At 52.5% G+C, this 57,671-nt stretch carries 42 protein-coding genes (2 of these 42 cut by a window edge); 21 read left to right on the top strand and 21 right to left on the bottom strand.

The features are described 5' to 3' along the window. Positions 1-371, bottom strand: the 5' portion of a protein-coding gene (locus SNR34_RS05700; protein ID WP_486181394.1) for a serine/threonine protein kinase. It extends 313 nt beyond the left edge of the window; only the first 371 of its 684 coding nucleotides appear in the window; the start codon lies at positions 369-371; its stop codon lies off the left edge, out of view. Between the two features lie 345 nt (positions 372-716). On the opposite strand from SNR34_RS05700, the gene SNR34_RS05705 reads away from it, so the two are divergent. Further along, entirely contained in the window at positions 717-1,634 is a 918-nt protein-coding gene (locus tag SNR34_RS05705; RefSeq protein ID WP_343261552.1) for a PD-(D/E)XK nuclease family protein, read from the top strand. A 139-nt stretch (positions 1,635-1,773) separates the two neighbouring features. Here SNR34_RS05705 and ald read toward each other — a convergent pair whose 3' ends face one another. Together ald and SNR34_RS05715 are read right to left on the bottom strand one after the other, a co-directional pair. Continuing rightward, positions 1,774-2,907, bottom strand: coding sequence for an alanine dehydrogenase (ald, locus tag SNR34_RS05710; protein WP_343261553.1), 1,134 nt, complete (start codon positions 2,905-2,907; stop codon positions 1,774-1,776). Between the two features lie 534 nt (positions 2,908-3,441). Then, positions 3,442-3,726 carry a hypothetical protein gene (locus SNR34_RS05715; RefSeq protein ID WP_343261554.1) on the bottom strand — a complete coding sequence of 95 codons (285 nt, stop codon included), beginning with the start codon at positions 3,724-3,726 and terminating at the stop codon, positions 3,442-3,444. 368 nt (positions 3,727-4,094) lie between these two features. Between SNR34_RS05715 and SNR34_RS05720 the strand changes: the two genes are divergently transcribed. Continuing rightward, positions 4,095-6,164 carry an nSTAND1 domain-containing NTPase gene (locus SNR34_RS05720; RefSeq protein WP_486181395.1) on the top strand — a complete coding sequence of 690 codons (2,070 nt, stop codon included), beginning with the start codon at positions 4,095-4,097 and terminating at the stop codon, positions 6,162-6,164. Positions 6,165-6,185: 21 nt separating this feature from the next. Here the strand turns inward: SNR34_RS05720 and SNR34_RS05725 are convergent, their stop codons facing one another. Continuing rightward, positions 6,186-7,880 carry a sigma-54 interaction domain-containing protein gene (locus SNR34_RS05725; protein ID WP_486182408.1) on the bottom strand — a complete coding sequence of 565 codons (1,695 nt, stop codon included), beginning with the start codon at positions 7,878-7,880 and terminating at the stop codon, positions 6,186-6,188. 405 nt (positions 7,881-8,285) lie between these two features. Continuing rightward, entirely contained in the window at positions 8,286-9,209 is a 924-nt protein-coding gene (locus SNR34_RS05730; RefSeq protein WP_236420138.1) for a proline dehydrogenase family protein, read from the bottom strand. Between the two features lie 250 nt (positions 9,210-9,459). Here SNR34_RS05730 and pruA point away from each other — a divergent pair, with 250 nt between their 5' ends. Together pruA and rpoN are read left to right on the top strand one after the other, a co-directional pair. After that, positions 9,460-11,007: an L-glutamate gamma-semialdehyde dehydrogenase gene (gene pruA / locus SNR34_RS05735; protein WP_236420137.1), complete on the top strand. Its 1,548-nt coding sequence runs from the start codon at positions 9,460-9,462 to the stop codon at positions 11,005-11,007. Positions 11,008-11,345: 338 nt separating this feature from the next. After that, on the top strand, positions 11,346-12,647 hold the full coding sequence (gene rpoN, locus SNR34_RS05740; protein WP_486181396.1) for an RNA polymerase factor sigma-54: 1,302 nt from the start codon (positions 11,346-11,348) through the stop codon (positions 12,645-12,647). Between the two features lie 115 nt (positions 12,648-12,762). On the opposite strand, the gene SNR34_RS05745 is transcribed toward rpoN, so the two are convergent. Further along, entirely contained in the window at positions 12,763-14,178 is a 1,416-nt protein-coding gene (locus tag SNR34_RS05745; RefSeq protein ID WP_236420135.1) for an aspartate ammonia-lyase, read from the bottom strand. Between the two features lie 330 nt (positions 14,179-14,508). Here SNR34_RS05745 and SNR34_RS05750 point away from each other — a divergent pair, with 330 nt between their 5' ends. Both SNR34_RS05750 and SNR34_RS05755 read left to right on the top strand, forming a co-directional pair. Continuing rightward, positions 14,509-15,786, top strand: coding sequence for a methyl-accepting chemotaxis protein (locus SNR34_RS05750; RefSeq protein ID WP_339276465.1), 1,278 nt, complete (start codon positions 14,509-14,511; stop codon positions 15,784-15,786). Positions 15,787-16,025: 239 nt separating this feature from the next. Beyond that, positions 16,026-16,880, top strand: coding sequence for a hypothetical protein (locus tag SNR34_RS05755; protein WP_236420133.1), 855 nt, complete (start codon positions 16,026-16,028; stop codon positions 16,878-16,880). Between the two features lie 195 nt (positions 16,881-17,075). Here SNR34_RS05755 and SNR34_RS05760 read toward each other — a convergent pair whose 3' ends face one another. Further along, positions 17,076-18,050 carry a ring-cleaving dioxygenase gene (locus SNR34_RS05760; RefSeq protein WP_339276467.1) on the bottom strand — a complete coding sequence of 325 codons (975 nt, stop codon included), beginning with the start codon at positions 18,048-18,050 and terminating at the stop codon, positions 17,076-17,078. Between the two features lie 312 nt (positions 18,051-18,362). On the opposite strand from SNR34_RS05760, the gene SNR34_RS05765 reads away from it, so the two are divergent. After that, on the top strand, positions 18,363-19,148 hold the full coding sequence (locus SNR34_RS05765) for a YwaF family protein (protein WP_486181397.1): 786 nt from the start codon (positions 18,363-18,365) through the stop codon (positions 19,146-19,148). Between the two features lie 111 nt (positions 19,149-19,259). On the opposite strand, the gene SNR34_RS05770 is transcribed toward SNR34_RS05765, so the two are convergent. The 3 genes from SNR34_RS05770 to SNR34_RS05780 all read right to left on the bottom strand — a co-directional run bounded on the left by SNR34_RS05770 (position 19,260) and on the right by SNR34_RS05780 (position 21,681). Beyond that, the gene (locus SNR34_RS05770) at positions 19,260-20,051 is read right to left on the bottom strand and encodes an SDR family oxidoreductase (protein ID WP_486181398.1); all 792 of its coding nucleotides are present in this window, start codon (positions 20,049-20,051) and stop codon (positions 19,260-19,262) included. 200 nt (positions 20,052-20,251) lie between these two features. Further along, positions 20,252-20,509, bottom strand: coding sequence for a YqkE family protein (locus SNR34_RS05775; RefSeq protein ID WP_486181399.1), 258 nt, complete (start codon positions 20,507-20,509; stop codon positions 20,252-20,254). A gap of 521 nt (positions 20,510-21,030) precedes the next feature. Then, positions 21,031-21,681, bottom strand: a complete 651-nt coding sequence (locus tag SNR34_RS05780) for a peptidylprolyl isomerase (RefSeq protein WP_343261560.1) — start codon at positions 21,679-21,681, stop codon at positions 21,031-21,033. Between the two features lie 257 nt (positions 21,682-21,938). Between SNR34_RS05780 and SNR34_RS05785 the strand changes: the two genes are divergently transcribed. Next, positions 21,939-23,162, top strand: coding sequence for an MFS transporter (locus tag SNR34_RS05785; protein WP_236420127.1), 1,224 nt, complete (start codon positions 21,939-21,941; stop codon positions 23,160-23,162). 125 nt (positions 23,163-23,287) lie between these two features. Here SNR34_RS05785 and SNR34_RS05790 read toward each other — a convergent pair whose 3' ends face one another. After that, positions 23,288-23,647, bottom strand: coding sequence for a hypothetical protein (locus tag SNR34_RS05790; RefSeq protein WP_236420126.1), 360 nt, complete (start codon positions 23,645-23,647; stop codon positions 23,288-23,290). Positions 23,648-23,877: 230 nt separating this feature from the next. Here SNR34_RS05790 and SNR34_RS05795 point away from each other — a divergent pair, with 230 nt between their 5' ends. Both SNR34_RS05795 and SNR34_RS05800 read left to right on the top strand, forming a co-directional pair. Beyond that, the gene (locus tag SNR34_RS05795; RefSeq protein WP_486181400.1) at positions 23,878-24,159 is read left to right on the top strand and encodes a hypothetical protein; all 282 of its coding nucleotides are present in this window, start codon (positions 23,878-23,880) and stop codon (positions 24,157-24,159) included. Between the two features lie 159 nt (positions 24,160-24,318). After that, positions 24,319-26,220, top strand: a complete 1,902-nt coding sequence (locus SNR34_RS05800; protein ID WP_343261561.1) for an ATP-binding protein — start codon at positions 24,319-24,321, stop codon at positions 26,218-26,220. A 63-nt stretch (positions 26,221-26,283) separates the two neighbouring features. Here SNR34_RS05800 and SNR34_RS05805 read toward each other — a convergent pair whose 3' ends face one another. Together SNR34_RS05805 and SNR34_RS05810 are read right to left on the bottom strand one after the other, a co-directional pair. Then, positions 26,284-26,535 (bottom strand): NHLP leader peptide family RiPP precursor, encoded by a 252-nt coding sequence (locus SNR34_RS05805; RefSeq protein WP_486181401.1) that lies wholly within the window; start codon positions 26,533-26,535, stop codon positions 26,284-26,286. Positions 26,536-26,561: 26 nt separating this feature from the next. After that, positions 26,562-27,512: a hypothetical protein gene (locus SNR34_RS05810; protein WP_486181402.1), complete on the bottom strand. Its 951-nt coding sequence runs from the start codon at positions 27,510-27,512 to the stop codon at positions 26,562-26,564. A gap of 292 nt (positions 27,513-27,804) precedes the next feature. Here SNR34_RS05810 and SNR34_RS05815 point away from each other — a divergent pair, with 292 nt between their 5' ends. Continuing rightward, positions 27,805-28,536, top strand: a complete 732-nt coding sequence (locus SNR34_RS05815) for a hypothetical protein (RefSeq protein ID WP_486181403.1) — start codon at positions 27,805-27,807, stop codon at positions 28,534-28,536. Positions 28,537-28,640: 104 nt separating this feature from the next. On the opposite strand, the gene SNR34_RS05820 is transcribed toward SNR34_RS05815, so the two are convergent. Beyond that, on the bottom strand, positions 28,641-29,879 hold the full coding sequence (locus tag SNR34_RS05820) for an acyltransferase (RefSeq protein ID WP_486181404.1): 1,239 nt from the start codon (positions 29,877-29,879) through the stop codon (positions 28,641-28,643). Between the two features lie 120 nt (positions 29,880-29,999). After that, positions 30,000-31,019, bottom strand: a complete 1,020-nt coding sequence (locus SNR34_RS05825; RefSeq protein WP_486181405.1) for an LCP family protein — start codon at positions 31,017-31,019, stop codon at positions 30,000-30,002. A 184-nt stretch (positions 31,020-31,203) separates the two neighbouring features. Between SNR34_RS05825 and SNR34_RS05830 the strand changes: the two genes are divergently transcribed. From SNR34_RS05830 to SNR34_RS05850, 5 genes are all read left to right on the top strand, one after another. Continuing rightward, positions 31,204-31,764 (top strand): undecaprenyl-diphosphatase, encoded by a 561-nt coding sequence (locus SNR34_RS05830; protein ID WP_486181406.1) that lies wholly within the window; start codon positions 31,204-31,206, stop codon positions 31,762-31,764. A gap of 385 nt (positions 31,765-32,149) precedes the next feature. Further along, a complete protein-coding gene (locus tag SNR34_RS05835; protein WP_486181407.1) occupies positions 32,150-33,886 on the top strand; it encodes a methyl-accepting chemotaxis protein in 1,737 nt (578 codons plus the stop codon). Between the two features lie 318 nt (positions 33,887-34,204). Further along, positions 34,205-37,126: a glycoside hydrolase family 9 protein gene (locus SNR34_RS05840; protein ID WP_486182409.1), complete on the top strand. Its 2,922-nt coding sequence runs from the start codon at positions 34,205-34,207 to the stop codon at positions 37,124-37,126. A 75-nt stretch (positions 37,127-37,201) separates the two neighbouring features. Next, entirely contained in the window at positions 37,202-40,471 is a 3,270-nt protein-coding gene (locus tag SNR34_RS05845; RefSeq protein ID WP_486181408.1) for a glycoside hydrolase family 48 protein, read from the top strand. 646 nt (positions 40,472-41,117) lie between these two features. Then, positions 41,118-41,921: a C40 family peptidase gene (locus SNR34_RS05850; protein WP_236415373.1), complete on the top strand. Its 804-nt coding sequence runs from the start codon at positions 41,118-41,120 to the stop codon at positions 41,919-41,921. 152 nt (positions 41,922-42,073) lie between these two features. On the opposite strand, the gene SNR34_RS05855 is transcribed toward SNR34_RS05850, so the two are convergent. Beyond that, complete coding sequence (locus tag SNR34_RS05855) at positions 42,074-42,979, bottom strand: ArsR/SmtB family transcription factor (protein ID WP_438286862.1); 906 nt, start codon at positions 42,977-42,979, stop codon at positions 42,074-42,076. 178 nt (positions 42,980-43,157) lie between these two features. Here SNR34_RS05855 and arfA point away from each other — a divergent pair, with 178 nt between their 5' ends. Further along, entirely contained in the window at positions 43,158-44,666 is a 1,509-nt protein-coding gene (gene arfA, locus SNR34_RS05860; protein WP_290371442.1) for an arabinosylfuranosidase ArfA, read from the top strand. A gap of 211 nt (positions 44,667-44,877) precedes the next feature. On the opposite strand, the gene SNR34_RS05865 is transcribed toward arfA, so the two are convergent. Both SNR34_RS05865 and SNR34_RS05870 read right to left on the bottom strand, forming a co-directional pair. Further along, on the bottom strand, positions 44,878-46,623 hold the full coding sequence (locus SNR34_RS05865) for an ABC transporter ATP-binding protein (protein ID WP_486182410.1): 1,746 nt from the start codon (positions 46,621-46,623) through the stop codon (positions 44,878-44,880). A gap of 103 nt (positions 46,624-46,726) precedes the next feature. Then, the gene (locus SNR34_RS05870; RefSeq protein ID WP_486181409.1) at positions 46,727-48,478 is read right to left on the bottom strand and encodes an ABC transporter ATP-binding protein; all 1,752 of its coding nucleotides are present in this window, start codon (positions 48,476-48,478) and stop codon (positions 46,727-46,729) included. 422 nt (positions 48,479-48,900) lie between these two features. Between SNR34_RS05870 and SNR34_RS05875 the strand changes: the two genes are divergently transcribed. Further along, positions 48,901-49,821, top strand: coding sequence for an S-layer homology domain-containing protein (locus SNR34_RS05875; RefSeq protein ID WP_486181410.1), 921 nt, complete (start codon positions 48,901-48,903; stop codon positions 49,819-49,821). 107 nt (positions 49,822-49,928) lie between these two features. Here SNR34_RS05875 and SNR34_RS05880 read toward each other — a convergent pair whose 3' ends face one another. Together SNR34_RS05880 and SNR34_RS05885 are read right to left on the bottom strand one after the other, a co-directional pair. Continuing rightward, a complete protein-coding gene (locus tag SNR34_RS05880) occupies positions 49,929-51,452 on the bottom strand; it encodes a glycoside hydrolase family 43 protein (RefSeq protein WP_486181411.1) in 1,524 nt (507 codons plus the stop codon). A 12-nt stretch (positions 51,453-51,464) separates the two neighbouring features. Continuing rightward, positions 51,465-53,153, bottom strand: a complete 1,689-nt coding sequence (locus tag SNR34_RS05885; protein ID WP_486181412.1) for an ABC transporter substrate-binding protein — start codon at positions 53,151-53,153, stop codon at positions 51,465-51,467. 278 nt (positions 53,154-53,431) lie between these two features. Here SNR34_RS05885 and SNR34_RS05890 point away from each other — a divergent pair, with 278 nt between their 5' ends. Beyond that, a complete protein-coding gene (locus SNR34_RS05890) occupies positions 53,432-54,295 on the top strand; it encodes a helix-turn-helix domain-containing protein (protein ID WP_236415367.1) in 864 nt (287 codons plus the stop codon). Between the two features lie 193 nt (positions 54,296-54,488). After that, positions 54,489-55,337: an EcsC family protein gene (locus SNR34_RS05895; RefSeq protein ID WP_236415365.1), complete on the top strand. Its 849-nt coding sequence runs from the start codon at positions 54,489-54,491 to the stop codon at positions 55,335-55,337. 253 nt (positions 55,338-55,590) lie between these two features. Here the strand turns inward: SNR34_RS05895 and SNR34_RS05900 are convergent, their stop codons facing one another. After that, positions 55,591-56,856 (bottom strand): MFS transporter, encoded by a 1,266-nt coding sequence (locus SNR34_RS05900; protein ID WP_445259779.1) that lies wholly within the window; start codon positions 56,854-56,856, stop codon positions 55,591-55,593. A 430-nt stretch (positions 56,857-57,286) separates the two neighbouring features. On the opposite strand from SNR34_RS05900, the gene SNR34_RS05905 reads away from it, so the two are divergent. After that, positions 57,287-57,671 carry the 5' end (the start) of an acid phosphatase gene (locus tag SNR34_RS05905; protein WP_486181413.1) on the top strand. Its footprint extends 1,394 nt past the window's final position, so the window shows 385 of its 1,779 coding nt (coding positions 1-385); it begins with the start codon at positions 57,287-57,289; its stop codon lies off the right edge, out of view.

The raw sequence follows: 57,671 nt of genomic DNA on the forward strand, positions 1-57,671 counted from the left end.
ACGTCGAGCATGACCTGCTCGGGTACAGGGATGCCTTGCTCCAGGCACTCCAGCAGCGTTGGTCCGGCTTCATGGCTGATTACGATCATGTTGGGGCCGCTGCCGTAATAGATAGGAAAATAGGGCAGGCCGCGAAGCCGCTCATAGACTTTTTTTTCATGATCGAGCTTGTCCAGAGCATGATCCGAGTACACTTTGAAGGCGTATTGCGGCAACCCGTCATAGGCAAATACGGCTGCATCCGTGCCTGTGCCGATGCAACGGACGCCTTGGGCGCGCCCGATAATGTCGACGAGTTCGTTCCGGTCGCTTCCGATGACCCGGATCTGCTGCAACGCTTTTTCTGCCTGGAACCAATCGGGTTGATTCATGGGTGGTGCCTCCTTTGGGATATTGCCTGCAATCTATCTCATGCGGTTCACTGCGCAATTTCAGTGGTGATGAACGTATATTAACGATACGAATGAAATCCGAAACGGTTCCGATTCGAACCGGGGACGCTTTAGACGATGACCAGCTAGCTTGCGGCGTTTTTGCCTGGTCCCTTATACTTGGTGCAGCAGCAGTTTTACATAAACTGCAATTCAAATCACACTTCAGAGATTGGTTCTGCCTCTCCGTTAACGTGTGAATGTTTTTTTGACGTTTATAGATGTTGTCCCGATCCATAAGCATCGAATGCACAAAAGTATAATCGCAGAAAGGTAGAATAAATCATGGCACAATATCCGCAGTGGTCTTATTCGCAGTCGCGGGCCAATATGTTCGATGAGTGCCTGCGCAAATATTATTATCATTATTATGGTGCCCACAATGGCTGGAAGACCGATCAAGCCGATGATATGACGGTCCGCCTTTATCGTTTGAAACAGCTCAGCAATCTGTATCTCGTCTTTGGTGACCTGGTGCACCGGATGTGCGAATCGGCCGTGCGCAGCAGGGATGAAGGACGAGAAAGGCCGCGCGTGCCTTTTCTGGAACAGACGATGCGCAAGCTGCTGAATGAGGCGTACGTACAGTCGTTGGACGCGGAGCAGTGGAGGCAGGATCCCAAAAACCGGGTTATGCTGTCCGAAATGTACTACGGGGACGACACGCTGCAGGAGCGGATCGGAACGATCAAAGACCGCATTACCGCCTGTGTGAACAGTCTGTACGATACGTTGACCTGGGAAGACCTGGCGCGCGCAAGCACGCAAATTCTGGAGATCGAGAAATGGGATACGATGATGCTGCACGATACGCGGGTGTACGTCAAGATGGACTTGTTATATCGGAGAGGCAACGGCAACATCGTGATCGTGGATTGGAAAACGGGCAAGGAAGAAGATTTCTCGGACCAGCTCCTGCTGTATGCCGCATATGTAAGAGAGCACTATCGGGTGCCGCTGGAGCAGATCGAGCTGCGGGTGGAGTATCTGCTGAACGGAACGCACAAGCAATATGCAGCTACGCAAGAGGATTTGGCGAGGGCGGAGGAAAAAGTCGGACGGTATATCGAGGAGATGAAGTCCTGCGTGGCGGACGAGTATTACAACAGACCCAAAGACATTTCGTTCTTCACCCCGATGCCTTCGCGCCGGGCTTGCCGGGATTGCAATTTCCGCGAGGTATGCAGCGAACGCGTGATGTGAATTCAAACGGCCATTCCACATACCATGATGCATGCGAAAGAAACCGAAGCGCCAGCCCGGACCACCCACGGTCCGGACTGGCGCTTCATGCGTTCCACAGCCGGCAGCGAACTGCCATGTGGAACGGCAAGCGGCAAGATTACTGGACGTCGGCGCCGTCTTGCAGCGCCTGTCCGGGCGGTACATAGGCGTGCCCGAGATCGCGGGCAACCGCCTCGTACGTGATATGTCCATTCAGCGCGTTCACCGCGCTGCGAATGGACGAACTGCCGCGAATCGCGGCGGCTGCACCCTGGTTTGCCAGCTGCAGCGCATAGGGCATGGTGGCGTTGGTCAGCGCCACCGTGGAAGTACGCGGAACGGCGCCAGGCATGTTCGCCACCGCGTAATGCACGACGCCATGTTTCACATAGGTCGGATGGTCGTGGGTGGTGATGTGGTCGATCGTCTCGACGATCCCGCCCTGATCAATCGCCACGTCCACGATCACCGAACCGGGTGCCATGGCGGTGACCATCTGCTCGGTGACCAGCTTGGGCGCTTTGGCACCCGGAATCAGCACCGCGCAGATGAGCAGGTCGGCTCCGGCCACGGCGGCCGCAATGTTGGACGGACTGGATACCAGCGTCTGAATCTGGTTGCCAAAAATATCGTCCAGCTGGCGCAGCCGATTCAGATTCAGATCGAGGATGGCGACGTCCGCTCCCAGCCCGATGGCGATTTTGGCCGCATTGGTGCCCACCGTGCCTCCGCCGATGATCGTAACCTTGCCGCGGCTCACGCCGGGCACGCCGGAGAGCAAAATGCCTTTGCCGCCTTTGGGCTTCTCCAGCAGTTGGGCACCGATCTGGGCTGCCATTCGCCCGGCGACCTCGCTCATCGGCGTGAGCAGCGGGAGCGATCCGTTGACTTCAAGCGTCTCGTAGGCCAAGGCCGTCACTCGGCTCTGCACCAGCGCAGCGGCCAGTTCGGGCTCTGCAGCCAAGTGCAGGTAGGTGAAGAGAATCAGTCCGGGACGGAAGTATTCGTACTCGCTGGCCAGCGGCTCCTTCACCTTAAGAATCATGTCGGCTTCCGCCCATACCGTCTTGGCCTGTGCCGTCACGACCGCGCCTGCGGCCTGATACTCGCCGTCGGTAAAGCCGCTGCCGAGTCCCGCACCTTGTTCAATGACCACCTGATGGCCGGCCCGGACGAAATCAGCGGCCCCGGCAGGGGTAATGGCAACGCGGTTTTCATTGTTTTTGATTTCTTTGGGAATTCCGATTCTCATAGCCATGCACCTCGTCCATGATAAGGTTGTTCGCTTACACGTTTAAGTGTATGAATAGAATGGCCGTTTGTCACCTTGCTTTATGTCTAATGTTTAGCAGGCAGGATTCAACATTTGCCGAAAACATCGTTGAGGATACTTGTCCTCAGTGAATAAATGTGAAAAAATGACATTACAGAGGTAATTGCCATGGAACGATGATCGAAAGGCCTGATCCGCATCGAAGACATTCTTTTGCACGTAGATACTCTTTTTTGGCAAAAAAATGAAACATCATGTGTTCAAAAACCGTATGGGTCTATATAATAATCGCTATGAGTTGAACCAATGCTTTTTTCCCGGGCACAACGCGTACAATCGGGCGGAGAAGCCGAAACAGAATCGATGTAAACCTGGATGGAAGGTTGCGAATGGAGGCTGCATGCATTCCTTTGACATGGGATGGAGAGGATGGATCGGTCCAACATGTTTGCCTTTCAAACCGTCTGTTAGGTGAAGGCACATGCATGGACCGTACGGAAATCGCGTAATGGTTTAATAATTTCTGCTGACTCGGCGAATCTGGTCAAAATCCGGTTTCGGTATGGCGGAGCGGAATTGCGGACGGCGGCCCCGGAATAGTTTCGGCTGATTTGCGAAAGGGGCCAGCGTTAACGAATCGGGGGCAACCAAACGGTATGGGGCAGCTTCGCGCTCGGCAGGGACGGGGTGTTTCATTGATTCGGATGCTGCGGTATGTTGGCGAAGCCATTCATGAAGGGAATCACTGCTGATTCCGAGTTGTCCGCTCAGATTACAGATGTCGAGTTGTTTTCTCACATAAATCCGCCTTTCTGGAATATCGGGCTAATGGGCTTGAAAGGAAGCGTGATCATATGGCTGCGGCTCAATAGTTTCAACTCCGTGCAGCATGCAGCGACGAATGAGGGAGTTGGTCTCGACTGGTACAGACACGAACTTCGGCTATAAGCGTTCGGTCTCCCGGAACCTTCGATCGGCGTTTATTTACATGAAAGAACGGAAACGGCTGGTGAAAAAGCGCTTTCCCGTTGATGTCTGATGTTATTTTCTATAAATTGGCTTTTATCGAAATTTTATCATTTGCAGTGTCGTTGTGCGTCTCAATATAGTCTCAATTTTAGATGAAATGATTGTAAAAGTATCAGGACTCAGTACGGAGGCTACGGATGGAAAACAGTAACGAGAGACGGTTTGACAGCCACTTTGATCATGACAAACGTTTTGTTGGACGAGCGAAGGAATTGAAGTTGTTGAATCGCTGGTTTGGCGATCCGGGAGCACCCCTTACCATTTTTTCGGTGACGGGTATGGGGGGGATCGGGAAATCCTCGCTGCTGTCGGAAATGCTGGAGATATCCCGTGACCGGGGAGCAACGGCCATCTGGATGGACGGCAGGTCCTGCGGTCCGACGCCTTCGATCTTTTTGGAATACCTCTCTTCAACGATCGGACTGGAGATGATGGGGAGCGAAAGCGAGTTCGGTCCGCTGCATGTTCTGACTCAAGCCTCGGCTCGGAATAGGCTGGTGATTGCCGTGGACAATTATGAAGAGCTGGCTTTGCTGGAGCATTGGTTCATGGAAGTGTTTGTCTCCAAGCTGCCGACCAGCGGCGTGTTGATCGTGCTCGCTTCGCGCCCAGAGCCTGTGCTGACATGGAAATCGCACCCCCGCTTGCAGCAGCTTTTTGTGCGGATGCCCTTGCAGCATTTTACGGATGAGGAAATTACGGCATATATTGCAGGGGCCGGATTGCCGAACCGAAGCGTTGAAGGCAAGATAGCGCGCATGACGGACGGCCATCCGCTGGGGCTTGCCTTGGCGGTTGAGGCAGCGGACCAAAGCCGGGATGTGCCGTTATCCGAGTGGACGGAAATGTCGCACGCGATCAGCGCCAGGCTGCTGCTGGAGCTGACGTCGCCGCGGCTGCACCCGATGATCGAGGTGCTGACGCTTCTGGAAACCGCAAATCAGGAAGTGTTGTCCGCCGTGCTGCAATCCGAGGTGACTACCGAGGAATATCACGCCCTGCGGCGCATGTCTTTTATTCGTTCCGGCCCGAACGGTTTGGCTTTGCATGACATGGCAAGAATTCATCTGCTTCGGGACTTCAGGCAGCGTGAACCCCGGCGCCTGCAGCAGATGCGTGTACGGATCGCCAATCTGTTAAGGCCGCTGCATGAAAAGGCGAGATCGCATGATCAGCGGCAAATCGCAAGAAAGATGCTGCTGTTATGCCAGGAATCGATGCTGCAGCATCGCCAATACGCAGACGTGTCGGCGGATGCCTTGTTTACGCCGATGGAAGTGATGCGGACCGAGGATTTGCCTGCGCTTCAACGTTTGATGCAGCATTGGACCGAGTATAGCGTGGAGCCTTGGCAGGCGCCTCCTTACGGACCGTTTTTGGACGAGTTGGCCGAACGTTATCCGGAAGGAATTGTGCTCATGCGAGACAGGTCGGGTGACCCGATCTCCATGTTTATTACCGTGCTTGTGCATCGGGAGAGCAGCAAGCTGCTGATGAAATATTTTCCTGCCGAGATGCAGGAGTGCTTCACCCCCGAAGAGCTGGATTGCGACCCGGACCAGACGGATACGCATTATGCCGTTATGGTCACGGCAAAAAACGATGTAAGGGGATACACGCGGGAAGAACTCGTCGGATATATGTGCCTGGACCGGCTGTCCCTGCTTGGCGATGGGACCAGGGTTATGCTGGTGGCGACCAATCCGTATCTTAAACTGTTTTTGCAGAGCATCGGCTTTCAAATGAGAAAAACCCGAAGCCGCGTTTGTGATTTGTATGACCAGCCTGCGGATGTCATGTACCTGGATTTTCGCAATGGCCGATTCGGAGATTGGGTGATGTCACTGCTGAATCCGGAAACGGAGAACGGGAAGTTTCATCAGGACGCTGCGGGCGAGAAACGACAGGCCTGGTCCGAGGCGGATATGCGTAAAATGTTGTCCAACTTGCATTCCCCGGCAGATTTGCAGGAATATGCTGCGCAAATGAAAGACATGAAGGATGGCGTGCAGCTGCAATTGCATATTCTGGACATGCTGGAGGGACGAAAGCCGGGGATTAGCGCTCAGGACCAACGGTTGCTGCATGCCCACTATTGGACGTATGCCGGCAATCCGACTGCCGCGGCTGAGGCTTGCTCCATGAGCAGGGCCACCTTTTATCGCCACTTGCGCAATGCGTTGATCCGATTGGCGCGAATGATATAGAAGACAATCTGAAGAGGCCGGTCACAGACCGAGCCTCTTCATGCGGTTATAGAGCGTTGCCCTGGAAATGCCGAGCCGCTTCGCCAGCATACGTTTGTTGCCTCCAACCGTTTCCAGGCATTGGAGCAGAAGATCCGATTCGTATGCATCCATCTGCTTTTTATAAGCCAGGGGGGAGACTTCGAAGAGCAGACCTTCGTTTCCGGCTTGGTTTGTATCGGGCACGTCCCCGGCCCCGGCCGAGTGGAGAGAGGACCGTGCTGGCATGGATCGAAGCGGCATGCTCCCTTCCGTTGTGGATGGTTTCGGATCCATGGAAGCGGTGAGGGATTCCGGCAAATATTCAGGCCTGACCTCCCCGTCCGTCGTCAGGATGGCAATGCGTTCGATCACGTTTCGGAGTTCCCTGACGTTTCCGGGCCAGTCATAGCTGAAGAGCATCTTGAACACTTCCGAAGGGAGCGATTCGATATGGCGGTTGTATAGCAGGGAAAACTCTTGAAGGAATGTCCGCGTCAATTCGTATATGTCTTCCTTGCGCATGCGCAGCGGAGGGATGACGAGATTGATGACATTCAGACGATAGTAGAGATCTTCCCGAAACTGGTTGTTCGCAATCATGCCTAACAGGTTTTGATTGGTAGCGGCGATAATCCGGCAATTGGCCTGCTTCATGCGCGTTCCGCCAACGGGAAAGTAACTTTTCTCTTGCAGCACGCGCAGCAGCTTTACCTGAAGCTCCAAGGGCATTTCGCCGATTTCGTCCAAAAAGAGCGTGCCTCCGTCGGCAAGTTCAATTTTCCCCTTTTTACCTTTGGGGTCAGCACCGGAAAATGCCCCTTTCTCGTATCCAAACAACTCGCTCTCAAATAAGGAAGCGGGTATGGCACCGCAGTTAATGGCAATAAAAGGTGCAGTCTGCGGTTCGCGCAGGTCATGAATGGCTTTGGCGAACAACTCCTTGCCTGTTCCGCTCTCTCCGAGAATAAGCACGGTAGCCGAGGTTGTACTGATTTTGCGAATCGTTTCCAGACACTGCTTCAGTCCCGGACTGCTGCCCTTGATTCCCGCAAACGGATCGGAATCGGGGCGCAGACGGGCGACCGTCTTCTCCAAATGCCGGACTTTGGATGACATATGTAACAATTCCTGGTGCAGGCGAATTTCGGTGGTGATGTCTACTTCGGCCGCAACCGCGCCCACGATGCATCCATCGAGCACCACTGGACACGCGTTGATGAGGGCAAACAGATCGGGCCGGGGCTGATGCTGTTTGCGGTAGACCGTTTCGCCGGTATACAACGTTTTGAGCGATTGAAGCCGCTCAGGCGGGAAGAAGTCTGCAGCCGGCTGCCCGACGATGTCTTCTTTGCGGATGGAAAAAACGTGCTCGGCACCGGACGTCCAATAGGCCACCTTCGCTTCTTCATCGATCAGGGTCAGCGCTGAACCTGCGGTTTCCAACGTGGTTTCCAAATAAGCCTCCAGGAGGCGATGAGCCTGCAGCATGTGCTGCAAAACATCCGCTGCGGCAATATATCCCTGCGGCGGGCCTTCGTCTTGAATCAACAAGTAAGGACTCTCATTGAAACAGGCAATAACCTCGGCCCAATTTGCAGAAGAAGGGATTGCAGGCAGGGGAAGGGAAGGATCCCGATCCCACTTTCTCAGGTCTGTCCGCAAAAGGGACATGAGGTCAGGAAGCAAATGTTTCATCGGTTTCACCTCAGTCGAAGCATCACGATTAGACACGTTACTGTTGCACTGGCCAAATTGCAATGCGCATGATGGTTGAGAAATAATCGTTGCACATATTATATCGCTTAAACCAACTGGTGTATATATTTTTTGACATGGAGCGTAGGGGTTAAAGGAAGACACTCACGAGTGGATTGGAATGGCAAACGGTTTCATTGAGGTTCAAGTCAAGAAACATTACATTTTGGTGTGATTCGTATCATCGAATATAAGGTTGAGGTGTCCTGAATTTTGGACATTTCCATGCTGGGATGCTTATTTTTTTTGACATTGCGTCAAGCTGGCGTTGCGTGCGGTCCCAATCGAAAAAAACCATGCGGCCCCCAAAAGTGGACCACATGGTTTTTCTTTCAAAGTCTTCGTCTATCTGAACATGTTTTTAACGACCATCCAGAGATTTGCCGGTTTCTCGGCCAGACGCCGCGTGTAATACGGATACCACATGGTTCCGTAGGGAACGTAGCAGCGAACGCGATACCCTTCCCGAGCGAGCCGCTCCTGTTCGTTCATGCGCAGTCCGTATAACATTTGAAACTCGAATGCATCGGGAGAGATGGCGCGGTCTTTGGCGTACTGTTTGGTCCATGAAATAAGTTGATCATCGTGAGAGGCAACCGCCGTGTAGACGCCTTGGTCGAGATGCTGGCGAATCATGGATTTGAACTGTTCCATGACTTCGGAGGCGTTCTGATAAGCTACTGCGGCAGGCTCTTTGTATGCCCCCTTAACGAGGCGGAGCTTGATGCCTTCACGGATCATGTCCCGCGTATCCTGCTCGCTCCTGTGCAAATAGGCTTGCAGCACGGTCCCCGTGTTATCGAGCCCTTCTGCGTGAAGACGGCGAACGATGTCCAAGGTAGCCTGGGTAAACGGGCTGTCCTCCATATCGATCCGCACGAAAAGATCATGCAGCTTGGCCTCGGCGGCCACCGCACGGATATTCCGATATCCCTCTTCAGGATCAAGCGCAAGGCCCATCTGGGTTGGCTTCAAAGACACGTTGGAGTTGACGCGATAGCGCGTGATGCCCTCCACGAGCCGAATGTATTCGTCCCGGTACAAGGCTGCCTCGCTCAAACGGGTAATGCCCTCCCCCAGATGGTCCAATGTGGCCATAATGCCTTTGTTGTTCAGGATGCGAATTTCTTCGAGAGCTTCATCCAGCGTGCTGCCTGCGATAAATTTGCTTGCCAGCCTTTTGCCGTATTTGACGGACAGACGCTCGACAGTTTTATTGCCTGCGACGGTCAGCAATGTTTTGCGGTACATTTCCGTTCCCATACTCATGGGGGCTTCCTCCTTATGATCATACTGCTTATGCTTCTGATACGAAGCAAGAATCATGCCAAATGCTGCAATCTCAAAAATAATCCTTCCCCCGATTGGAGTTGGCACGGAACTTGCTACATATATTGGGTGATAAGCAAAACGCATGGCAATCCAGGATATATAAGCCGCAAATAATCAAAACACACGTTAACGGAGAGGCAGAACCAATCTGGGCCTGCGAACCCAACATTTGAAGGAGGAATCATTCATGAACATTCCTTTTGTTAACGAACCGTTCACGCCATTTAGCATCCCGGCCAATAAGGAAGCATTCGAACAAGCGCTGCGCAAGGTGGAATCCGAACTCGGAAAAGACTATCCCCTTATCATTGGCGGGCAAAAAATAACGAGTCCCCGTAGGTTGAACTCCGTGAACCCGGCCGCCAAGCATCAGGTCGTTGGCACCGTTTATCAGGCAGACCGGGAACTGGCGGAGCGGGCTGTCCAGACGGCTGCCGAGACGTTTAACCGCTGGAAGCATACCGATCCGAACGAACGCGCACGGTATTTATATAAGGCAGCGGCGATCATGCGCCGCCGCAAGCATGAGTTTTCCGCCTGGATGGTATATGAAGCGGGCAAAACATGGCCTGAAGCAGATGCGGACACGGCCGAGGCCATCGATTTCATGGAATTTTACGCCAGGGAAATGCAGCGCCTCAGCGAACCCCAGCCCTTAACCCGCATTGCAGGCGAAGACAATGAGCTGTCGTATATCCCGCTAGGCGTAGGCGTCGTCATTCCGCCGTGGAATTTCCCGCTCGCCATCATGGCTGGCATGACGTCGGCCGCGTTCGTTTCCGGCAATACCGTCGTTTTGAAACCGGCCAGCACTACGCCGGTAATTGCGGCCAAATTCATGGAACTGCTGGCTGAAGCGGGCGTGCCGGATGGCGTCGTGAATTATTTGCCGGGGCCGGGCAGCGAAGTGGGGGATTATTTGGTCGATCATGCGTTAACGCGTTTCATCAGCTTTACGGGCTCCAAAGATGTCGGTTTGCGAATCAATGAACGCGCAGCCCGCACGGCGCCGGGACAGAAATGGATCAAACGGGTGATTGCCGAAATGGGAGGCAAGGATTCCATCATCGTGGACGGCGAAAGCGATCTGGAGCTGGCTGCGGAATCCATTACCGCATCGGCGTTCGGGTTCTCCGGCCAGAAATGTTCCGCGTGTTCCCGTGCCATCGTTCATAAAGATGTATATGATGAAGTGCTGCGCAAAGTGATTGAGCGGACGAAGAAGCTTTCGATGGGCAGTCCGGTTGAAGCAGGAAGCCATGTGGGTCCGGTCATTGACGACAAGGCCTATGCCAAAATCAAGGAATATATCGAAGTGGGCAAACAAGAAGGACGATTGATGCTCGGCGGGGAAACAGGGGATGTCCAAGGTTATTTTATCGAGCCAACCATTTTTGCCGATGTTGATCCGCTCGCCCGAATTGCCCAGGAGGAAATTTTTGGACCCGTGCTCGCCTTTATTAAGGCAAACACATTTGAAGAGGCGCTGCAAATAGCGAACAATACCGATTATGGCCTGACAGGTGCGGTTATCTCGCGTAATCGTGAACATCTGGAGCTGGCGCGGCGCGAGTTTTTCGCAGGCAATCTGTATTTCAACCGGAAATGCACGGGCGCATTGGTAGGCACCCATCCGTTCGGGGGATTCAATATGTCAGGGACGGATTCAAAAGCAGGCGGCAGAGATTATTTGCTGCTTTTCACGCAAGCGAAGCTGGTGTCGGAAAAATATTAAAAGGAACTGCGATTCGAACTATATAGGTTGAACTAGACATTTACACGATAACGGAGAGGGCAGAAAGAATCTGGAGAAGCGAAGCGGTCTAAAAGCTTTCTGAAAGAAAGCTGCATCGGAAGCATAGGCTTATCACCGGATTTTCCCTTTGAAAAAAGGGATCAAAAAAATCTGGGGATAACAGTGATCGGAAGATGGTTCTGACCACGTAGTGACTCCGTGTAAAAATCATCGGTTCAACTTGTATAGAGCCGACATTGCTTTTATGTTACCATTTCCAGAACATGCAGCCTGATCATGATGCCAAAGCTGCCGAGCGGTGCTAAGGGGGAAAACGTATGTTAGGTGTTAAGTTGTTACAGGAACAGCGTTTTCGGCTGGCCATTACGCCTGAGATGAAACGGTCCTTTCATTTGCTGACGTTGTCCAATCAGGATTTGGTCCGTTATTTGCTGGATGCAGCGGATGCGAATCCGCTCCTTGAAGTCGAAGGACACTCTGCGCCGCTGGCCCGACTTCCGCGGAGCATGGATCGCAGGAAGCACGATGGCTATGAACCGTTGCTTCAGGCGCGTGGGGCTGAACCCACGTTGGAGCATTTCCTGGCCGCCCAAGTGCGTTTGCTGGACCTCCCGCCCGCGCTAACGGCCACAGCGGAATACCTGGCTGGCTGCGTGAACGACGACGGTTATCTCTCGTTGGACCTGACGGAAGCAGCATCGGCGCTCGGCATATCCGTGGATGAGGCGGCTGAAGGGCTCGAGGTTCTTCAATCGCTGGATCCGGCAGGCGTGGGGGCTCGCAGTCTGCAAGAATGCTTGCTGCTTCAGATCAGGCGCGCCTCGATCGTTGATCGGCATGCCGAGCGGATGGTGGAAGCTGGTTTGTCAGAGCTGGTTCCTTTCCATCCGGGAAAAGCAGGGGCACGACTCGCGATGACTGCAAGCGAAGCCAAGTCCGCCTATGATTACATTACGCGGCTTGATCCCAAGCCTTGTCGTTCCATCGGCTGCACCGCACCTCCCCATTACGTTATTCCGGATGCTGTTGCGGAGCTGCGTGATGGCGAAGTCCGTTTGGAATTCCACTCGGCCGGAAACCTCCGCATATCGATGAATGAAGCGTGTTCTCGCTGGGTCAGGCAAGGAGGTACGGGCGAGATTTGGGCGGAACGGGCCGCAGAGGCGCGGGCGATCATTCGCAGTGTGCAGCTTCGGCGCAAAACGTTAATGCGTGTTCTCGCTGCGGTGGTGGAAGAGCAGGAGCTTTTTTTGCATCAAGGACCGTCCGGTCTGAAGCCGCTCAACTTGGCGATGATTGCGGAGAAGATCGGCATGCATGAATCAACGGTGAGCCGCGCCGTTCAAGGGAAATATATCCGGACGCCGCATGGCATGTTTGAATGGAAGGCTTTTTTTGCCGCGGCCATCGGAACAGACGATGGGGATCGAACATCTGCCGCGGCGGCCAAATGGCGGTTAAAAGAATTGATTCGCATGGAGCAGGCCGATCGCCCGCACTCGGACAGCCGATTGGCAGAGCTGCTTGCCGGGGAAGGCATCGTCGTCTCGCGCAGAACGGTGGCGAAGTATAGGGAGGAGCTCCGGATTCTGCCTTCGCGTGAGCGCAAACGCCGATAATAGGCGCGCTCTTATCCCGTTTCCGAAACAAATAGCCCCTGCGAACCGGGTTAACGGCGCAGGGGCTGTTCTTTGTTCACATCGGATTGAATACATCCACGTCAGTAGAAACCTACTACATGTTGCGCAGGAAACGTTCTCCAGCGATTCCTGGCGTGGTCATTTGCTCCGGATGCAAAATCTCTTCGAGCTCTTCCGGCGTCAACAGTCCGCGCTCGAGGATGATTTCTTGCAGGGTTGCGCCTGTTTTCAGCGCTTCTTTCACGATTGATGCCGCCACGTCATACCCGAGATGCGGATTGAGAGCAGTAATGACGCTGAAGCTTTGCTTCATAATTTGCGCGCAGCGTTCGCGGTTCGCTTCCATCTCTTCCACGGCATATCGCGTGAATACGTCGATGCCGTTATTCATAATTTTCAGCGATTGCAGCAGGTTGAAGGCGATCACGGGACCCATAACGTTCAGCTCGAATTGTCCGGCTTCGCATGCCATGCAGATCGTGTGATCGTTTCCCATCACCTGGAATGCCACCTGGTTGATCACCTCGGCCATCACGGGATTGACTTTGCCCGGCATGATGGACGAGCCCGGCTGGCGTGGAGGCAGGCGAAGCTCGTTGAACCCGGCACGCGGACCGGAGGCCATCATGCGAATGTCGTTGCAGATTTTGGACAGGTTGACCGCACAGACTTTGAGGGCTGCGGACAGCTCCATGTAGGCATCCGTATTTTGAGTGGCGTCGACGAGATCGTCGGCCGTTTTCAGTTTCAGCCCGGTCGCTTCGGATAAATGCTCCGTCACTTTGGCGATATATTCAGGTTTGGCATTAAGCCCCGTTCCAACCGCGGTTGCGCCAAGGTTGATGGTTAACAAGCGTTGGTTCGCATATTCCAAGCGTTCCATGTCTCGCCCGAGCACTCGTGCATACGCGCCGAATTCTTGCCCCAGACGGATCGGAACCGCATCCTGCAGATGGGTACGTCCGACTTTGACGACATCATTGAATTCCTTCTCCTTCTTGAAGAAGGCATCCTGAAGGCGTTTCATCGTGGCAAGCAGCGTTTCGGACAGCTGATAGGCCGCGATGCGCAAGGCCGTCGGAATGACGTCGTTCGTGGATTGGGACATGTTCACGTGGTTGTTCGGGTTGCAGTGGAAATAGTCTCCTTTGCTCTGCAGCAGCAGCTCGAGTCCGCGGTTGGCCAAAATTTCGTTCATATTCATATTCATGGAAGTGCCTGCACCGCCCTGAATGGAGTCAACAATAAAATGATCCAGATGATGGCCTTTCATCATTTCTTCGGCAGCCATGACGATGACGTCGCCGATTTTGCGCGGCAGCATCTTGAGTTCCATATTCGTTACCGCAGCAGCCTTTTTGACGGCGGCCAGGGCGATGACCAGTTCCCTGTGCACCGCGACTCCGGTAATCGGGAAGTTCTCGACCGCCCGTACCGTCTGAATACCGTAATAGGCATAAGCAGGAATTTCTTTTTCACCGATAAAATCTTTTTCGGTTCTAGTGGACATTTTGTTCGCCTCCAGTGGCATCCAATAATTGGTGGACCTCGGCATTGCCGAAGCGCACTCAGTATATCATTTAAGCAAAAAGGTTGCCAATCTAAAACATTTTACGCATTTTGCCGATAAATAATTAAAATTATAAATAATCATTCGAGATGTGCGACATCAGCTTTGGACGGGCTCGGAGTGCCTTGAATGCCGCGGATGATAGCGCAATCATTATTTTGTTCGAAAAAGGCGTCGGGGAGGGTGATTTCAACGTTGTCAGTGATATATGTTACATGTTTTCTGGTTATTAACTGGTAATCTAGGAAAAAAGGACTAAGAGGTGCGAGGATGAAGTGGACTTTAGGCGCAAAAACGGTCGCAGGTTTAGTACTGATCTCGGTTATTACGTACGGAACTAGCGCTTTTTTTATATTCTTTCTGAAGGATTGGTTTGCATTTAATATTCCTGATTGGTTATATATATCGATCGTGCTGATCCTGGGGGTATGCTGGAACGGAATACTGGGTTGGGGCGCTTCCCGCTGGTTGACCCGTCCGATCAAACATTTGGCCACCGCTGCCAAACAAGTCTCTTCGGGCGATTTGACCGTCACGATCCCGAAGCGGCAGACACAGGATGAAATCACGATTCTGTACGATGCGTTCGGGGGCATGGTCAGCAATCTGAGGGATATCGTCAACGATATTGCGGAAAGCACCCGCACGACTTCGCAAAACGCCCAGTCGCTCAGCGAAGCGATCACCCAAGCGGCTGCCCAGATCGAGATGATGTCCGATGCCGTTGACCATATCGCCGTTGGCGTCGAGCAGCAGAAGGTAACTTCCCGTCAATCGCTCGCGATGGCCGATGAAATGCTGACGGATTTTCAGGACATGCACGGCCAATCCGTGAGCATGACCGATCTGTCGGGGCAGATGGAACGTTCGGTGGTTCAAACGAAAGAGACGTTTTCATCGTTGATGAACGGCATGGAGGAACTGACTGCTTCCCATGACCGTTCCAGAGAAATCATGCTGCTGCTTGAAAAGGAAGCGTCCGATATTGAAGTTATTACTCAATCCGTTAAGAACATTGCGGAAGAAACCGGGCTGCTTGCCCTTAATGCTTCCATCGAGGCTGCGCGCGCGGGCGAGGAAGGTTCAGGCTTTGCGGTCGTTGCCCAGCAAATTCGCAAGCTGGCAGATGAGAGCAAGCAGTCCGTACACCGGATCAACGAATTGATCAGCCGCGTGCAGCAGCGAATTCGGGATACCGCGCAGTTGATTCACGTCCAGCACGGGCTGGTCGTAAGCGAATCGCAGCGTACCGTGACGGTGGACGAGACGTTGCACGTACTTACGGGCGCGGTGGAAGTGTTCATGCAAGGGGCCAACAAGATCGGCTCCCAGATTGCGGAACAGACCTCCAGGGTAGAGCAAACCCATGGCCATGTGAAGCAAATCCAGGGGAAAGCAAGTTCATTCTCGGATGAAGCGAAACGAATCATGGATGCGGCACATGAAGAAACGGCGATCATGCAGGAGATTTCTTCATCGGCCGAAGAACTGAGACAATTGACCGATCGTTTGCTGGACAAAACGAAAGCATTCCGGATGCAGCCTTGAGCTGATCCGGGGTGCTTTTTTTCTTGATTCGTACCTGTTCAAAGAGACGTCTTTGACGGTGATTCCCCCTATTTTTAGCCAATATTTTGCTTGTCATGCTAAAACACGAACATTCTTTCGTGAAAATGAATATATGTAAAGTTTTTTTTATGAAACATTAACAAATTCGCAACGTGTGGGCTATAAATGACTATATAATAAGGTAGTATTCAATGAAAAATATGAAGGAGCCCAGCATATTGAAAACTTGGACAGGTATCCTGCTGATGATCGTTTTGGCGGTAGCCATAATTAGTGCAGTATCGACTGCTCACTCTACGAACGAACAGGCTGAGCAGCTTCCCATAGATAACCCATCAAGCCAGGCCGAAGCGGTCGCGGCATCCAATATAGATAATGACAGTGACAATGACGAAGAAGCTTTACTCCACTCCAATGAAATTCTCCAAGACACGGACAATGTTTCGATTGCACCCGAGAATGAAAACATTCGATTATACCCTATGCAGGTTGAAGGTTCCGGATATATCTATAACGGCATTACATTAGAAGTCAATGGAAAAGAACAGCATTTTCCGGCCTGGAAAGCAGAGGGAGGATCGTACAAACCGGAAGTCCATGAGCTGGATCTGAATGGAGACGGACGGAAAGAAATTTTGGTGCTGCTCACGGCAGGCCACGGGACAGGAGTTTATTTGGGAAAAGCTTATATTGTCGATCCGGATACGCTGACAGAAATGAACATGCAGCCATTGGAAGAGGTCGTGCAGCAGCATGTTGCTTCCCGAGTCAACGTTACTCCGGGGAAAGTGGATATCAACGTTGATATCGACGGGAAACCTGCCGCGTCCACCCGTTTGGAGGAAGAAACGGAAGGCGTGGATTACAATCAAGAACTTGAATTTGGCAGTGTCGTGTACTACAGCATCGATCAAGATCGATTGACCGTATCCGCTTCGGGAGCATATTCCTTTGGCATGTACGGCGGGGAACTGCGTTTTCGTTATGAGTTCATGGACGGGCAGTGGAAGGCAACCGGACTGGATTTCAATTCAGACACGTATGAAGAGGAGTACACGCAATCGTTTGATTGATGTTTGCCAGGTGAATGACAAAGAAAACAGAAATAAGAGGCTGAAAAAAAAGAAGGACAACAGCCTCTATTTGTGCTGTCCAGAATTGCCGCAAGCGAGCGGCTTTATGAAGAAGAAACACCGCTGGCATCCCACATTCCCGGGACATCCCCAGGGCTGTGGAATGGCAGCGGTCAGAGCTTGAGAGCCGTGATTTTATCGAATGACGGTATCGAGCGGTTTAAGATGAGCTTCGATGGAGGCTCTCCGGTCCTCAAGGAATGGAGGCAGAGCCAACGATTCCCCGAGAAACTCGAACGATTCGTCGGTACCGAATCCGGGACCGTCCGTAGCGAGTTCGAACAGGATGCCGTTCGGTTCACGGAAATACAAGGAGCGGAAATAATGCCGGTCAACGAACCCGGAGTTGGAGAATTGGGATTGGCGCACCCGTTCCACCCATTGTTTCAGCTCTTCTTCATTGTCTACGCGGAAGGCAACGTGGTGCACGCTGCCGCGGCCGGGACGTTCGATCGGCAGGTCGCTGCGTTCCTCCACATGAACTTCGGAGCCGCTGCCGCCTTCCCCGGATTCAAACACAAGCACATCCGGTTGTCCTGCCACAAAAGCAGGGAAGGAACCTTTCAGACGGAAGCCCAGCAGATCGGTGAGCACGCCTGCCGTAAGTGAAGCGTCTTCCACGGTAAGTTGTACCGGCCCCAGGCCAACGATGCCGTATTCCGCAGGCACCGGGCTGCGATCCCATGGTTTGCCTCCGGCAACGCCCGTATTGTTTTCGTCCGAGACGAGGATCAAACGCTGGTTTTCGAAATCGGTGAAAGCAAGCGTCAATCGGCCGGCGCGCTCCGTGATGTTGCCGTGATTCACGTCGTATTCGTCAAAACGCTGCAACCAGTAGTCCAGTGCCTTATCGTTTGGGACGCGGAGGGAGGTGGCCGAGATGCTGTTTACTCCTTCGCGGGTTTGCCCGGCCATCGGCATTTCGAAAAAGGTTAACTCCGTGCCGGGATTTCCGATTTCATCGCCGTAAAACAGGTGGTACATCGTTACATCGTCCTGATTGACGGTTTTTTTGATCAGTCTCAGTCCAAGAACCTCGGTATAGAAGCGATAGTTGGCTGCTGCTTTTGCGGTTAATGCGGATACATGGTGCAGTCCTTTGATTTGCATGATGGAATCCTCCTTGGGATCGGTATTTTAACATTGGAGATTGAAAAAGATCTGATTTGTTTACATTCAAATTGTGTTTATATTATAGTAACTTACTTAAAGTTTGTTTGTTCTGAATTTATCTTAACATAAAGATAATTAAAGCGCAACACCCGATTGTACGAATGTCATAGACATATTGCATCAACGATGCCACAATGGTTGAATGTAAAAAAAGCCCATTATATAAACTGCAAAAAACCATACAGACGTTAACGGAAAGGCAGAACTGATCTGGCGTTATATAGGCCAATAGAAAGGGGCGTAATCATAATGGCTGATCCGAAGTGGCTTGATCCATTTGATGAGGCACCGTTCATCATGTTTTCCTGGCCACACTTGTGGGCAGTGTTCGGCATTGCTGCTGCGATCGGGTTGTTATATGTGTTGAAATCCAGATTGAGGGCATGGTCCGAAAAAAAAAGGAAGGTCCTCCGAATCTGCATGGCAGGCATGTTGTTGTCCATGGAAATCATGCTTCAGTCATGGTATGGCTATGGCGGGGTATGGAGCCCGCAAACGTCCCTTCCGCTGGAGCTGTGCAGCTTGACCTTGCTGCTGTCCGTCGTCCTGCTGCTGACACGAAGCAAATGGCTGCATTCCGCATTATTGTACGCCGGGATCGCCGGAGCCATGATGGCGATCGTGACGCCCAACCTTGGTTATGCGTTCCCGCATTTTCGCTTTATTCAATTTTTCACTGCCCATGGCCTTATTATTCTTGCTTTGCTTTACATGACTTGGGTGGAGGAGATGCGTCCGGGCTGGAAGTCAGTCATAGGTTCGATCTGTTTTGTAAATCTGGCTGCCCTGGCCGTGTATATTGTTGATGTGATGCTTGGTGCCAATTACATGTTCCTGCGCCATAAGCCCGATACGGCTTCAATCCTGGATGTGTTCGGTCCTTATCCGCTGTATATCTTGTGGGAGGAAGGATTGGCCGCTGCCTTGTTTGCGCTCATGCATGTGCTGCTGTTTGCCATACCGGACAAGATCCATCGTATAAGAAACGCGAATCCGGTAGAAAAAAGGGGAGCCCGGCTTTCCGAAACACGTTAAAGAAAAATCCCGCCGTACGCCGGAAGGCGACTGCGACGGGATGAACGAAAGATGGGATAACGGCAAGAAGCCGCACTAAAATGCCGATATGCAATTGAAGCGATAGGAGGCTTACCCCCGGAGCAGCGACTCCGCCCCGTCCACGTATATGCGCGTGCCGGTGACATGGGACGCTTCATCGGAAGCCAGGAAAAGCACAACGTTGGCTACCTGCTCCGAGGTTCCGGGCTTGCCTTTCAGCGGATGTTCGTGGCCTTCCGGAAACTGGACGGGAATCTGCACTTCTTTCAGGTCATCCGAAGGATAGGTATTGTCATCGATGTTGGTGTCAATCGCGCCGGGACAGACGGCGTTTACTCGAATGCCATAACGCGCAAGCTCCAGGGCGGCCATTTTGGTGAAAGCCGTTTGCCCCGCCTTGCTGGAAGCATATGCCGAGAATCCGATGCCCGAAAATACGCGGTTGCCGTTGATCGAGCTCGTAATGATGATGCTGCCGCCACGCTCCTTCATGTGGGGGATGGCATATTTCACCGTGGCGAACGTACCGCGCATGTTGATATCCATCGTCTGGTCCCAATCGTCCATCTCCATCGTTTCGATGGGGGCCATCGTGCCGTTAATGCCGGCATTGGCAAACACGACGTCGATGCGGCCCGCCATTCGGGCAGCTTGGTCGATCGCTTGGCGGACTTGGTCCGGCTTGGACACGTCGCACTCCAGCACATGGGCTATGCCGCCGATTTCTTCAATGCTCCTTTTTGTTTCCTCCGCGTTCTCCGGGGTCCTGTCCAGCATGAATACTTGAGCGCCTTGTTCCCCGAATTTGATGGCCGTGGCCTGGCCAATGCCCGAACCGCCTCCCGTGACGATCGCGACTTTATCCTTTAGATGTTCTGTCATCGTTCATTCTCCTCCCTGAAATGACGGTTTATCCCTATTTACCCGGCGAGAGAGGCATGAAGCAAAAAATGAGCGTCAAAAGAAACATTAAAACGAACCATCACAAAACGATCATCACAAAACGATCCATCTCAAAAAGACAGCGTCCCGGGACGCTGTCTTGTTTGTAGCATAAGAGCCATCGGCCTTCGCCATGGCGTCTATTTATGTTTTTTCCAATCCAAGGAGCTGTTGTTCAGCAGGTACTCGAAGTCGTTCTCCAGCCGTTTCTGTTCCGCTTTGCGTACTGCTTCCGCTTCCTGACGTTCCCGTTCTTTGCGTTCCGTTTCCGCCGCCTTGGCCTCATCGGCCTGTGCTTTGAGCTTTGCCAGCACGTCGCTGCTCAGAAGGTCTTTCAGCGTTGCCGGTTTATCTTGGGATGCCTTTGGGGCAGGGGAGTGTTTTTTGGATTTGGCCATGGGAATCGATCTCCTTTCAAAAACATACATCAGTATGGCATGCAGACACCCTGTTGCAGGGTAGTCATTATAGTATATCAGGTTCGCAAAATCCGTTCCATGGAGCAGGCCAAAAAGCAGGAAAGTGGAAGCTTCAGAGCGAATGAAAAAGGGTATAAACTCATATATTATTACCGATACTTCGACTATTCCCTGGTGAAAGGAGTCGTTGGTCGTGGAAATGAACCGCAGTTTATTGAAAGGGCTTGCATGGGGGTGTGCCTTCAGCATCCCGCTGTGGATGGCGATTATCGGTTGGGTGCTTATGCTCAGCCATATGTTGTAGGATGCTGCAGAACCATTTCGAAGCACAGGAGAGCCACCATTACGGGTTACGGGTTATGGATTTCATTACATGCACGAAAAAACGTAAAGCGAGGGTTTTGGTTTTGATAAATGTAAACGCTAACAACGAAAAAGGGACAAAACGATAAAGCTCTGCCTTCCGCACATCGGCGAAGGGCAGAGCTTTATACGTTCAATTAAGGCATTTTGACCGGTTCAGGATATTCGAGCCCATGGGTGTCGACGGTCACCTTTTTCATGACTTGATCCTGAAGGGGCTTGTCCTTCTTGCCTCGTTCTTGAGCAGCGATGGCATCCACGACCTCCATGCCTTCCGTTACTTTGCCGAACGTGGCATAAGCGTTGTCCAAATAGTCGGCATCTGATTCCATAATGAAAAACTGAGAGCCTGCCGAATCCAGATCATTCCCGCTTCGCGCCATGGAAATGACGCCGCGCGTGTGCTTCAGATTGTTTTTATGGCCGTTGGACGTAAATTCGCCTTTAATGGTATATCCGGGTCCCCCGGTACCATTTCCGTTCGGATCTCCGCCCTGAATCATGAAGCCCGGAATGACGCGATGGAAGATCGTTCCGTCGTAAAAGCCTTTGTTCGCCAGCGAGATGAAGTTGTTCACCGTATTCGGCGCGATGCCCGGGTACAGCTCGATGACGATTTTTTGTCCATCCTGCATCTCGATGGTTGCCACCGGGTTCGGGCCTTCCGGCTCGACCGGTTCGGGTGTTTCGGCTGCGCCGCTGGATGCGCGCCCGCAGCCGCTAATGATGATAAGCAACAACGCCAGCATCAGCGAAGTTGCCGTCGTTTTTTTCAATCGACCAAACATGAAGACGTTCCTCCCTGCAATGTGCATCGTCGGGGTTCTGACAGTAAGGCCTGTCGTCATCCACAAACTATCATACCTTTTTTGCCGCCGAAAAGGCAATCGATGGCATAGACGCAGACTATAAAGGATGGCCTTCATGGGAGGATGGGTGTAAAATAAGGGAAATGCTTCCTCAGGCAGGGACGTACGGGTCTGTACCGTTCGCTCCAGCATATGCGGCAGTCCCGGCGTCGGCAAAGGAAAGGACGTGCAGGGATATGAACTTCTCGTGGAAGCGCAATCTGGTTATTTTGTGGATAGGGGTGTTTTTTTGCAGCACGGCCTATTCCATCTCCATTCCGTTTCTGCCCTTGTTTCTAAGTCATGATCTGGGCGTTCGGAATCATCTGGAGTTCTGGTCAGGGCTTGCTTTTGGCATCACGTTTCTGGCCAGTGCGCTGGTGTCGCCCTTCTGGGGGTCACTCGCCGACAAGTACGGTCGCAAGCCGATGCTGATCCGGTCGGGATACAGCCTTGCGGTCTTGTATTTGATCAATTATTTCATTCAGGACCCGTATTCGCTGATCGTCGTTCGCACGTTTCAAGGGCTGCTGGCCGGTTTCGTCCCGGCAGCGATAGCTCTGGTAGGCACCAATACGCCAGAAGAAAAAACGGGGTATGCGCTCGGCATCATGTCGACGTCCGGAGCGACGGGCGGCATCATCGGGCCGCTCATCGGCGGTGTGGTCAGCCACTATTATGGCAATCGAAGCGCGTTTTTGTTTTCGGCGATCGTGGTCCTTATTTCGGCCCTGATTGCTACCTTTTGGGTCAAAGAACAGAATTTCAACCGGAACAAGGCGCGTTCCCATGTCATGGATGACATTCGCGAAGCGAGAGCCAATCGCGTGTTCATAACGGTGCTCGGCATGATGGGCATATGCACGTTCTCGGTCATGATTCTGGAACCGCTGCTGACCGTGTACGTCATGGAAATGGGCGTACAGCCGGACCGGGCTTCGCTCAGCTCAGGCATCATTTTCTCGGCCGTGGGAATTGCAACCGTGATCATGGCCCCGAAATGGGGGAAGATCGGTTCCCGCATCGGTTATGGCAAAGTGCTGATCATCGGACTTGTAGGGGGAGCCGTCGGGAATCTGTTGCAGTTTTTCACGACGGGTTACGTAGGGTTCGGCATATTGCGGTTCGTGTACGGTTTGTTCTTCGCAGCCGTATTCCCGGCGATCAATGCCATGATCGTACAGGTAACCGAGCCAGGGTTCCGCGGCAGAGCCTTCAGCCTGAACCAGTCTGCTTCCCAGATCGGGACGATGGCCGGGCCGCTCATCGGCGGCATGCTCGGCGGATGGCTGCCCATTCGCTGGATCTTCGTCATCAATGGAGCTGCGCTGCTGCTGACGGCGATTGCCGCCAGATGGTCCGGACTGGAGCGAAGGCTGCCTGGTGCCGACAAGTCTTCATCAGATAAGGTTTCAACGTAATTCGGCGAATCGGAAACGGTTTGTTTGAACGAATGAAAAAACTGACACAACCACTGGATGTGTCAGTTTTTTTGGGCGTTTATACGGCAAACGGTATTCTCCAATTACAGCGGGATTCCGATGCGTTACGAAGGCGAAGCTCCGCCTGCACCATTGATGAGATCCGTGCCATGGGGTGCATCCGGATCAGGTGCGGCGGGGTCTACCGGACTGTTCGGAAATAGTGTATCCGCGTCGGGAACGGATTCCAGGACAGGCTCTGCGGTGCGTGACTCAAGCTGCTCTTCATGCTGGTCGTTCAATCTCTGAACTCTGGAAACTTTGCGGGACGGATCATCTTCCATTTGGATGCGTTGTCCGGTACCTTCATCCAAAGCTTCCATTTCTCCGGATGGCATTTCAATTTCAGGGGGAAAGTCGCGATAACGTTGGTAACGGTCGTAGACACGGTCGCTTTCGTTATTCCCGGTCGGTTGATCTGGCATCTTCATCAACTCCTTGCGGCAAATTGGCGTTCTTGTTTTGTATTACCCTCAAGCGCAGGGATGCAATCCCGCCAAGTTATTATTTCCGGGGAAGCGTGAATGAAATACCGCGCTTGAATATCCAACGGCGGCCAGCCATAAACGGCATTAATGGTTGTATAAGGACGATTTTGCAGATTTTTGTCTTTTGTCTGTGATATCATTAAACGTAGTAAAAAGGAGGGCTTGGTTTGGATTGGTTTACGCTAGGCAATATGATCGGTCGGATCAGGATCGGGCAAAAGGCGTCAACGCCAGGGTTCTCGCGAACCGTGATCCGGCGTCCGGACGGGCTGTTCTGGGTCGGTGGCATCTGGGCAGGACAAGTCGTGCAGTTCCGCGATTTTCTTTTCTCCGACATATGGACCATCTACGAAGATGAAGAAACGGAGCAGTGGCTGGAATTTCGCCAGCGCCATGAGAAGATGGAGCGCGAAATGATTGAAAACCAGTATGAGGATTTAAATGGATAACCGAATTGGAGAGATCATCTCCAAAATGGAAAAAATATATATTTATACTAAAATGTGATTTTTTCTACCGACTTTAGAAGGTGACATCTTCACATATGGCGAATGATAACATGAAGCAAAGAAGGGGAGATAGAAAATTAGAACTTTGAGGTGCTGTGAATGAAAAATGTGCCCAAAGCAATCATCGTCCTATGGATCGGATTGTTATTTTTCATGGTCTGGCCACTTGGTACGAGCGCGGCGGCTGTTCAAGAGAATAACCGTTCTATCCCCGTTACGATGTGGGAGATTAAATGGGGAAATGTGAATGACCAAGGGTTTATTAGCGAAATCAGCGGTCTGGATGACGTGTGGGAGAGAAGAGGTTCAGGCCGAATGGATTACGAATCTTCGGGGCAGCCCACCCAATCCTTATGGACTCGTCTTACGATCCCGGAATTGAATGAGGATAGCCCGGCTATACGTTTCGAGAACATTAAGGGCCAGCATATCGTCATGTATTTGCAAGACCGTAAAGTGTATGAAAACTATCATTATAATTATGACAATAATGCCGTTTTACTTCCCCTCAATCAAAGCAATTCGGGTGATCGGCTCTACATATGGTCCGAGAACAGCAATGGTCGTTTGGGCATTCAAGGCACTGTGGAAATTGGGCGATATACCGTTTTGCAGGAGAAGTACATTCACAGCGGGCTGCTCGATGTCATTCTCGGAGCAACGTTCCTGTTTACGGCAATTACGATGGTGAGCTGTACGTTCTTTTTTGGGAAGTTTCATAAAGGCCTGTGGATTTCGCTATGCGTTGTCATGGGATCCATCGGAATCATGATTATTACGTATTCGCCATTTCTATACACGTTCTATCAAAACCAAGGCAACCTCTATTCCGTTTTGTTTGATACGGCCATGCTGTCAGGCATGCCTGCATTATGTTATTTCTTCGAACAGATTATCGGGAGAGGGCCGTACGGCGTATTTACCAAATTGAGAAAGTTCCAACTGGTGTACTCCATTATTGCCATCCTGGCATTGAGCGTTTATTTTGCTTCCGAGGGGCAGGTGAACTTGCTCTACGTGATTCTGGTGCAAAAGGGGAACGGAATCGTGCTCGTCGTTTTGCTCACTTTGCTGATGATCGGCACGGTCTCCAAAGCGATGCAAAAGAACAGGGAAGCCATCATGCTCGCGGCAGGTTTCGGTACGTTTGCTTTGGTGAGCGTTGCGGAATTGTTATGGTTTTACCAACGCGGCGGAGCATATCACCTCACATGGTGGAAATGGTCCATGGCGGCGTTTATCGTATCGCTTATTGCCATTCTGGGCAGCCGGTTTGCCGAAAAACATACGAAGGTGATTGAATACTCCAAGGAACTGGAACTGTTCAACAACGAATTGCAGCGTTCGGAGAAAATGGAAATCATCAGCGAACTGGCGGCTTCCGTGGCACACGAAGTCCGCAATCCGCTACAGGTAACGAGAGGTTTCCTGCAGCTGATGACAGAACAGGAAGACCATATAAATAAAGGATACGTGAGAATCGCCCTGGAAGAGTTGGATCGTGCCTCGGATATCATTACCGATTTCTTGACGTTTGCGAAGCCGGAATTCGATCAGATTGCCTCGCTCAACATCGCTGAAGAATTCGATCATATCGAAGGCATTCTTGTACCCATGGCGAATCTGGAGGGCGGGAAAATTACGACGGATATTCCGCCAAACCTCTGGATTCGGGGCAATTCCTCAAAGTTCAAGCAAGCCTTTATCAACATCATCAAAAATAGCATCGAGGCTCTTCAAGGACAGGGTCAAATTGACATCTGGGCGTATGCGCAGGACGGCATCATCAAGGTCCATGTCAGGGATAACGGGGAAGGAATGGATGAAGAAGCATTGCATCGTCTGGGTGAACCCTATTTTTCGAACAAAATTAAGGGGACGGGCCTGGGCATGATGGTGACGTTCCGTATTGTAGAGGCTATGAACGGACAAATCTCGTTTACAAGCACTAAAGGGGTAGGGACAGAAGCGGTTGTATCGTTTGCCGAGTTCGTCAGTTGACGAGCCCGGCAGAGGGTACAACCTTTTTTTGTCCGCTACCCCTGGATGATCAGAATGGGAATATTAATCTCTCCAAGGTCCGCAATTTACATCATAATTGACTTTGGAGGGATTTGGAGGAATAACGAGCACATAATCGTTTTGTTGTTCTTCCACCGTACGGATTTTCACGTTGTCCGGAATCTCAATGCCGAATGCCTCGCGCAAAGCTTGCTTTGGATTGGCATGCAACTGCTGTCTGAACTGCTCGTCCATCCACGCTTTTTCAATAATATCCTCACGCATTGTTTTTTCTGATACCATCATTGTGAACATTCCCTTCCCATTTTGGATTGTTTGGATCATGATTGTTGACTGGCATGAATCAGATACGAAAAGCCGCCTTGCATTAACGATTTTTTGTGGGCCTCTACCTCTTCAATCGCTTGATCCAAGGCAGAGCATAAAAAAAGGTTGAACGACCGGAGTTGCGGAATCCAATCGTTAGACGATGTAAGAGTGTAATGATGCCAGGCAATGTCTGCATAGGACTTCATAAACCGGGAATTGTACGTGTTGCGAATAACCTGCTCACTTACGGGATATGCCGGGTAATCCAGCTTCATGGCCGAAGATACGTGCGAAAGGAAGCTGTTGTAATTCCCATGCTCGGCATCTTCATTGAAATCCGTAAAATCGTCGGTCATCTGAAGCGTCATCAGCGCAATGTCAAGGTCGGCGCATAGGGAAGGAATCCGTTCCTCTTGTTCCAGCAGCAGAAGAGAACCTGCGGCTCCGAGCAGTAAAGGTGCGGCCTTTTGCGCATTCCGAAGCGGATTGATGCCAAAGGGGTCCGACATCGTTTCTTCTGTGACACCGGTCGACCATTCCATGACATATTGTCTGTAATAACTCCAGAATAGGGACGTGTTGCCGAACAATTCACGGTATATGCCCAGCGCATCGACGTAGTACAGATTTCCGAGTGCCAGCTTGAGTGTGATATCTTCGGGACGCTGATCCATGATTTCATCCTGGATCAGAAAATACAACATATGAATCAGACAGGCTGTGCTTAACTTGTGTGCGGTCTCTGCGGGAAGTCTGCCGGGGCCGGCGTGTTGCATCCACAGAGGGATGATGTAACCAATATAGCTGTGCCCGCTATCCCGCAATAAGGGATTGGCCAATTTGAGCTGTTCCCCGGCATAATGGGATATCGGTCCGGGATAGTTTTGCACCAGCTGCTCGGCGGCAGCGAATACCACCTCCACATCGGATCTAAACGGATCAAACCATTCTCTCCGCATCATTGGATTACGTCCTTCCTGCTTGAGTGAATTCAAGGACTATTTGACTAGATCTTGGAGTTAATCCCAGTATAGCGGAAAATATTTGAAAAAAATAGGTTTTTTTGTGATGGATTGTGAAAAATATGGTGACATTTAAGACGTTATGGCAGTAATTGAGGACTCTCAAGCCTATTTTGGATCGAAACATGCAAAATGTTGGAATAAAAAAAAGGATAATGGGACCAAAATAGAGAGAGAGGCTTTGCATGACATTTTGTTACGAATCCATGTGTACACGAAAGGTAGGATGAACATGAAAATAAATGAAAAAAAATGGCTGGCTGGCTTCATGGCGGCTGCGCTGTTCTTTGCGGCTGGAAATCTGGTTTCGGCCAACGCGCCAGCCGTTCAAGGGGGCAGCGAGCGTGTAGCCCCTGCATCCTCGTTTACGGGTGAGAAGGCTCCATGCATGCAGGCCAGCCACGGTCTGTTCATGATTGGCGAAACAGCGGACCTGCTCGGCGTGGGACTCAGGGAGCTGAAGGAGCAAATGGAGCAGGGCAAAACGCTGGCTCAGATCGCGAAGGAACGCAAAGGCTGGAGCGAAAGCCAATTGCTCGAGAAATTGAAGCCGACACTGTCTCAGAGACTGGACAAAGCCGCGAACGAAGGCTGCCTGACGAAAGAACAGGCGGCGGCAGCCAAACAGTCCATGGATCAGAAGCTGCTGAAAGTCATTCGCACGCCACTGAAGGACTTGCGGCGTGAGTTTGCCGGTATTGCAGGCAAAAAGCCACCCATTAACCACAAGGTCATCGCCGAATTTATCGGCATTACGCCCGAAGAGCTGCAGAAGCAGCTGCAGAGTGGCAAATCGTTGGCCGAAGTGGCCAAAGCTCACGGGATAAGTGAGACCCAACTGATCGACAAGCTGAAGGAGCAGTTAACGGATGATCTTCAGCGATTGGTGCACCGCAAGGGATGGGCGCGCCCTGCACCCCATGACCGCGCTCCAGGGCATCCCGCTGGAGCGGAAGCAAAATAAATAATAAGGTGTGAAGGAACACTTACGCCTATATGTAATCAGGCTGCCCAGCGCTTCATGAATGCGACGGGGCAGCCCTTTTTTTTATGCCAATGCGCGTTGCTTCAAAGATAAGGTTTGGCAACCGGGCGATCGGATCGCGGCGTGCCGTGAGTTGGCTCACCATTGGAACGGTTTAGCTTGGAATTGGTGGGATTCCCCTTGTTCAAGCCGGTCAAATAGCGCGCTCCGGGCAAACGCGATAAGCCGCGGCTGATGCCAAGTGCTGCCACCGCCGTCAAGGCAAAGGATAACAGCGTCATCGGCAAATGCCATCCAGCCAACTGCAGCGGCCGGGTGACGTACGCAATGCCGTAAATAACAAGTGCATGAACGAGATAACCGCCGAATGAATAACGGCCGATCCATGCCAGCAGGCGCTGAAACCGCGTGTTCTGGCCGCGCAACAGGACGAGAAAGCCATACAGCATCAGCATCTGGGCCATAATGATGACAAAGGTCGTCGGTTTCAGGTAGGTCGAGATGTTCAGGTTCATCGTTTCGCCAGAACCTCGAAGCACGTCGTAACCAAGCCACACATACATACCAATGAATACACAGCTCGTATAAGGGAGGGCGCGTACGGTCCAGTGACGCCAATCATCGACCGACCAGGCACATACGGCGCCCAGCACAAAATAAAACCAGTACATCATCCAGGAATAAGATCGATATTCCAGCAAAAACGACCAAGGCCGCGACCATGCGGCTGTCCACCCGGCCATATCATAATAGGACCATTTCATCAGCAGGGCATAACATGCCGCAGCTGCCAGAACGAGAAGAGCAACCCACTTCCCCCGGCTTAATCTTCGGGCAGCGGAGATTCGCTGTTCGATCAGGTCCGTACCCTTGAGAAAGAGAGGGAACAGCAAATAGAATTGAAAAATCATGATGATAAACCAGAGGTGGTATCCCGTTTGCGGAATAACCAGTTCACGCAGCAAACTTGTGACATCCAGCGAATCTGCCTGCCAGAATTGAGGCGTAAAGATGCGAACCGCAATCCAGTAAATTCCCGTCCAGACGATGAACGGAACGAAAATGTCTCCGAAACGTTTGCGAATAAAGCGGCCGTAATCCGGTTTGGCATGACGATGATGATAGAACAGCAGCACACCTGACAAAAAAACAAACGTTGGCGTGCCAAAACGCGTCAAATGATAGATCATGGCCAGCATGATGGAATCCGGCTGTTCAATGTCCAGGCGGTAGATGTATTCGGCAATGTTATGCTGCATGACGATCGCAAGAAAAGCGAGTCCCCGCAGCTGCGTCCATTCTTCGATACGTGTTTTGCCCATCCATACTCCCTCCTTGTCGCCGTTTCATCATTAAAGCGTACCTGCTCAACATTAAGCCCGCATTAAATGGGGAAAAGAGGCAAAAAAAGACGGCTTATCGCCGTCCGTCAGGGTTGTGTTTCAATTTGTGGTTTTGGTTTCTATTTCAAGTTCGCTTTCAGAATCACTCTCTGTTTGCGTCTGCTGCTGCGCATCTTGATCGAACAAATCCTGAATGTAGGCTTGCAGCTTGTTGACATCCACGCCCAGAACCTGAGCGGAGCCCGCCATTTCGTTGGTCAGCAGCTTATACGGAGGGATCTGCTGTTTATCAATCTCGTTGACATTAATGTCAAATCCGAGCGCAGCCAGCTTCAGCATCTGGGTCGGACTGAGATCCGTCTCGATGTACGGAGCCACCGCTTCCAGAATTTCCGGCACTTTGAATAGCGAAGAGGTGCTTTGCAGCTTTTTGGCCAGCTCGGTCATAAAGATCCGCTGCCGCTCGGTGCGGGTAAAGTCCGATGTGGCGTCATGCCTGAAACGCACGTATTGCAAAGCCGTTTTTCCGTCCATATGCTGAAGTCCTTTCTTCAGATCGATATCGTACATATGCTTGTCGGCTTTGCTGGTGTAGTGCATGTCCTTTTCCACGTCGATATCAATGCCGCCGACCGCATCCACGAGCGCGATGAAACCGGTGAAATCGGTGTAGACGTAGTGCTGGATCGGGATGCCCAGCAGATGGCTTACGGTTTGTTTGGTCAATTCGGCTCCGCCATAGGAAAACGCGGCGTTCAGCCGGCTTTTGCCATGCCCCGGAATGTCGACATAGGTGTCGCGCAGCACGGAGAACAGATGGGCGGTTTTGGTGACCGGATCAATGGAAGCGACCATGACCGAGTCCGATCGGCCTGCATCATCTCCGCGGGAATCGCCCCCAAGCAGCAGGATGTTCACGCGCTCTTTGCCTTCCCATTTCGGTATAGCGGTTTCTGGCGCATTCTCTGAGCTGCCTGTCTCCGTAGAAGCCGTTGGGGTGTGCGAGGCCGTCGATATGCTATTGGCAAAATGAGCGATCGAATATCCGTAGTAAATGATGATTCCCGTTACGGCAAGAGCCAGGGTCAGAGCGGTCCCCCATAACCATTTCTTCAGCATGAAATTTCACCTTTCTATCGTTGAACTGATATGTAACCCCAACTATTTTAACAAAAAGTAAGAGGAATGTCCCCTTTGATTTCGAATGTTAGGTATTACGGGCATAAATTTGACATTTCGTTGGTGAATCGATAAAGTGTAAAAAATAATCGAGTTTGTTGTAAATGGAGTGTGAAATAATACCGTGAATCAATCTGTCTTCGACTGGATTAACCAATTTGCCGATCATGTACCGCTATTGGACTGGTTCATGATGACGTCGGCTGAATATGCAGCATGGGTCATGATCGCCCTGCTTGTCATCGTCTGGTTTATGGGCAACCCTGCCAAACAGCGCATCGTTTTCTATGCGTGTGTGGCATCCATTCTATCTTTATGTCTTGCAAAGTGGGCGATTTCGCCGATCGTGGACCATCCAAGGCCATTCGTCGAAGGCCACGTGAACCAGCTTATTCCGCATGTGCCCGATCCGTCGTTTCCCAGCAAACATGCATCCTTTGTATTTGCGCTTGCGGCAGCTTCCTTTTTTATCGGGCGGCGATTTGGATGGTGGATGCTGCTGCTCGCTGTGCTAACGGGCGTGTCCCGCGTATATGCAGGCGTTCATTATCCTGGCGACATTTTGGGCGGTTTCCTATTGGGGAGCCTGGTCAGCGTGGCATTGATCGTGACGCGCAATTATACGAAGTCGGTCCCTGATTTTTTCATCAAATGGCATCGCAAAGTTTTTCGCTATATAAGTTGAACCGATGATTTTTACACGGAGTCACTACGTGGTCAGAACCATCTTCCGATCACTGTTATCCCCGGATTTTTTTGATCCCCTTTTTTCAAAGGGAAAATCCGGTGATAAATGCGACCGCTTCGCTTCTCCAGATTCTTTCTGCCCTCTCCGTTATCGTGTAAATGTCAGGTTCAACCTATATAGTTTTGTAGAGGAGGAGCGGAGCCATCATCGAATAGGGTAAAAGCAAAAGCTTGATGGATGCTGGCCAGGCCAGTAACCTCAAGTTTTTTTGAGTTTTGCGGAAGTTATATGAAATTTGAAAAAATATCGAATGGCTTCTCTATAATCGTTGCCGATTTTTGTCGATATACTATAGGTATGTATCAGTTAAGGAGTGGGAGCCATGAAGGATGCCGGGGGAACGGCACAGAACAGATTTAAATTAACGATTCGCATGAAATTGTTAGCTGGATTTTTAATCGTGGTAGGTTTACTGGCATTTGTAAGCGTGTATGCCCTGACCCAGATTCACAACATGTCAAAGAAAGCGGATGAGATTGACAAGACGTGGATGCCTGTCGTTACTCTTCTTGGGGGAATGAACGGGGATGTGTCGGATATCGAAAGGCTGGCACTGGGGATCATTGTGGAACAGGACGCGAGCGAGAACGCCAAAATGGCTGAAACGCTCGACCAGCTCCAGGAGGAGCTCAAGGGAAAGAACGAACAACTGAAAACGTATCTTTCGGGGAGTGAAGATGCGCTGAAGATGTACGAGAAGTACATCACGAATTACAATGCCTATATTGAGAAAATGCCTGCTTTCATCAAGTTGGGCCGGGAGAACAACTATGAAGAGTCAAGCCGATTGCATAGGGAAGCGTACCCGTTCTGGTTTACGGCAAACGAGACGATTATGCAATTAATCAGTTCGGGAAATATGGCGTCCGAAGCAGCAACCAGTTCTTCGGTTGAATCGGCGGAATTTGCGTTTAACGTGATCTTGGTCGTGACGATCGTTTCGTTTGCGCTGGCGATGTCCATCGCTATCTTTATTTCGATTATCATTTCAAAACCGATCAAACAAATGAATGAAGCGGCCATGCGTATTGCGAGCGGTGATCTTACAGGCGAAACGATCGTCCTCAAAAACAGGGACGAGCTCGGCACGCTCGCCGGCTCATTCAATACGATGACGGCGAACTTGCGCGTCATGATCGAATCGGTGGCGACGACCTCGGAACAGGTAGCAGCCTCTTCGGAGGAACTGCTCGCCAGCGCGGAGCAAAATACGAAAGCATCCGAGCAGATTTCCGAAACCGTGGAAGAGTTGGCCGTAGGTACGTCCGAGCAGGTGAACCTCGTCAAACGTTCGTCCCAAGCCATGAGCGAGATGGCGATCGGTTCGGAACAAATCGCGCAGTTGGCGACGAGCGTATCCACATCGGCCGTGGATGCGGCCAACATGTCTGCCGAGGGCAACATGATCATCAAGGAGGCCGTAACGCAGATGGCTTCCGTGCGTACTTCGATTGCTTCGTTATCCAAACTGGTGACAGGCCTTGGAGAACGTTCGGCCGAGATCGGCACGATTACCGAAGTCATCAACAACATTGCACGCCAGACGAATCTGCTTGCTCTGAATGCGGCCATTGAGGCAGCCCGGGCGGGAGACCATGGACGCGGTTTCGCGGTCGTTGCCGGCGAAGTGCGCAAGCTGGCCGAAGAGTCTTCGCTGTCGGCGCAGCGCATCACGGAGCTGGTACACCTGATTCAGTCCGATACCGAGCAAGCCGTAGAAGCGGTGAAAGTAAACAGCAACGAAACGGAAAGCGGCATCGAAGTCGTGACGGCGGCCGGGGATGCATTTGAACAGATTTCGAATGCCGTCAGCAAAGTTGCCGGCGAAATTCAGGAAGTGTCGGCAGGTGCAGAGCAGATGGCAGCGAGCACCGACGAAGTCGTCAAATATGTGGAACAGGTGTCGGCCATCGCGGAGGAAGCTTCCGGCGGTGTGCACAATGTATCTGCAGCCACGGAAGAGCAGTTGGCCTCGATGGAAGAAATCGCATCTTCGGCAGCTTCCCTGTCGAAGATGGCCGAAGAACTGCAAGAACAGATCAACAAATTCAAAGTATAGTTCCGGTGCCTTATCCCGAGCCCTTGTTTAGCGGCGCGGGATAAGGTTTTTTTGCATGCCTGATCCAGGTCACAACAATGTTATTCCGGAAGTCACCAAAGCTTATATTGCATCCGGTGCAAAAGACTATAATGGAAATTAATGGTGGAAAAACTTGGAGTCACGCCATGGAAAGGAGCGGTTTAAACAAACCTCGACATGGGGCAATCGAACAATACGAAAGACGGAGGAGTTGAATGGTTGGAGATGAAGTCAAGCTGGCGTAAACGTCTCGTTATGTTGGCGTTATCGGCAGGACTGTTGACAGGAGGTACATTCATGCATGGGTTGACGGACAGAGCGGATGCGGCCGCAAATGGCCACAACTATGCAGAAGCGCTGCAGAAGGCGATTTATTTCTATGAAACCCAGCGTTCCGGAACTTTGCCGGAGTCGAACAGGGTAGAATGGCGCGGCGATTCGGGCTTGAGGGACGGGGCCGACGTCGGCGTGGATCTGACCGGAGGTTGGTACGATGCCGGAGATCACGTGAAATTCGGTTTGCCGATGGCATACTCTGCCACGATGCTCGCCTGGTCTGTGGTAGAATACCGCGAAGGATACGAACAGGCCGGTCAACTCGAGGAAATCAAGGATAACATCCGCTGGGCGACGGATTATTTTATGAAAGCGCACACAAAACCGAACGAATTATGGGGACAAGTCGGAGCGGGTCAAACGGACCATGCCTGGTGGGGACCGGCCGAAGTCATGCCGATGGATCGCCCGGCATTTAAAATCGATGCCTCTTGTCCGGGCAGCGACCTTGCGGGAGAAACGGCGGCGGCACTTGCGGCATCTTCGATCGTTTTTGCGGCGGATGATCCGTCGTATGCCTCCAGATTGCTGCAGCACGCAAAGGAGCTCTATCATTTTGCCGACACGTATCGTGGCAAATATTCCGACTGCATTACGGATGCGCGAACGTTCTACAATTCCTGGTCAGGCTACGAAGATGAACTGGCATGGGGAGCGACATGGCTTTATCTGGCAACAAATGATAACGCTTACTTGTCCAAGGCGATAGCCGCAACCGATGCATGGCCCTCGACCGGAGGGGCATACAACTGGCCATTTACATGGACGCATGGTTGGGACAATAAAAACTATGGTGCCCAAATTTTGCTGGCACGCATCACGTCTGGGCTGAACATGCCCGAAGCGGCAAGGTTCATCCAATCCGCGGAGCGTAACTTGGATTATTGGACGGTCGGAACGAATGGGCAAAGGGTGAGATACACGCCTGGCGGCCTGGCCTGGCTGGACCAGTGGGGATCGCTTCGATATGCGGCGAATGCGGCTTTCATTTCGTTCGTATATTCCGACTGGGTGAATGATCCGGCGAAGAAAGCGAGGTATCGGGATTTTGCCGTCTCGCAGATCAATTACATCCTCGGCGACAATCCGCGTCAAGGCAGTTACGTCGTCGGATACGGGCAGAATCCGCCGCAGCATCCGCATCATCGCACAGCCCATGGTTCATGGGCGAACAGCGAAAACATTCCGGCATCCCATCGCCATACCTTATACGGCGCGATGGTGGGTGGGCCTGATGCATCCGACGGTTACACGGACTCCATTTCGGATTATGTAAGCAACGAGGTGGCGATTGATTATAATGCAGCGTTTACGGGAGCGCTTGCCAAAATGAACCTGTTGTTCGGGCAAGGCGATGAACCGTTGGCGAATTTTCCGGAACCCGAGGAAAAGACGGATGAATATTTCGTCGAGGCATCCATTAAGGCCGAGGGCCCCGATTATACGGAGATTCGGGCATTATTGAACAATCGCTCCGCGTGGCCTGCCAAAATGGGAGACCGGCTGTCCTTCCGTTATTATCTCGATCTGAGTGAGGTATACGACGCAGGGTATACGGTCGCCGACGTTCGCGTGACGACGGCCTACAGCGAGGGAGCAGCCGTATCACAGCCCATCGTCGTTGATAAGGCTCGCCGAATCTATGCCGTAACGGCGGATTATAGCGGGACCAAGCTTTACCCCGGCGGCGAGGGCCATTATCGGAAAGAAGTGCAGTTTCGCATCAGCGGACCGCAAGGTGCATGGAGCGCGGCCAACGATCCGTCCCATTCGGGATTGGCAGCCGGGACTCCGCAAAGGAGCGCGCATTTGCCGGTATACGATGCCGGACGGCTCGTTTACGGCCAGGAACCGGGCGTCTTGCCCGTAATGGTCCCGTCTGCGCCAGCTTCGTTGCAGGCTGCTGCAGGCCAGGGCCAGATCACCTTGAGCTGGACGGCTTCCGTAGGAGCGAGCTTTTACACCGTCAAACGTGCCGAGGCAGATGGGGGCCCGTACACGGCAGTGGCTGCCAATGTGAACGGAACGACCTATACGGACACCGGGCTGACGAACGGCAAGACGTATTATTACGTCGTAACCGCCGTAAATGCGGCAGGCGAATCCGCTGCGTCGGCGCAGGCATCGGCTGTGCCGCAGGCAGGCAGCGCCTTGCCCGGCGCGTTCACGCTCGTAGGGACGGCAGGCGATGCGCAGGCGGTACTGGCCTGGGCCGCTTCGGACGGCGCGGACAGCTATGCGGTGCAGCGGCGAACGGGGAGCGGGGCATTTGAAGAGGTGGCGGCAGGGCTGACGGCATTGACTTATACGGATGCCGCCGCCGTGAACGGTACGACGTACACGTACCGGATCGCCGCGAGCAACGGCAGCGGCCAGACGCTGTCGAACGAAGTGACGCTGACACCGACCGCGTCTCCGGCTGGGACGGGAACGCTGGAGGTACAGTACCGCAATGGCGGGGCGGGAGCGAGCGGCAATGCCATTACGCCGCAGTTCAATTTGAAGAACACCGGCACCGAAGCGATCGACCTCAGCCAAGTGAAGGTTCGATACTATTTTACGAAGGACGGCAACGTGGACATGAGCTTCTGGTGCGACTATGCCCAGATCGGCAGCAGCAACGTGGAGGCTGCCTTCATCCCGCTGAACCCGGCGAAGAGCAATGCGGATACCGTGCTGGAGATCGGCTTCAAGCCGGGAGCGGGCAGTCTGGCACCAGGCGCGGAGACCGGCGTGATCCAGGGACGGTTCTCCAAAACGAATTGGGCGAGCTTCGATCAGACCAACGATTACTCGTACGACGGGGCAATGACGGGCTTCGCCGCCTGGAACAAAGTAACGGCGCATATCGACGGCATAAAGGCCTGGGGCATTGAACCATGAGACAACAGATTGCAGTCAGCAGGGAAAACAACATCGATTCCATTCTATTTCCAAGATTACAGGGAGGTATGTATCATGTTGAAATCAGCTGCGAAAAAAAGCCTGGCGGCCATGCTGGCCGGAACGGTCATGCTCACCGGGTATACGGGACTTTGGGCAGGCCCGCAAACGGTTTTTGCCGAAGAGCAGTCTTTGCAAGCGGAAGGAATCAATGAAGCGCGCTTCATGGAGCTGTACGGACAGTTGAAAGACCCCGCCAACGGATATTTCTCTCCGGAGGGAATTCCTTATCACTCTGTTGAAACCCTGATCAGCGAAGCGCCGGATTATGGGCACATGACGACTTCCGAAGCGTACAGCTATTGGTTGTGGCTCGAAACGATGTATGGGCATTTCACGGGTGACTGGTCCAAGCTCGAGGCCGCGTGGGACAACATGGAAAAATACATCATTCCCGTCAATGAGGGCGATGGCAAAGAAGAGCAGCCTACGATGAGCCACTATAATCCGAACAGCCCGGCGACATATGCTGCGGAGAAACCCTTTCCGGATCAGTATCCGTCAGAATTAAACGGGCAATACCAGGCCGGAAGGGACCCGCTGGACGCAGAGCTGAAATCCTCCTATGGCAACAACCAGACCTACCTGATGCACTGGCTGCTTGACGTCGATAACTGGTACGGCTTCGGCAACCTGCTGAATCCTTCCCATACGGCAGCGTACGTCAATACGTTCCAACGCGGGGAACAGGAGTCCGTCTGGGAAGCCGTTCCGCACCCGTCTCAAGACGACAAATCGTTCGGCAAAGCGGGTGAGGGTTTCATGAGCCTGTTCACAAAGGAGAATCAGGCACCGGCAGCGCAATGGCGTTATACCAATGCCACCGATGCGGATGCCCGCGCGGTTCAAGTACTGTATTGGGCGAAGGAAATGGGTTACGACAACCAGGCTTATCTCGATAAAGCCAAAAAGATGGGCGATTACCTGCGTTACGGACTGCATGATAAATATTTCCAGAAAGTTGGAAGCGCCAAAAACGGCAGTCCGGCCGCAGGCACGGGCAAAGATTCCAACATGTACCTTATGGGCTGGTACACCGCTTGGGGCGGCGGTTTGGGGCAGGGCGGCAATTGGGCTTGGCGCATCGGTTCCAGCCATACGCACCAGGGATACCAAAATCCGGTCGCATCTTATGCATTATCCGATCCTGCTGGCGGGTTAATCCCGAAATCGAACACGGCCAAAGCGGATTGGAACGCTACGCTGAAGCGCCAGCTTGAATTCTACACTTGGCTGCAATCCCATGAGGGGGCGATCGGCGGCGGCGCTACCAACAGCTACGGAGGTGCCTATAAAGCTTATCCGTCCGGAACGAGCACGTTCTACGATATGGCATACCAGGAAGCGCCGGTATACCGCGATCCGGATTCCAATACGTGGTTTGGCATGCAGGCTTGGTCGATGGAGCGCGTAGCGGAGCTGTACTACATTCTTGCGCAGAACGGCGATCTGAGCTCGGAAAATTTCCAGATGGCGAAAAAGGTCATTTCCAAGTGGATTGACTGGTCGAAGGATTATGTTTTCGTCAATGAACGTCCGGTGACGGATTCCCAGGGATACTATTTGGATGATTCAGGACAGCGCATTCTTGGCGGCACGAACGTGCAGGTAGCAACCACGCCAGCGACGGGAGAGTTCTGGATTCCAGGCAGCCAGGAATGGAACGGGCAACCGGATTCATGGACCGGTTTCTCTTCTTACACGAACAATCCAAATTTCCGCGTAACGACCAAAGACCCGTCGCAGGATGTTGGGGTACTGGGCAGTTACATCAAAACGTTGACCTTCTTCGCGGCGGCGACCAAGGCCGAGCATGGCGCATTTAACGCCCAAGGCCAAGAAGCGAAGGATTTGGCGGAGCAATTGCTGGACACGGCGTGGGACTACAACGACGGGGTAGGGATCGTTTCCGAAGAGGTGCGCAAAGATTACTTCCGCTTCTTCGCTAAAGAGATCTACCTTCCGGCCAACTGGACGGGATCATATGGACAGGGCAATGCGCTTCCGGGCACGGGCAGCATTCCTTCCGATCCTGCAAAGGGAGGAAATGGCGTCTATATCGGTTATTCCGATTTGCGTCCAAAAATCAAGCAGGACCCGGCTTGGGCATACCTGGATAACCTGTACAAGGCGTCCTACAATCCGGAAACGAAACAATGGGAAAACGGTGCGCCAACCTTTACGTATCACCGTTTCTGGTCCCAAGTGGACATGGCGACAGCTTATGGCGAATTCGAACGTCTTCTTGGCGACGGGAGCGGCCCGGAAACCGAAGTTCCTGCTGCGCCAAACGGTTTGACGGCCGCCGGCGGCAGTGAACAGGTTGTTCTGAACTGGAACTCCGTTTCGGGAGCGAATTCTTACACCGTCAAACGTGCCGAGGCAGATGGGGGCCCGTACACGGCAGTGGCTGCCAATGTGAACGGAACGACCTATACGGACACCGGGCTGACGAACGGCAAGACGTATTATTACGTCGTAACCGCCGTAAATGCGGCAGGCGAATCCGCTGCGTCGGCGCAGGCATCGGCTGTGCCGCAGGCAGGCAGCGCCTTGCCCGGCGCGTTCACGCTCGTAGGGACGGCAGGCGATGCGCAGGCGGTACTGGCCTGGGCCGCTTCGGACGGCGCGGACAGCTATGCGGTGCAGCGGCGAACGGGGAGCGGGGCATTTGAAGAGGTAGCGGCAGGGCTGACGGCATTGACCTATACGGATGCCGCCGCCGTGAACGGGACGACGTACATGTACCGGATCGCAGCGAGCAACGGCCACGGCCAGACGCTGTCGAACGAAGTGACGCTGACACCGACCGCGTCTCCGGTTGGGACGGGAACGCTGGAGGTGCAGTACCGCAATGGCGGGGCGGGAGCGAGCGGCAATGCCATTACGCCGCAGTTCAATTTGAAGAACACCGGCACCGAGGCGATCGACCTCAGCCAAGTGAAGGTTCGATACTATTTTACGAAGGACGGCAACGTGGACATGAGCTTCTGGTGCGACTATGCCCAGATCGGCAGCAGCAACGTGGAGGCTGCCTTCATCGCGCTGAACCCGGCGAAGGGCAATGCGGATACCGTGCTGGAGATCGGCTTCAAGCCGGGAGCGGGCAGTCTGGCACCGGGCGCGGAGACCGGCGTGATCCAGGGACGGTTCTCCAAAACGAATTGGGCGAGCTTCGATCAGACCAACGATTACTCGTACGACGGGGCAATGACGGACTTCGCCGCCTGGAACAAAGTAACGGCGCATATCGACGGCGTAAAGGCCTGGGGCGTTGAACCGTAATGGACTGTCTCATGGGAAAATAATGAAATAAAGGAAATGGGCCGGAGAGAAACTCCGGCCTTTTTTGCGACTATATAAACCGCAAAAAAACAAACACACGTTAACGGAGAGGCAGAACCAATCTGGAGAAGCAAAGCGTGCGCTAAAAGCTTTCTGAAAGAAAGCTGCATCGGAAGATGGTACTGCACTCGAAGTGCCCTAGTGTGAACGATTAAGTGCGGTTTATATAAGTATATTGTCAAATTCAATCGGCGTACGATGCTGCGGAATGAAGGAGGAATGGGGAAAAGCACGCCAAAATGCTGCGATTTACGTGTAGTAATGTTTACCACTTATGGGATTTGAAATTAAAATATGGGTCATATGAACCATCATCTTCATCCATGAATGAAAAGAGTGCATTGCATATCCAAAATCGCCGTAGCTCAAATGTTTACAATATTTTAACCTTTTGAATAAGACGCCCGGCGAGGCATCCGAATCAAAAATATGGAGACAAGCCCTGATTCTTAGTGCTCAAATCAGCCTGAAGCAATACAGGACTTTGGACTGATGATCGTTCTGGACAGCGCCTTTACAATGGGGCAAGCCCGGTAGGATTACGGACCAGGTTAAAATTCTGTAACTTCAGGAGGAAAACGACATCATGAATTGGAAAAGCAAAATCATTACGGCAAGCGTAACGGCAGCGATGTTGATGGGAAGTCTGACGACTGGAGCATTCACGGCCCAGGTATCGGCAGCTACGATAGAAAATTCCAAAGCCAAGATCATCCAGGGAGTGAACATGCGCACGTCTCCTTCGACGTCTGCAGGCGTCGTACGTCAATTGCCTCAAGGCGAGACGGTAACCATTTTGGGCACGTCCGGTTCGTACTGGTACAAGGTACAGGATTCCAGCAACCAGACAGGATACATATCTTCTTCATCCAAATATACGCAAATGGTCAGCAGCGGCGGCAACAGCAGCACAAGTTCTTCGGTAGCGGGCAGCAGTTCAGTTACCGGCAGCGAAGCCGTGGAAAAAGTGATCGCCGCAGGCATGAAATATTTGGGCACGCCTTACAAATACGGGGCAGACCGCAACAGTACGGCCGCGTTTGACTGCTCCAGCTTCGTCCGCCGGGCATTCATCGATGCGCTGGGCATCACGCTGCCGGCAGACTCTCGCAAACAGGGCGACTATGTCAAAGCCAAAGGAGCGGTTCAAACCGATTGGACCAAGCTGAAGCGCGGCGACCTGATGTACTTTATGTCCTATAAAGGAACCAAGGCTTCCGCATATTCGGGCGTGAACAAATCGACGGCCAGAATTACGCATACCGGCATCTATCTTGGAGACGGCAAAGTGCTGCACACGTATTCGAACGAGGGCGGCGGCGTAACGGTCAGCGACATTTCCGGCAAGCACTGGGAATATCGTTTCCTGTTTGGCGGAAGCGCGCTGTAAATCAGACGCAGCGAGACAAATATTAACAAAGCAGCTGTTTGGATTGAAGCTGCGCGTCACTGCGGTGTTTATCAATGATTTTTACATTGGAAAACACCGCATGGCGTGCAGCTTTTTTGATTTTGGCGCCAACCCGTATCGAATATCTCCCTCTACTCTTGGTAATACACCCGAAATAAAATATCCTGATTGTAATTGCCGAATCCTTCCCCGTACAAGGTGAGCCCGCCAACATGCCGTGCATCCTCTTCGACTGACAGGCGCAGCGTCCACTGATTGCGTTCCATGGGGATATCGGATAACGTGACGCCGGACATCAGCTGGCCGTCGATGAACGTTCCCTGCTCCGTAATGCGCAGCACTTTCAGCATGCCGTATTGGTTGACGCTTTCGCTCCACCAATCAGGCGTAAATACGCCGCGGCCGTTTCCCGAGTCACCAGGGCTCGTCCAGTCCCCAAGCTTGATGCCATTCAACGTAAACGTAATGTCGGAAGGCCAATTGGGGTTGACGGAAGGCGCTTCGGACCCGATCTCCAGCGAGAGTTCAATCGCTTCCATGTGCTGCCCGGCCAAAATGTAATTCGGGATTTTGTATTCCACGAATCCGCGCCCGAACCATAGAATGTGGGCATGCATGCGTTCCGGATCGAGAAAATATCGTGGATCGTCGTATTGTCCGATAATATGGCTGGAGGTGGCCAGGCCGCAAGTGGGATATACATCAAATTGCGTATAATGCCCGATGGGAATCGCCACCTCGTGCACCTTGCTTGAGCTCCCGCTTTCCTGCGGCATCGAGATGCCGATCCAGTCAACGGCAAGACTGTTCATTTTATGGGTGCCGCCGTCCTTGCGGACCATTTTGGACTGAATGATGCCTACATCCTGCAGTTTGCGCACATGCATCGTTACGATGGCGCTGCTCAAACCGAGCGCGGCTGCAATGTCCTTGACGTTTTTGGGGCTTTCGGCAACAAGCCGGATGATCTGCAGACGGACTTCGCTGGCCAGTGCCTCATATAGGGGCAGCCATTCTGCATCGGTATTTGCTCTGATCACAAAGGTCCCTCCAATAGATGTGTTTAGGATTAATTTAAACATAAATTCAAAGAATAGGATAACATTTTCAAAATTTAGTGTTGAAATTAAGCTTAACATCGATTTTAATATAAATATGAACATTGATCCATAGGTTTTAAATTAATTTTTTTATTAATTTAAGGAGTTGAACTTTATGGTGCAAAAAGCAAAAATGACGGTAGACAAGGATTTCACGATTGGAGAAGTGGATAAGCGCTTATACGGTTCTTTCATTGAGCATCTGGGTCGTGCCGTATATGGTGGTATATATGAGCCTGGCCATCCTGAGGCTAACGAAGCGGGGTTCCGCAAGGATGTGCTGGAATTGGTCAATGAACTGCAAGTTCCGATCGTGCGTTATCCGGGAGGCAATTTTGTATCCGGTTACAATTGGGAGGATTCCGTAGGTCCGGTCTCCGAACGCAAACGCAGGCTGGAATTGGCTTGGAGAACGATCGAAACGAATGAATTCGGGTTCAACGAATTCGTGGATTGGGCGAAACAGGCCAATACCGATGTGATGATGGCGGTCAACCTGGGAACCCGCGGTGTGGATGCGGCCAGAAACATCGTGGAATACAGCAACCATCCGGGAGGCTCTTATTACAGCGATCTTCGTATCAAGCATGGTTACAAAGAGCCGCATAACGTTAAAACATGGTGCCTTGGCAACGAAATGGATGGTCCATGGCAGATCGGCCACAAAACTGCGGTGGAGTACGGACGAGTAGCTCTGGAAGCGGCCAAGGTCATGAAATGGACCGATCCTACGATTGAACTGGTTGCCTGCGGCAGCTCCGCGATCGGCATGCCGACATTCCCGGAGTGGGAAGCAACCGTCCTGGATCATACATATGATCACGTGGAATATTTGTCCCTGCACCAGTACTACGGCAATGCCGCGCAGGATACGCCGACGTTCCTGGCCCGCTCGCTGGAAATGGACCGTTTCATTGACACGGTCAAAGCGACTTGCGATTACATCAAGGCGAAAAAGCGCAGCAAAAAGACGATGTTCCTGTCCTTTGACGAGTGGAACGTATGGTACCATTCCAACGAAAGCGACAAAAAGCTGGACCCATGGCAAATCGCTCCGCCGCAGCTGGAAGACGTATACAACCATGAAGACGCTTTGCTTGTGGGCTGCATGCTGATCAGCTTGTTGAAGCATGCGGATCGCGTCAAAATGGCTTGCCTCGCGCAGCTCGTCAACGTTATCGCGCCGATCATGACCGACAACGGTGGCGCAGCGTGGAGACAGACCATTTTCTATCCGTTCATGCATGCTTCCGTGTTCGGTCGCGGAACCGCGCTGGTGCCGCTGATTCAATCGCCGAAATACGATACCAAAGAAATTACGGACGTTCCTTATCTGGAAGGCATCGCGGTGCATAACGAAGAAAAGGGCGAAGTGACGGTATTTGCGGTTAACCGTCATCTGGATGAAGCGCTGCCGCTGGAAGTGGATCTTCGCAGCTTTGGCGAGTGCACGCTGCTGGAGCATATCGTACTGGAAAGCGATGATCTCAAAGCGGTCAATACGGCTGCAGAGCCGAACCGCGTAGCTCCGCATAACCGCGGAGGAGCACAGGTATCGGGAAGTCTGGTTACTGCAAGCCTGTCCAAGGCTTCGTGGAACGTGATCCGACTGAAAGTACAATAAAAGATGGCATGTTAGCGGGCGGGGAAATCATCAAACGTTTATTAGGTTCATAATCAACGAAAGCGTTCAGGTGGAGTGGTGTCCATTTGAACGCTTTTTTGTCGGTTGGTCCGGAATGTAAAGAGCCCAACCGGACATTTCTCCAGTTGAGCTTGCTACATTTCCTGTCGTTTTCAACAGTGTAATTGGGCATCTGCCCGTCTGCATGGGTTTAACTCGAAACGGCCTCGTCGTTACCCGCTTCCCGTGCATGCGCGACCAATTGGGCATATACGCCTCTGGCCGCAAGCAGTTCCGCATGGGTGCCTTCCTCCGCAATTTTGCCATGCTCCATAACGATGATCCGGTCGGCATGCATGATCGTGGACAGGCGGTGGGCAATGACGATGGTCGTGCGCCCTTTGGACACGGATTCCAGCGCCTGCTGTACGAGCAGTTCGGTATGCGAATCCAAATTCGCCGTAGCTTCATCCAGGATCAGCACCCGAGGCTGGAATACCACGATCCGGGCGAAAGAGATCAGCTGACGTTCCCCGGCGGACAGGCCGCTTCCGCGTTCGGAGAGAAGGGTATCGTATCCTTCAGGAAGCCGGCGGATCATGGCATCGGCGCCGACGAACCGGCAAGCTTCGATGGCTTGCTCCCGCGTAATGTCTTCGCGAAACATGCGCACATTCTCGATAATGGAGCCGGAGAACAGGAAGGGTTCCTGCTGGATCAAGCCGACGATCCGATGAAGCGTGGCCTGCGGAATGTGCCGAATATCGAAGCCGTCAATGTCAATGCTGCCCTCGTGGACATCATAAAAGCGATTCAGCAGGGAGATCAAGGTGCTTTTGCCGGCTCCGGTCGTGCCCACAATGCCGACCATTTCCCCGGGATAGAGATGCAGGTCCATGTTTGAGATGATCGGCTGGCCAGGCTGGTATCCGAAGGAAACATCGTTGAAATCGATCTGTCCCATCACTTGCTTTGGTTCAAGCTTGAAAGCTTTGGCCGGTTCGGGTTCGGCGACCTCCGGTTTCGTGTCCAGAATGTTTGCGATCCGCTCCATGGAAACGGTGGCCGACTGGAACGTATTCCATTGCATCGTGATTTGGTTGATCGGTTGAAAGAACTGCCGAATGTAACTGATGAAGGCATAGAGCACGCCGACTTGCAGCGATTCGTTCAATACGGCCCGCCCGCCAAGCCAGACCATCAGCACCAGTGCCGCATTGCCCAGAATGTCGAATGTGCGATTGAAAATGACATGGGAGCGTGCTTGGCGAATGTTGGCTTGAAGGTGCTGCAGATTTTTTTCCCCGAATCGCTGCTGTTGTTCTTTCTCCTGATGAAAAGCCTGAATCAGAAACATGCCTGCGAGATTTTCGGCAGTGAATGCGATCAGACGCGCAAACCTTGTTCTGGCGTTCTGATACACTTTACGCAGATTGCTGCGGAACAAGATCGCAACAACGGCAATGACAGGCAGCACGGCCAGGGAGTAACCCGCCAGCACAGGGTCCAGTTGGAACATGAACACGAGGATCAGCACAAGCATCATGCCGTCCCTGATCAGGCTGAGCAGAACTTGGGTGAAGAAACTGCTGATCGTCTCGGTATCGCGAGAAACGTTGGTGACGAGACTGCCGATGTGATACCGATCGAAGAAAGACATCGACATGCGTGTGATGTGGTGAAAAATGTCTTTCCGAATGCGGGAAACGATGCTTTGGCCGACATGCTGCAGCAAATTGTTTTGCACGTAGGTGAACACAAAGCCGGTTATGGCGAGAACCAGGTATACCGCAGCAAGCTGCATAAGAAAACCGGTACTTGTGTTCCCGATGGCCAAATGGTCGTCTATGGCGATCTTGACCAAATAGGGCTGCAGCAGATCAGCCAGAATGCCCAGCAGCGAGCAGGCAAAAATGCCAAGAAAGGCGAGCCTGTGCGGCTTGGTATAGGTCATCATCGATTTGAAGGAGGTCCGCTCGTCGGATGCGTCAGACGCTCTGGAATCGCCTTTCGCCGGAGACGATGCATGCTGCTCGACAGTCATCGGGTCAGGCTTCCCGCTATGTCGTTCGGTCATGGTACAATCCCTCCTCTTGCAAACGATAGGTCGCCGCATACAGCCCTTCTGCAGCCATAAGGTCCGCATGGGTTCCCTGTTCGGCAATCCGTCCCTCGTCCAGCACGATGATATGGTCGGCATGACGGACCGCGCTGATTCGGTGGGACACGATCAATGTCGTTCGGTCCTTGCCCAGCTTGCGCAAGCCGCGCACGATGCCGCTTTCGGTGACGGCATCGACCGCGCTCATGCTATCGTCGAGGATGAGCACTTGAGCCTGTTTGATCAATCCCCTGGCGAGGCTGGTGCGCTGGCGCTGCCCGCCCGACAGGGTAAGCCCGCGTTCGCCCAGCTTGGTGTCAAATCGATCCGGGAACCGAATGATATTTTCGTAAATCATGGCCTGCTTGGCGCTATGCTCTATCGTATCCATCGGTAATGACCGATCGCTAAAAGCGATGTTGTCGCGAATGGTCGTGCTGAACAGGAAACCGTCCTGGGGCACATAGGCAATACAGGCGCGCAAGCTTTCCAGCGATATCTTGCGGATGTCGGTTCCATTGATGCGGATGGTTCCGGCAGGAGGCTCGTACGTGCGCAGCAGCAATTTGACGAGCGTGCTCTTGCCCGAACCGGTTTTGCCTACGATACCGACCGTCTGCCCGGCGCGAATGTGCAATTCCACGTTCTGCAGGACGGGGGCAGGGCTGCCGGGGTAGGCGAAGGACAGGCCGCTGATGGATATGTCCCTGATCGAGCGAAGCGACTTGGCATTCGCAGCTTCCTGAATGTCGGGCTCTTCCGCCAACAGGTCGTTTACCCTTTCGAGAGAGGCCCCGGAACGCTGCATCGTGTTGATGACATTGCCAATTTGCTGCAGCGGTCCGATAATCATGCGCAGATACAAGGTTAATGCAACGAAACTGCCGAGCGTAATGGTATGCTGCATCGTCATGATGCCGCCTACAAGCAGGGAAACGACGAGAGATAACGATCCGAATAACGGAAGAAGCGCTTGAAACAAGGAAGACATGCGCACGAGGCGCAATTGTTTGCTCCGAATGGCATCTACCGCCATACCGAACCGTGCGCGGGCCTGATCTTCCACGGCAAACGTTTTGGTCACGCGGATGCCGCCGAATTGTTCCTCGGCCGATTCGGTCATGTCGGCGAGAGCTTCCTGCACGTCACGGGAGCGCTTACGAATTCGCGGGCCAAAATGGACGACCAGAAACGGAATAGCCAGCAGCGGCAGCACGCTGATCATCATCAAGGACAGCGGGATCCCGCTGAGCAGCATCATGATGATGCAGGACAATAACAGAAAGGTTGCATTGGTCATGGTGGTCACCCCGTTGGAAATGGCCTCGCGAACGGAGGTGACGTCGTTCATCACGTAGCTAAGCAGTTTGCCGTTGCCCTGTTTGGAAAAATAGTGCTCGCTTAGTTCGGAAAACTTGCCGAAAATGCGTTCGCGGGTCATGAATTCGAACCGGCGTCCCAGCTTCATGATCATGAACTGTCCGGTTCCGAACGACACGTTGTACAAAATAGCCACCGCCAGCAAGATGATGCTGTACCTCATCACCGTATCCATACGCAGGCTGTTCTGCATGAGTTGGTCCGTGAAGCTGCCCAAAATGCGGGGCAGGGAAGCCTGCCCGACATTGGAGGCGATAATCAGGACCACGGCAACCGCATATACGGGCCATTGGCTGATCACGTAGCTTCGCAGCAATTCTCGTTTGGACATAGGCATGGTTCTCCTTTGTTGAATTCAAAGATATCGATGCAGAGCGTAGAAAAGGGCCGACACCCGAATCAAGGTGTCATGCCCTTTTACTTTATGCGAACGAATTCGAAGATTATCCGTATATGAACGGATTTCCGTATGCCGATCGACGAAATCAGTTCACTGCACGACATGCAGTCGATAGGTAACGTCCGTTGACGTCCTTTCATGCTGACAACTACTATTGTTGCGCTATTGAGGAGCAATGTCAATGAAGCGGAGCAAGCTGATGCATTAGAGTTTTGCGTTGAATGTTCATATAACATCATTTAAACCATATGTAAACCGGAATGTACAGGTTTGGTGAAACATTTTGAAGCAAGGGGCCGTCTGTAGGGGTGAAGGTTGGCAATCAGGTTTAAACTACTATCGGAGGTGTCAAAATGAAACATAAAAAAGGATTGGCGGCGACACTCGCTCTTTGCGTATCGTTGACGGCGGGAGGTGCATCCGTGCTCGCATTCTCGGACCTGCAGGATGAAGGACAGAAAACGATCGTGGATACGCTCAAATCCAAAGGCGTCGTAAACGGGGTGACGGCGGATCTGTTCAAGCCGAATCAGGCGTTATCCGAACCGCAGGGCATTCAGTTGATCGTCAAAGCATTTGGTTTGAAAAACGCGTACGCATCCCCTGCGCAAAGCAAAATCAGTCCTGACACTTGGTATGCGGATGCCGTGCAAGCTGCGACCCAGAATGGATTGTCCATTCCCGTAGAAGTGAATCCGCAGGCCAAAATGACGCGCGAACAGTTCGTGATCCTTCTTCAAGAAGGGATTGCCACAACGGGGAATTATCCGGTCATTATGAGATATAACGTCGTGAATGATGAAGACAGCATCGGTGAGAATGCCAAATCCGCCGTCCAGAACCTGCTCAACATGAACATCATCCAGCTGGACAAAGACGGGAACTTCCGTCCGGATCAGCCGCTTACCCGCATGGAGGCCGCAAGCATGATTTTTAACGCACTGGAATTTATCGACCAGTTTGGAAACGGAGGCTCCACAGAGCCTGCACCGGTGGATCCGGGAGCGGGACAGGCGGGCATCGTGCCGACGGTAACAACGACGAAAGTGGACGACAAGACGACCAAAGTGAAGCTTTCTGCCGAGATGCCGCACCCGGGCTACGGATTGAAAATTGATGACGTCAAACTGGAAAAGGATGGACGTGCCATCGTGCTGTATTCGATCGTTCAGCCTGACCCGGACAAAATGTATCCGATGGTCATTACCAACGTGACGGCCGAAACGGACATCCCATCCGGATACACTGCCGAAGCACGACCTTCGGGCAAATAAGCAGCGTGTAATTCCTGAAAGCCATAAAAAAAGAAGAACCCACCGCATCCAGTTCATATGGACGGTGGGTTTTGTTATGTCGTGCGATCCCGACATCCGTTTACAGATCAGGACGGGGAACTCCCGGTCGGTTCGTAGTCGAACCAGTCGAACCGGGCAGGCGTGCCTTGGCCGCCCGGGCTGGTGGCGTACATTCCGACGATGACGCCGGTGAAGCCGCCCGCTACCTCAGTGGAGAGCAGGTGGGTTTCGCCGGAGCCGAGCTCGATCCATTCACGGTCATTCGTGCAGATGGAAAAGGCGAAAGCGTCAGGCTCGGCCTGGACTCGAAGGACGACGGGACCTTGGCCGCAATCCAGCGCGTATTCGGTACGCATGGAGCCTACGACCCGCCGAAGCACGACCGATTTGCGTCCATCGACCAGCCTGATGCCCAGATCGTAATGATAATTCCGGTTCATGAATACCGAAAGGCCTGCTTCTTCCCCATGCTGCCGGGGTTCGAAATCGAGATGCGCTTCGATGCGGCACGAAAAATGGCTCAAGCGACGTCCGATGAAGGCTGGGCTTCCACCGGCGTCAAGGGATAACGGGTTACCGTGGAGGACGAGGTGTCCCGGCTGTTCCATTAGCGACCAACTTCCCGGGGCCGGATTCCGGAGGAATAACCAGTCCATGCCAAGTTTCGGCTGATCGAAGTGATCGCGCGCGGGCGGATGCGGCCACTTTGCTTCGGCAAGCTGCGGCCCGTCCATCTCGGGATCGATGCGTCCGTCATGGCCGATGATCGGCCAGCCTGCTTCCGTCCACGTGACCGGGGCCAGAAACGTTTCCCGACCAAGGTGATGGCGAAGCGGATAGGACGGGGGACGGATGCCGAGACAGACGGCCCACCAGCTTCCGTCCTGAGCCTGCACCAGGTCGGCGTGCCCGGTCGCATGGATGCTGCTCTTCATGCTGCGGTTCGACAAAATCGGGTTGTGGGGACATGGTTCGAACGGGCCGTACGGATCATTGCTTCGCGCGATCGTTTCCATGTGCCCATACTCCGTTCCACCTTCGGCGATCATCAGATAATACATGCCGTTGATTTTGTACAAATGGGGCGCCTCCGGAGCAGCGCCCCCGGTTCCTTTCCAAATCAGACGGCTTTCGGTCCGTTTGTTGCCGGTATCCGCGTCGATTTCGCACTGGTAGATGCCTTCGCCCTCATCACCATTGCATGCCGACTGAAAATATACCCGCCCGTCATCGTCGAAGAGGAGGGACGGGTCGATGCCGTCTTGTGCGACAAACATCGGATCGGACCATGGCCCTTCCGCATGCCTGCTGCGTACAAAGAAGTTGCCGCCGCCGCTGACATTGGTCGTTGTCATGTAGAACCAGCCTTCATGATGGCGGATCGTCGGGGCATAGATGCCGCCCGAGGTCCAGGCCCGGTCCAGCGGCAATTGCTCCGGCGTGGTCAGGCAGTGTCCGATTTGCCGCCAGTTCACGAGATCCCGGCTATGGAAGATCGGCACTCCCGGATAATATTCAAACGTACTCGTGACCAAATAATAATCTTCGCCTACCCGGCAGACGCTGGGATCTGGATAAAAACCGGGAATCACCGGATTGGTATATTTCATCTTGCGCTGCTCCTATTCATTCCAAAGTTTTACGCGATCCTGCACGTATTTGGTGAAGCCCTGTTCCATTTTTTCGACGCCTGCGTTGATCAACTGCTGCTGGTAATCGTCCCAGATGGCATCGAATTGCTCGGGTTTGGACATGACCGCCTGCGGAATGACTTTCCACGTAATGTCCTTCACTTTGTTTTCGATGACCTTAATTTCATCGTCGGACGGCACAGAGATATTCCAGGCGGCTCCCCAAGCTTTGGGCGGGAAGTCTTTTTCGTTCGGGAACAGGTCCATCCAGGTGGTTGCCCCGTAGGCTTTGAGCGTTTCTTTGTCGGCATCGGTGTAGTTGTTCACGATTTGTTCCGGGAAATTTTTGGTGAAATAATTGCCTGTGGAATCTTGAACGCCGTCTCCATAATGAGCGCCGAGGTTCGTGTACAGTCCAATGCCGGATTCCCGGGTAAACGGGATGTTGTCATTGACGATACGCTGCTGCACGTCGTCAGGCACAATGCGCTTGCCGTCTTTCATTTCGTACTGCTTGCCTTCGACGCCCCAATAATTCAGCACCTGTCCTTCTTCGGAAGCGAGGAAATCGAGAAACTGGATGGCCCGAACCGGATCTTCGTTGGCCGTGGTGATTCCGACGCCCCAGCCGGCCATGAACCCGGTCGATTGGTAACGGTTGTCCTTGTATTTGTCCGATAACATGACAGAGTAGTGGCCATAGGTCTGGTCATTCATTCCAGCGGCTTTCAATGACTTTTCGGCATCGCTGTATCCCCAGTCGACATCGATCAGGCCGATGACCCGACCCGAAGCGATTTTCGCTTGGTATTGGTCATTTTTCTGCACAAAGGATTCCGGGTCGAGCAGTCCGGTGTTGTACATATGGTTCAGCCATTTGAAGTATTCTTTCTCGCCTTCGGTGCGGAAGTGGTAAGAAGCTTCATGTGTTTCCGGATCGATGTAATATTCGCCATCCCCGGATTTGCCGGTCGTTTCGGCTGCCGGGTTGGTCACCGAAATTTGGATGCGCCAGTCGTCCGCATTCAACGTCAGGCCGATGTTTTTGTTGCCGTTTTCGTCGGTCGGATGTTTTTCGAGATAGTCGCGGATGACGTTTTCATAGTCTTGCAACGTTTTGATCTCCGGGTAACCGGCTTCCTTGACCGCGCGATGCTGCAGCTCGAAGCCGCCGCCAGCCACGAAATTCACGCCGTCGATGGCAGAGTAGGTAGGAATGACGTAGATGGATGGATCGTCGTTGCTATAACGCAGCCGTTTGATCTGATCGCCGAACAGCTTTTTGAGATTGGGGGCATGCTCTTCGATCAGATCGGTCAGATCCAGCATGGCTCCGGCATCGACGAGTTTATCGAGATCGCCTTTGGGACTGATGAGATCAGGGTATTCCCCGCTGGCCGCAATCAGTGCCAGTCGTTGCGCAGGATCGGATATGGCGAATTCGGCATTCAGCGTCACGCCCGTTTTTTTGGTGATTTCCTTGCCGACGTCGTCCTGCATGTTGTTCCAGTTCGGATTATTGTCCGCGCCAAAGAACGTGAAGGTAACCGGATCGGAACCGTCTTTGCCGGCAGTTCCGGTCGTTTGGGCATTCCCGGAACTGCCGCAGCCTGCGAGCAGGCTTAGCGAAAGAACCGCTGTAACCGACAATGTTGCCGTTTTTCGAATCTTATTTGTCATGTTAACCCCCCTGAGGAAAATGGTTGATAAAGCCCAAAAATCGGTGGAGCCGAGCTATTGCGTGCGCTTTCAAGAAGGCGCTGCATGAGCGTCATCTTCATGCCAAGGCTTTCGGAACACGGTTCGGGAGCCTCTTGCATCTCTCTTTTGCGCCTGCTCCATAATGGCTTATGAAGCATATTCTAACGTTTTCCTGATGCGTGAAACCTTGATTATTCGGTCGTGGAGTAGCATGATATAGACATGGTTCCAATCTATGAATTTCGGAGGAAAGACCAGTGAGCAACGCATATTTGAATTGGTTTACAACCGACCAGCATTTTCCGTTCTACATTCAATATGGGGGACATGACGAGGATACCGACCTTCATCGGCATGTCGATTTTTCGGAGCTCGTGATCGTGTTGAAGGGAAATGCAACGCATATTGTGCATACGGAAGAGTCTTTCATCAAAAAAGGAAACGTGTTTGTTATTAACGGGAGTACCCCGCACGCATACAAAGATCCGCATGACTTCAACATCTGCAATATCATGTACAGGCCTGAGATGCTGGCGGCGGCAGGGCCGGATCTGCGGACGTCCAACGGATTTCAGGCATTGTTCGTTTTGGAACCGCTTTACCGGAAAACGCACCCGTTTCCCAGCCAGCTCGCGCTGCCGATCTCGGACATGGAATATGTCTCTTCGTTGGTTTCGGTCATGATCGGGGAATATCACGAGAAGCAGCAGGGACACCAAACGATGCTGATGTCGCGTTTCATGGAACTGGTCGTCTATTTGTCCAGGCAGTACGATTCTCAGGAACAGGGGAATGATAGCAACACATTGATGCATTTGGCGAATGCGGTCTCATATATTGAAGATCACTACGTCGAGCCATTGTCGCTGGAGGAGATTGCAGAGAAGTCTGGCATATCGGTGAGACATTTGAACCGTATTTTTCGTACCCATTATCAAATGACGCCCATTTCCTATTTGCAGCGTCTGCGCCTGGACAGGGCAGGCACCTTGCTTAAGCACACAAACCTGTCCATCACGCAAATTTCATATGAATGCGGCTTCAATGACAGCAACTATTTCACCCGCCAATTTACCAGGGCACATGGCATCTCCCCCAAGGCCTACAGGCAGAGGCAATAATCTGGGTTCGGATTCAAAAGGTTAGGACATCTGAAATCCAACAAGGGAAACCGAGTCGGTTTCGTGTTGATGACTACTTCCCGATGCACGATTTGCATGTGTCCGGGGAATCATGCAAAAGCAACCAATCCCATGTTTTCTGCGTATGAGGTATATGTTAGTTGATCAAAGAAATAATGGGGGACTGTCATAGATGGAAACACGCGAACAACTGGATCAGGAATTGGAGCAGATCCTGAAGTGGGAGAAGGAGCAGAAGGCGCTGTTTATTTGGGATAAACTCGGTCGTTTGCCGTTCGTCATGCTCGATAAGGTGATGCCCAAAGCGCTGAAAGAGAAGATCGGAACGGCTTTGAACGATGTCGGACAATACGTGCAGCACGGGGGCAAGTTTCTGGTGCAGAAACAGAAAGTAGCCAAGCTGCTGCAGGAAGAGGCCGAAAAGTCGGGATATGCCATGAAGGATGTTACAGTGACCGAGGTAGAACAAGAAACGGATTCGAAGGCAGATGGCCAGATCCATAGCGTAGAAGGGCTGCCGCTTGAAGTACTTGACCGCGTTGCGGACAGCATTACCGAGAGCCGGGCGAAGTTTGCGGCAGCGCAGGGGGCAGCGACGGGAATCGGGGGCATCGTGACCATTGCAGCCGACATTCCTATGGTCATGGGCATGTCGCTGAAGGTGCTGCAGGAAATGGCGCTATGTTACGGTTACAATCCGGACGATCCGCAGGAACGCATTTTTATCGTAAAATGCCTGCAATTTTCGTCGGCCGACATCGTAGGCAAAAAAGCGATTATCGATGAGCTTGCCGATTACGACAATCCGGAGAAGCAAGTAGAGGTTATTTCTCAGATGCAGGGCTGGCGGGAAGTGTTTCTCTCGTACAGCGAATCTTTCGGCTGGAAGAAGCTGTTCCAGCTCATCCCGATCGCAGGCATGCTGTTCGGCTCGATCAGCAACAAGGGCACGATCCAGGACGTGGCGGAAGCCGGCAAGATGCTGTACAAGAAGAGATTGATATTGCAGCGATTGAAGTGAACTATATAAACCGCATGCTTTCGAAGCAGCTTTCTTTACGAAAGCTTTAAGACCGCTTTGCTTCTCCAGATTGGTTCTGCCTCTCCGTTAACGTGTGTATGTTTTTTGCGGTTTATATAACAAATATGATTTTACTGGAGTTTAATGAAAAACGCCTATTCCGTTGATGACAACGAAATAGGCGTTTTTTGGATGTGCTCACGCGATGCGACGAATCTTCATGGATTAAAGAAACTGTGACACCCTAAGTTTCTTATTCTTCGCTGCCGTTTTCTTCCGCCCAACGTTTCAGCACCTTATCCGAAGGCAGCAGGAAGGTCAGAACCCCGATCAGCGGCAGGAAGCTGCAAAATTGCATGACCGTGGATACGCCGAGGGCGTCGATCCAATTTCCAAGCACGAGTGCGCCGAGCCCGCCCATGCCAAAGGCCAGACCCGTAATCAAGCCGGATACCGTCCCGATTTTGCCCGGGATCAGCATCTGTCCGTAAACGACCGTGACCGAGAAGCTGGACAGGATGATGAAACCGATGATCGCCAGCAATACGCCCGTCCAGAACAGGTTGGCGTACGGCAGCAGCAGCGTCAGCGGAGCAGCGCAGGCCATGGACAGAAAGATCATGTTGCGCTTACCGAAACGGTCGGACAACGGTCCGCCAAAGAAGGTGCCAAGTGCACCCGCGGCCAGGAACATGAAGATGTAAATCTGCGCATCCTCTGTGGACAGGCTGAAGCCTTCTTTCAAATAGAAGGCGTAATAACTGCCGATGGCCGCGTTGTACAGCGAACGTACAAAGACGAGGATGATCAGCAGCGTAATGGCAGCTGCGATTTTTTTACGCAAGGCCGGGTTAGGCGCTCTGCGTGCAGCCGCCTGCTTACGCATGTAACCGGAACCGAGCATGCGCCCGTACCAACGGGCGATATAAATCTGTACCGCGATGCCGGCTGCGGCAATGCCGGTGAAACCGATCGCTCCGAACAGGCCGAACGGGATGAATATCCAGCGCGTCAGCAATGGGGCCAGCGATTGCCCGGCATTACCGCCTACCTGGAAGATGGACTGGGCGAGCCCGCGACGCTGTCCGGCGGCCATGTTGGATACCCGGGAGCCTTCGGGATGGAAAGCGGCCGAGCCCAAACCAACGAAAATGACCGAGATCAGCACGGCGGCATAATCGTCCGCAAAGGCAAGCAGCAGCATGCCGGTAAAGGTAAAGCCCATGCCGATGGGCAAAATGGAAGGGGTAGGCCTTTTGTCCGCAAACCAGCCGACGACGGGCTGCATGATGGATGCGGTGAAGTTGATAGCGAACGAGATCCATCCGATCTGAGTATAACTCAGGTGCATGGAATCCTTCAGAATCGGGAAAATCGCCGGAATGACGGACTGGATGGAATCATTGAACAGATGCACCAGACTGATGGCGATCAAGATCCGGTACACGGTGCGCTGGGCATCCGATCCGGGGTCGATTTTGGAACGGACGCGGCCGTCCTTGGATAAAGAGGATTGCATAGACATGTACAGTTCTCCTTTAGGTCACAGTCGCTGGGGATCTATGCCTTCTATTCTGAGATACTTACTCATATTGTTACATAATAGGATAGATTGAGGGCACCGACAAGAGAAAATAATAACCGGATCCATCGATCAACCGAGGGATGCGCATAAGGTTGATTTTACATTAACCAAACATTTCTTGTGTTTGACCCAATGAAGACGGGCATAGCCGAATGCACGGGCAACGATATATTTAATTAGGAAGCTTGCCTTTGAAGGGGCAAATTTCGCTGTGTGTCTGTCCATACAAAACCGCAGGGGATTTAACAAAAAGAAGATTTTGGCTTAACAAATGTGCGCTATGATTTTTAACGGACAACTTGTTGATTCATTACATCATGTGCCCGACAAGGTGCAAAAAGACGAGAGAGGATCTGATCGAATCATGAAATCTTTGAAAAAACAAGCTACTGTAGCGTTATTGGCTATGCCTTTACTGTTAAGCTCCGTGGGGGTGGGGTACGCCAACGCTGCAACGGGTTCTTTTAACGTGGACCCAGCGCCCGCACCAGCCTGGGGATATTTCGTGGACAACTACAAAAACAACAAAACCGATAACCAGACGCTGGAGTCCAATCCCGCACTTGGTATTTTGTCCGGCTTCTCCGACCTTTGGAAAACCGGCGATGCCTGGAATACCGGAAGCAAGCTGAACGAAAGCATTCTGGATCTTAATATTCGCAAAGTATTCAATACATATATGCGCCGCACGGCCGAACAAGCGGAGAAAGCGTACCTGGATGATCGCCGCAGCCAAAGCTACAGCGTCA

The sequence above is a fragment of the Paenibacillus sp. XP01 genome, assembly GCF_057364885.1.

What these genes read in the sequence shown, in the direction of transcription:
- SNR34_RS05850 (WP_236415373.1), top strand. Translation starts at nt 41,118, where the DNA reads ATGAATTGGAAAAGCAAAATCATTACGGCAAGCGTAACGGCAGCGATG.
- SNR34_RS05770 (WP_486181398.1), bottom strand. Translation starts at nt 20,051, where the DNA reads ATGACAGAACATCTAAAGGATAAAGTCGCGATCGTCACGGGAGGCGGT.
- SNR34_RS05705 (WP_343261552.1), top strand. Translation starts at nt 717, where the DNA reads ATGGCACAATATCCGCAGTGGTCTTATTCGCAGTCGCGGGCCAATATG.
- SNR34_RS05745 (WP_236420135.1), bottom strand. Translation starts at nt 14,178, where the DNA reads ATGTCCACTAGAACCGAAAAAGATTTTATCGGTGAAAAAGAAATTCCT.
- SNR34_RS05810 (WP_486181402.1), bottom strand. Translation starts at nt 27,512, where the DNA reads ATGATGCGGAGAGAATGGTTTGATCCGTTTAGATCCGATGTGGAGGTG.
- SNR34_RS05790 (WP_236420126.1), bottom strand. Translation starts at nt 23,647, where the DNA reads ATGCCAGATCAACCGACCGGGAATAACGAAAGCGACCGTGTCTACGAC.
- ald (WP_343261553.1), bottom strand. Translation starts at nt 2,907, where the DNA reads ATGAGAATCGGAATTCCCAAAGAAATCAAAAACAATGAAAACCGCGTT.
- SNR34_RS05870 (WP_486181409.1), bottom strand. Translation starts at nt 48,478, where the DNA reads ATGTCCAAACGAGAATTGCTGCGAAGCTACGTGATCAGCCAATGGCCC.
- SNR34_RS05730 (WP_236420138.1), bottom strand. Translation starts at nt 9,209, where the DNA reads ATGAGTATGGGAACGGAAATGTACCGCAAAACATTGCTGACCGTCGCA.
- SNR34_RS05760 (WP_339276467.1), bottom strand. Translation starts at nt 18,050, where the DNA reads ATGCAAATCAAAGGACTGCACCATGTATCCGCATTAACCGCAAAAGCA.
- SNR34_RS05865 (WP_486182410.1), bottom strand. Translation starts at nt 46,623, where the DNA reads ATGATGACCTATACCAAGCCGCACAGGCTCGCCTTTCTTGGCATTTTT.
- SNR34_RS05720 (WP_486181395.1), top strand. Translation starts at nt 4,095, where the DNA reads ATGGAAAACAGTAACGAGAGACGGTTTGACAGCCACTTTGATCATGAC.
- SNR34_RS05780 (WP_343261560.1), bottom strand. Translation starts at nt 21,681, where the DNA reads ATGTTTGGTCGATTGAAAAAAACGACGGCAACTTCGCTGATGCTGGCG.
- pruA (WP_236420137.1), top strand. Translation starts at nt 9,460, where the DNA reads ATGAACATTCCTTTTGTTAACGAACCGTTCACGCCATTTAGCATCCCG.
- SNR34_RS05875 (WP_486181410.1), top strand. Translation starts at nt 48,901, where the DNA reads ATGAAACATAAAAAAGGATTGGCGGCGACACTCGCTCTTTGCGTATCG.
- rpoN (WP_486181396.1), top strand. Translation starts at nt 11,346, where the DNA reads ATGTTAGGTGTTAAGTTGTTACAGGAACAGCGTTTTCGGCTGGCCATT.
- SNR34_RS05900 (WP_445259779.1), bottom strand. Translation starts at nt 56,856, where the DNA reads ATGCAATCCTCTTTATCCAAGGACGGCCGCGTCCGTTCCAAAATCGAC.
- SNR34_RS05800 (WP_343261561.1), top strand. Translation starts at nt 24,319, where the DNA reads ATGAAAAATGTGCCCAAAGCAATCATCGTCCTATGGATCGGATTGTTA.
- arfA (WP_290371442.1), top strand. Translation starts at nt 43,158, where the DNA reads ATGGTGCAAAAAGCAAAAATGACGGTAGACAAGGATTTCACGATTGGA.
- SNR34_RS05725 (WP_486182408.1), bottom strand. Translation starts at nt 7,880, where the DNA reads ATGAAACATTTGCTTCCTGACCTCATGTCCCTTTTGCGGACAGACCTG.
- SNR34_RS05840 (WP_486182409.1), top strand. Translation starts at nt 34,205, where the DNA reads ATGCATGGGTTGACGGACAGAGCGGATGCGGCCGCAAATGGCCACAAC.
- SNR34_RS05825 (WP_486181405.1), bottom strand. Translation starts at nt 31,019, where the DNA reads ATGCTGAAGAAATGGTTATGGGGGACCGCTCTGACCCTGGCTCTTGCC.
- SNR34_RS05750 (WP_339276465.1), top strand. Translation starts at nt 14,509, where the DNA reads ATGAAGTGGACTTTAGGCGCAAAAACGGTCGCAGGTTTAGTACTGATC.
- SNR34_RS05820 (WP_486181404.1), bottom strand. Translation starts at nt 29,879, where the DNA reads ATGGGCAAAACACGTATCGAAGAATGGACGCAGCTGCGGGGACTCGCT.
- SNR34_RS05835 (WP_486181407.1), top strand. Translation starts at nt 32,150, where the DNA reads ATGAAGGATGCCGGGGGAACGGCACAGAACAGATTTAAATTAACGATT.
- SNR34_RS05805 (WP_486181401.1), bottom strand. Translation starts at nt 26,535, where the DNA reads ATGTTCACAATGATGGTATCAGAAAAAACAATGCGTGAGGATATTATT.
- SNR34_RS05775 (WP_486181399.1), bottom strand. Translation starts at nt 20,509, where the DNA reads ATGGCCAAATCCAAAAAACACTCCCCTGCCCCAAAGGCATCCCAAGAT.
- SNR34_RS05765 (WP_486181397.1), top strand. Translation starts at nt 18,363, where the DNA reads ATGGCTGATCCGAAGTGGCTTGATCCATTTGATGAGGCACCGTTCATC.
- SNR34_RS05885 (WP_486181412.1), bottom strand. Translation starts at nt 53,153, where the DNA reads ATGACAAATAAGATTCGAAAAACGGCAACATTGTCGGTTACAGCGGTT.
- SNR34_RS05785 (WP_236420127.1), top strand. Translation starts at nt 21,939, where the DNA reads ATGAACTTCTCGTGGAAGCGCAATCTGGTTATTTTGTGGATAGGGGTG.
- SNR34_RS05895 (WP_236415365.1), top strand. Translation starts at nt 54,489, where the DNA reads ATGGAAACACGCGAACAACTGGATCAGGAATTGGAGCAGATCCTGAAG.
- SNR34_RS05845 (WP_486181408.1), top strand. Translation starts at nt 37,202, where the DNA reads ATGTTGAAATCAGCTGCGAAAAAAAGCCTGGCGGCCATGCTGGCCGGA.
- SNR34_RS05815 (WP_486181403.1), top strand. Translation starts at nt 27,805, where the DNA reads ATGAAAATAAATGAAAAAAAATGGCTGGCTGGCTTCATGGCGGCTGCG.
- SNR34_RS05880 (WP_486181411.1), bottom strand. Translation starts at nt 51,452, where the DNA reads ATGAAATATACCAATCCGGTGATTCCCGGTTTTTATCCAGATCCCAGC.